Raw genomic sequence first — 54824 nt, forward strand, 5'->3', positions numbered from 1 at the left:
GCCGAGGTAACCTCGGCGGTAACTTCGCCACGATGGCGAGCAAGGATCTCGCGGTAGGCGCGGATCATGCCCGGCAGCGCGAACAGGCGGCGATTGCCGGCAACAACCTTGAGGAAATTTGCGACGATGCCCTTGATGCCGGCCTTGTCGGCGAGAGCCGAAACCGCGCGCGACTGCTCGTCTGCCGAAAACACCGGGCTCGCGATCAGTCGCTTCAGGTCGTCGCTTTCATCGATCATGACCTGGAAGCCATCAAGATCGGCGCGCACCTGATCAAGGACATTCGCTTCGAGCGCCAGCTCAAAAAGCGAGAGAGCATAACGTTCCGCTACGCCGGATGTCTGCTGGGATGTGTCTGCCACGGGCACAATTTCCCTGATTTTCACCCAAGCCGCCGACCAACTCCCCCGAGTAAGCCAAAGACTTGAATCTGCTTCTATTTCTCAATTCGGGGAGAGGCAGGCCTCAACCTGTTTCCGAAATTCGCGGTTCGTCTAGCATAGGACGTAGGGACTCGCAACACGCGTAACCCCTGAAAGAGCCTTAACTGCAAAGGCTTTAAACGATTTTGTGTCATTCCTTGGACGAATCCCGTCCGCACCGGCCAAGCCGCGCTCGGGACCATTCAAAAGTAGCCGAGCACGTAACCGAGCGGCAGAGCGGCAATTGCAACCTGGAGCAGCAGCAATCCGAAATTTCGGGCTGTCGCGCCACGATCGGCCAGAACGGCAATCAGCCGGCCAAGTGCTGCAAGCCCCATGGCAGCGCCCACCGCCAGATACAGCCAGTCCTGCGCCAGAAGCAGCGCCGACAGGCCGAGGCCGAGATAGATGCCGCCGGTGGAGCGAACGCTGGCATAGCCATCGGCCGTCACATCCCCGACGCTGAAGCCGCCGAGCTTCAGCGCCTGTGCCGGTAGGAGGAACAGCAGAAGCCCGATCAGCGCGGTGGCGCCGGCGCCGTGGAAGGCAAGCTGTTCGGGAAATTCGGTGGGGAAATACAGATCCATGCCCGATCCTTTGTCAGAGATTGGCGTTTCGCCCGCCTTAGCAGCCGCACGGTGATTCTTAAAGGAAGCTTTGCGGATCGACATCCAGCTGCACATGCACGGTGCCGCGCACCTTCGGGCCGCTGTCCAGCATGCTGCGCAGATAGGCCTGCATGTCGCTGTTGCGGCGCCCGTGCACGAGAAGGCGGAAGCGATGCCGACCGCGCACCAGCGCCAGCGGCGCTTCCGCCGGGCCGAGAACGGAAATGCCGCTGACCTTGGGTGCTGCAGCACGCAGGCCGCGGGCATGGGTTTCAGCATCCACACGGGTATCGGCCGAGACGATGATCGAGGCGAGACGTCCGAACGGCGGCAGAAGCGCCTTTTCCCGCTCGCCGATTTCCCGCTCGTAGAAGGCGGAGGCATCGCCGGAGACGATCGCCTGCATCACCGGATGCTGCGGCTGGTAAGTCTGCAGGAGGCCGTGGCTCTTGAGCCCGGTTCGCCCGGCGCGGCCCGTTACCTGGCTCAGGAGCTGGAAGGTGCGCTCCGCCGCGCGCGGATCGCCGTTCGCCAGCCCGAGATCCGCATCGACGATGCCGACCAGCGTCATCAGCGGGAAGTTATGCCCTTTGGCGACGAGCTGCGTGCCGATGACGATATCCGCCTCGCCCTTGGCGATCGCCTCCAGTTCCAGCCGCAGGCGTTTCACCCCGCCGAGCAGATCCGACGACATAACGATGGTGCGCGCTTCGGGGAAATGTTTCTCGACTTCCTCGGCGATCCGCTCCACGCCCGGCCCGCAGGCGACGAGATGATCGAACGTGCCGCATTCCGGGCAGGCTTCCGGCGTCTTTTCCGCATATCCGCACTGGTGGCACTGAATCTGGTCCTTGAACCGGTGCTCGACCAGCCAGCTGGAGCATTGCGGACACTGGAACCGGTGGCCGCAGACACGGCAGAGAGTCAACGGCGCATAACCGCGACGATTGAGGAAGAGCAGCGCCTGCTCCCCCTTTTCGATGGTCTTCTTGACCGCCCGCAACATGACCGGCGACAGGAAGCCGCCGCGTTCCGGCGCATGCCGACGCATATCGACGAGATGCAGATCGGGCATCGCCGCCTCGCCGAATCGCGTCGGAAGGTGGACCAGATGATACCGCCCGCTCTGGCCGTTGACCTGGCTTTCCACCGAGGGCGTGGCCGAGACGAGAACGATGGGGAAGGAGCCGATCCGGGCCCTGACCACCGCCATGTCGCGGGCATTGTAGAAGACGCGATCTTCCTGCTTGTAGGCCGGATCATGCTCTTCATCGACGACGATGAGGCCGAGTTCCTCGAAGGGCAAAAACAGCGCGGAGCGGGCACCGGCCACGACACGGACCTCGCCGGTGACGACGCCGCGCCACACCTTTTCGCGCATGCGGGGGGCAAGATCGGAGTGCCATTCGGCGGGTTTGGCACCGAATCGATCCTGGAATCGTTCGAGAAAACTCGCCGTCAGCGCGATCTCCGGCAAGAGGATCAGCACCTGCTTGCCAGCTCTCAGCGCTTCGGCAATCGCCTCGAAATAGACCTCCGTCTTGCCCGATCCCGTGACGCCATCGATCAGCGAGGCGGAAAAACCGCCGGCCTGCATCGCCTCGATGATTTCGGACGCCGCCTGCTTCTGCGGCCCCTCGATGCGCGGCGCGACATAATCCGGATCGGGAGGCGCCACCACCGGCGGCGGCGGCAGGAAGACCGGTTCGAACAGGCCCTGTTTCACCAGCCCGTCGATGACGCTGAGCGACACGCCGGCGGCATGCGACAACCCGCTGCGGGTGAACGGGATTTCGTCGCGCACCAGATCGAGCACCCGGGCGCGCGCCGGGGTGATGCGATCCGGCTCACCGCCGCGATAGCGCAGCGCCTCCACCATCGGCTCCGGCTCCAGCGCCGCCGGTGCCCGCACCGCCATGCGCGCCACGAGACCGGGGGGCGAGAGCGTATAGGAGGCAACCCAATCGACGAACTGGCGCATCTCGCGCGTCAAGGGCGGGCAATCGAAGACCTGGGTGATCGGCCGCAGCTTCTTGGGGTCGATCCGGGGATCATCCGCGCCATCCCAGACGACACCGATCACCTGCCGGGGGCCGAGCGGCACCTGCACGACGGAGCCCGGCTCCACCGCCACCCCTTCCGGCACGGCATAGCTATAGGCCTCCGGCACCGGCAGCGGCACCAGAACCGGCACGACGCGGTTCGTCGCAGGCGGATCGAACAGGGCGCCAAACAGATCGGACGAATCTTTTCCCATGGAGCGGGACCATGCCCCGAGGCGGACCGAAAGAAAACCGGAATCAGGCCGCCGTCTGCAGGTTATCCGTGAACCGGAACCGCGCATCCGGGTTTTCGGCCAGCTCGAACACCGTGTGGCGCTCAAGCGCCTTGGTCACAAGCAGCGGATCTCCGTCCAGCTCCTCCGGCGCAATCATCTGGCCGATGGAGAAATCGAACAGGTCACCCTTCTTGTTCAGAAGTTCATAGAAGACGGTCATATCGCGCAGTTCGGTGGACCATTTGGCGAACCAGTAAAACAGGCCGGAATTGCGGGCCGTCATGTGCATCGGCAGGATCGGCAGATTGTACTTGCGCGCCAGGCTGACGGCGGACGTCTTCCACGGGCGCTCGTTGAGGCAGCCATTCTCCCAGTAGGCGATGCGGCCGGAGGGAAAGAGAACCGTCACCTTGCCGGTCTCGACCGCATGATTGGTCAGCCGAAGCGTTTCACGCGCCTTCAGCTTCGACTTGTGCTCCTCGCGCCATTCGACCGGAATGATCATTTCGGAAAAACGCGGATTGACCCGCACCGCATCCCGGTTGGCAAAGAACATCATGTCGGGCCTGCGATCCTTGAGAAGGTCGAAGACGGCGACGCCATCGGCAATGCCGGTCGGGTGGTTGCTGACGAGGATGAAACCGCCCGTTTGCGGGATGCGCTCGCCATTGCGCACCCGGATCTGAAGTTTCAGCAGATCGCTCAGATAGGCAAAGGAATCGAAACCCGACAGGCCTTCGATCCGATCGACAAACCGGATCGCGCTGCTGTAGCGCAACAACGAATGGAGAAAGGGACGCATCAGGGGCCACAGCGGATGGTGGACGATGCGTGTGCCGCGTTCGGCAATCAGGGTATCAACGATATGCCCCGGATTGCCGTGGGAAATAAGTGCTATGGACTGAGCCAAATGTCCGATCGGAGACATCGATTCACGGCGTTGCATGGAAACTCCCGCCTGCAGATTCCGCCGTTGTCGCAGCCGTCTGTGATCGAACTATGACAATCGATCTACCAACGACGAGCCGCGTTGTCGTGATGCGCACGGGGGTATCTTAGCGAATTGGTAAGGCACGCATCCGAATGTGGATCAGAGACAGGCAAAATCAACGGGCACAGCGTGAACGACATCCTCATCCCCGGCTCTCCCGACCTGATGGACAAGCGCCGCGAATGGCTGGAAAGCCTGGCCAACGAGCGGCGTCTGGCCGACAATACGCTGGAAGCCTATGAGCGGGACACCCGGCAGTTCCTGCTGTTTCTCACGGCGCATCTCGGCGCGCCGGCCAAAATTTCCGACATCCACACCCTGCGCACCGCCGATCTTCGCGCCTTCCTGGCGCAAAGACGCAGAGACGGTGCCGGTGCGCGCTCGCTCGGCCGGCATCTGGCGGGCCTGCGCTCCTTCCTGCGTTATCTGGAGCGCAAGGGCCTGATCAATGCGGCCGCCGCCGGCGCGATCCGTGCGCCAAAGCAGCCGAAATCGCTGCCGAAGCCGTTGAGCGACATTCAGGCGCTGGACGTGGTGAGCATGGAGGCGCAGCTTCATGAGGAACCGTGGATCGCGGCGCGCGATGCGGCGGTGCTGACACTTCTTTATGGCTGCGGCCTTCGCATTTCCGAAGCGCTGGACCTGACACCCGCCGATCTTTCGCCAACCGCCACGTCGCTGCGCGTCACCGGCAAAGGCGGCAAGACGCGGCTCGTGCCGCTGCTGTCCGTCGTGCCGAAAGCGGTGGAGCATTACAAGGCGCTCTGCCCCTATCATCTGCCCCCCGACGAGCCGCTGTTTCGCGGTGCTCGCGGCGGCAAGCTGAACCCCTCGATCATCCAGCGGGAAATGCAGAAACTGCGCGGCGCGCTTGGCCTGCCCGACAGCGCGACCCCGCATGCGCTGCGCCATTCCTTTGCCACGCATCTTCTGGCGGGCGGCGGCGACCTGCGCACCATCCAGGAACTGCTCGGCCATGCCAGCCTCTCCACCACGCAGGTCTATACCGGCGTGGATCAGGCCCGGCTTCTCGACGTCTATGACCGGGCCCATCCGCGCGCCTGAGATTGGCACAGAGGCAATCGATGCCCCCACAGATTAACCATGTTTGTTAAGCAATCGTGGACGCCCGCCCGGTAGAAACGACACCATGATCACACGCGCTTTCTCCCGTTCCGCCTCGCTCTTGCGCCGTCCCGGCGATCTTGCCCTGTGGGCTCTGGCGAGTTTGCATCTTCTGTTGCTCCTGTCCTTCCTGCTGGTCCTCGGCGGTCTTCAGCCGGCCCGCGCGGCGGACGAAGCCTGCCATGGGAAAAACCTGCTGACGGAGATGCGGGCGAAGGACCCGGCAGCCTATGCGGCGCTTGAGGCCGAGGCCGAGACGATCGACAACGGCCGGAGCATCTTCTGGAAGATCGAAAAGCCGGGTGTCGAAACCTCCTACCTGCTCGGCACCATGCATGTGACCGATCCGCGCGTGCTCGCCATGCCGAAGGGTGCGGCAGAAGCCAAGGCGGGTTCGAAGGTCGTGGTCGTCGAATCGGACGAGATCCTGGATGAGAAGCAGGCCATGGGCCGGCTGCTCGCCAAGCCCGAGCTCACCATGATGACCAACGGCAAGTCGATCACCGATTATCTTTCGCCCGAGGATCAGAAGACGCTGGAGGCCGGGCTGAAGACGCGCGGCATTCCGCTGTCCGCCGTCTCGCGCATGCAGCCGTGGATGCTGTCGAGCTTCATTGCGCTTCCCGCCTGCGAGCTGGCCCGCAAGGCCGGCGGCGCCGACTTCCTCGACAAGAAGCTGGCGGAAGACACGGTCAGCGAGGGCAAGCCCGTCAAGGGTCTCGAGACCATGCAGGAACAGTTGGGCGCGATCGCCTCCATTCCCATCGATTTCCATATCAAGTCACTCATCGAAATGGTGCGGCTGGGCGACCGGATGGATGATGTGACGACCACCATGACCGAGCTTTATCTGAAGGGCGAGATCGGCATGATGATGCCGATGCTGAAACGCGTCGCCCCCGACAGTGCCGAGGGCGAAGGCTATGCCGAATTCGAGGAGCGTGTCGTGACCGACCGCAATCAGCGGATGGCCGAGCGTTCGCTGCCGATCCTTGCGGAGGGTGGCGCCTTCATCGCGGTCGGTGCCCTGCATCTCGTGGGTGAAGAGGGCCTGGTCACCCTCTTCCGCAAGGCGGGCTATACGGTCACGCCCGTTTCCTGACCCCGTGCGTCATGCGGGCCAGCACATCCGTCTTCCAGTAGAACTGGTGGACGAGTGCGCCAGCGATATGCAGCGCCAGCAGCAGCCACAGCACGACCTTCAGAACATCGGCGTGAATATCGCCCGCCGTGCCGTTTCCAAAATAATAGGCGCCGATACCGGTGAGCGGCATCAGGATCAGCAGCAGATAGAGCAATCCGTGCGTCAGCTTGGCAATCATTGACAGGATCGCCGGCTCTTCCGCCGGTGCCTGCGGCACGCCCTGTACAAACCGAAGAGCCAGGCGCACGACAGCAAGTGCCAGAATGGCGATGCCGACATAGGCGTGGATATTGGCGGATGCGACATCATCCGGCGTGATGGTTTCGCCGCGTCTGACAAGACGATGCCAATGTTCAATGCCATCCGAAAAAATGAGATTGAAGAATATTAGAAGCGCCATGCCCCAATGCAGGATGCGCTGCGGGACAGAGTAGGAAAGAGGAGCCATTTCGTCACCTTATCAACAGGTTAGACACTGGCCCACACAATAGAAGTCCCGCCTGGCGACGCCAAGCGGGACCTCGAAATGTGTCGAAGATTTAATCTGCGACTTGATAGATCACATATGGATCGGCTTGAAGAAGGTGGCGAGTGCAGCTTCCTTCACGGCTTCCGACATGGTCGGGTGCGCGTGGCAGGTGCGGCCGAGGTCTTCCGAAGAGCCGCCGAATTCCATCAGCACGGCCGCTTCGTGGATCATTTCGCCGGCGCCGAAGCCGATGATGTGAACGCCGAGCACGCGGTCGGTGTCCTTGTCGGCCAGAACCTTGACGAAACCATCGGTCGCCTGCATGGCGCGAGCGCGGCCATTGGCGGTGAAGGGGAACTTGCCGGCCTTGTAGGCAACGCCCGCGGCCTTCAGCTCTTCCTCGGTCTTGCCGACGGAGGCGACTTCCGGCTGGGTGTAGACGACGCCCGGAATGACATCATAGTTCACATGACCGTGCTGGCCGGCGAGGATTTCGGCGAGCGCGACACCTTCGTCTTCCGCCTTGTGGGCGAGCATCGGGCCCTTCACCACATCGCCGATGGCATAGATGCCGGGCACGTTGGTGGCATAATGACCGTCAATTTCCACCCGACCGCGATTGTCTAGCACGACGCCCGCCTCTTCCAGGCCGAGACCGGCGGTGAAGGGCTTGCGGCCGGTGGCAACCAGCACGACATCGGCATCGATCGTCTGCGCTTCACCACCCTTGACCGGTTCGAAAGTGACCTTGGCGCCTGTTTCCGACTTCTCGACGCCGGTAACCTTGGCGCCGAGGTTGAAGACCATGCCCTGCTTGCCGAGGATGCGCTGGAACTGCTTGGAGACTTCGCCGTCCATGCCGCCGAGGATCGTGTCGAGATATTCGACGACGGTGACCTTGGCGCCGAGACGCATCCAGACCGAACCGAGTTCGAGGCCGATCACGCCGCCGCCGACGACGACCATGTGGCCCGGAACCTTGTCGAGCGCGATGCCGCCGGTGGAGGAGACGATGACCTTTTCATCGATCTCGACCGGAACACCCGGAATGCCGGCGACGTCAGAACCCGTGGCGATCACGATGTTCTTCGTTTCGATCTCCTGCACGCCGCCGTCTTCCGCGGTGACGGAGACCTTGCCGGCGGCAACGATCTTGCCGGTGCCGATGAAGCTGTCGATCTTGTTCTTCTTGAAGAGGAAGGCCACACCATCGACGTTGGCCTTCACCGTCGCATCCTTGTGGCCCATCATCTTGTCGAGGTTGAGCGTGGTGCCGGCGACTTCGACGCCGAGCTCTTCCATGCCATGCTTGGCATGGGCGAAGACTTCCGAGGCGTGCAGCAGGGCCTTGGAGGGAATGCAGCCGACGTTCAGGCAGGTGCCGCCGAAGGTGGCGCGCTTTTCGACCACGGCCACCTTCATGCCGAGCTGTGCCGCCTTGATGGCGCAGACATAGCCGCCGGGGCCGGTACCGATTACAACAAGATCATAAGCCATGGATGAAGTCCTTCGTTGTCGGCGTTATCTGCCGCCGCTCACATTCAAGATGGCACCGGTCACGTAGGACGCCTGCGGCGACAGGAGGTAAAGCACCGCCTCCGCCACTTCATCCGCCGAGCCGGCGCGTTGCATGGGCACCGAGGGTGCCAGATCCTTTGCGCGATCCGGCAGACCGCCGGAGGCATGGATATCCGTCGCGATGATGCCGGGCCGGATCGCATTGACGCGAATGCCTTCCGCCGCCACTTCGCGCGCGAGCCCGATGGTAAACGTATCGACCGCGCCCTTGGCAGCCGCGTAATCCACATACTGCCCACCGCTGCCGAGAACGGCGGCCATGGACGAGATGTTGACGATCACGCCGCCCTTTCCGCCATGGCGGGTGGACATGCGCTTGACCGCCTCGGAGGCGGCGCGGATCTTGCCGATCACGTTGATCGCAAACATCCGCTCCAGCCGCTCGCGCGACATCTCATCGACCCGCGCCGTCTGATCGACCACGCCGGCATTGTTGACGAGACCATCGAGACGGCCGAACTCACGATCGACGGCTGCGAAGATGGCGGCAATGCCCTCCTCCGTGCCGGTGTCGCCTTGGACGATACACGCCGTGCCGCCTTTGGCCGCGATGGCATCAGCGACCGAACGGGCAGCCGCTTCGTTCTGCGCGTAGTTGATAATCACGGACCAGCCTTGGTCGGCCGCCTTCAAGGCAACGGCTGCACCAATGCCGCGGCTTGCGCCGGTGACGAGAAGAACGGGCTGTTGATCCAACGGCATGGCTGTTCCCTCACGAGGCCTTCTGGACGGCAAGTTTCAGGCCGAGCGCGATGAACACCAGGCCGCTCGCCCGATCGATCCACTGGCTGGCACGCGAAAAGGCAGCGCGCATGCGCGGCGTCGTCATGAAGATGCTGACGGCGACGAACCAGGCAATCAGGCAGCTCGCCATGACCAGACCGTAGCCGAATTTCACCAGCATTGGCGTGTGGGCGCTGACGGCGGTGGAGAAGATCGACAGGAAAAAGAATACCGGCTTCGGATTCAGCGCATTGGCGGCAAAACCGAGACCGAAGGCCCGCAGGCCGGACTGGCGGGGCTCGTTCGAGGCGGTGTCGGCGACATTCACCGAGAGATCGGCCTTGCCAGCCCGAAGCGCCTTGACCCCGATATAAAGGAGATAGGCAACACCGCACCATTTGAGGATATTGAAGAGGGTGATCGACTGGGAAATGATCAGTCCGAGGCCGAGAATGGTGTAGGTGACATGAAACATCAGCGCCGTGCCGATGCCGAAGCTGGTGATGATGGCCGGTTTGCGTCCGTGCACGATCGACTGGCGCATGACCATGGCCAGATCCGCACCCGGCGAGACAATCGCGAATGCAAAGATCGCCATCAGAGATGCAAGCTCAACCACGTACTGATGCATCATACGAACAATCCGATGATCATGAGACCGATGCCGCCGAGGGACCCGAGCCAGACCAGCGAGCGGATATAGGGGATACCGGCGAGGTAAAGGGGAATATAGGCGATCCGGCAGAGGAACCAGATCCAGCCGCCGACCAGACCCCAGCCGCCCGCATCGCCGTAGAAGGCGAGCGCAAGGATCAGACCGACGAAGGCGGGATAGGTTTCGCGGAAATTCGAAGAGGCGCGCTCGGCGCGACCCGCAAGCGCGGATTTAGGCTTCAGCCCCTCATCGCGCGGACCGGCATTCCATTGGGAGCCGAGTTCACGTGTGGCGAGGAACCCCTGCAGCATGACATGGAGGACGAGAAGCACCACCGAGAGAACCAGCAACGCGATATAGGGCGTGGCAAGTGCTGCTACCTGGTCCATCTCGTCCTCCTTTGTTGGTGATTAGAGATCGAGAACCAGACGTTCCGGATCTTCCAGGCTTTCCTTGACGCGCACCAGGAAGGTGACGGCTTCCTTGCCATCGACGATGCGGTGATCGTAGGAGAGCGCGAGATACATCATCGGGCGGATGACGATCTGGCCGCCGACGACGACCGGGCGCTCCTGGATCTTGTGCATGCCGAGGATGCCCGACTGCGGCGCATTCAGGATCGGCGAGGACATCAGCGAACCGTAGACACCGCCATTGGTGATGGTGAAGGTGCCGCCCTGCATGTCGGCCATGCCGAGCGAGCCGTCACGGGCTGCCTTGGCAAGACGGCCGAGTTCCTTCTCGACGCCGGCAATCGACAGCTGGTCGGCATCGCGGATGACCGGAACGACGAGCCCCTTGTCGGTGCCGACGGCCATACCGACGTGGCAGTAGTTCTTGTAGATGATGTCGGTGCCGTCGATTTCGGCGTTGACCGCCGGCAGTTCCCTCAGCGCATGCGTGACGGCCTTGGTGAAGAAGCCCATGAAGCCCAGCTTCACGCCGTGCTTCTTCTCGAACACGTCCTTGTAACGGTTGCGCAGGTCCATGACCGCCTTCATGTCCACCTCGTTGTAGGTGGTCAACATGGCAGCCGTGTTCTGGGCGTCCTTGAGGCGCTTGGCGATCGTCTGGCGCAGGCGCGTCATCTTCACGCGCTCTTCGCGGGCGGCATCTTCGGTCGTGGACGGTGCACGCGGGGCTGCCGGAGCGGCAGGGGCTGCAGCAGGAGCAGCCGGACCCTTGGCGATGGCGGCGAGAACGTCACCCTTCAGAACCTGGCCACGCTTGCCGGAGCCATCGACGTCCGAGGTCGAGATGTTGTTGTCGGCAGCGAGCTTGGCGGCGGCGGGAGCGGCCGGCATGGCCGAGCCTGCGGCCGGAGCCGGCGCGGCGGTGGGTGCCGGTGCGGCAGGAGCGGCAGCGGGGGCCGGCGCTGCAGCCGGAGCGGATGCGCCGGCGGAGCCTGCAGCGCCTTCGGCGATCTGGCCGAGCAGTGCGCCGAGACCAACGGTTTCGCCGGCCTGGGCAACGATTTCCGTCAGGACGCCGGACGCCGGTGCCGGCACTTCGACCGTCACCTTGTCGGTTTCCAGCTCAACGATCGGCTCGTCGGCATTCACCGTGTCGCCGACCTTCTTGAACCAGGTGCCGACAGTTGCCTCGCTGACGGATTCGCCGAGAGTAGGGACGCGAATTTCGGTTGCCATGTTGTTCTTCCGTGTTTGATCCGATGTCGTGTTTCGCAAGTGAAAACGCTAGCGGCTGAAATCAGCCGCCGAGCGCGTCTTCGAGGAAGGCTTCGAGCTGTGCCAGATGCTTCGACATCAGGCCGGTTGCAGGCGAAGCGGCAGCCGGGCGGCCCGTGTAACGGACGCGCTGATACTTCGCATCGATATGAGCCAGCACCCATTCCAGGTACGGGTCGATGAAGGCCCAGGCGCCCATGTTCTTCGGCTCTTCCTGGCACCAGACCATTTCCGCATGGCGGAAGCGGGACAGCTCGTTGATGAGTGCCTTGGCCGGGAACGGGTAGAGCTGTTCGATGCGCAGCAGGTAGATGTCGTCGATGCCGCGCTTTTCGCGCTCTTCCAGCAGGTCGTAATAGACCTTGCCGGTGCACATGACGACGCGACGGATCTTGGCGTCCTTCTGCAGCTTGATCGGGCCGTCCTTGATGACTTCCGCATCATCCCACAGCAGGCGGTGGAACGAGCTCTCGCCCGCCATTTCCGCCAGCGTCGAGGTGGCGCGCTTGTGACGCAGCAGCGACTTCGGCGTCATCAGGATCAGCGGCTTGCGGAAATCGCGCTTCATCTGGCGACGCAGGATGTGGAAGTAGTTGGCCGGCGTCGTGCAGTTGGCGACCTGCATATTGTCTTCGGCGCACATCTGCAGCCAGCGCTCCAGACGAGCCGAGGAGTGTTCCGGACCCTGGCCTTCATAGCCATGCGGCAGAAGGCAGACGAGACCGGACATGCGCAGCCACTTGCGTTCGCCAGACGAGATGAACTGGTCGAAGACGACCTGTGCACCGTTGGCGAAGTCACCGAACTGGGCTTCCCACAAGGTCAGCGCGTTCGGGCGGGCGAGCGAGTAGCCGTATTCGAAACCGAGAACCGCTTCTTCCGAGAGCATCGAGTTGATGACTTCGTAGCGGGCCTGGTTCGGCGCCAGGTTGGCCAGCGGAATATAGCGATCTTCGCTGTCCTGATCGTACAGAACCGTATGACGCTGGCTGAAGGTGCCGCGTTCGCAATCCTGACCGGAGAGACGGACCTTGTGGCCTTCCGTCACCAGCGAACCAAAGGCAAGCGCCTCGGCCATGGCCCAGTCGATGCCCTCGCCGGTTTCGACCATCTGCGCCCGGTTTTCCATGAAGCGCTTGATCGTGCGGTGCGCGTTGAAGCCCTCCGGAACCGTCGCGAGCTTGCGACCGATGTCCTTCAGCGACTTCATCGGCACGGCGGTCTTGCCGCGGCGCTGCTCATCCGCATTGTCGGCGGAGCGCAGGCCCGACCACTGGCCGTCCAGCCAGTCGGCCTTGTTCGGCTTGTAGCTCTGGCCGGCTTCGAATTCCTGCTCCAGATGGGCGCGCCAATCGGCCTTCATCTTCTGGAACTCGCCGTCGGAGATCAGGCCTTCGGCGATCAGGCGCGCGGCATAGATCTCGGTGACCGTCTGGTGGGCACGGATGACCTTATACATCTTCGGCTGCGTGAACGCGGGCTCATCGCCTTCGTTATGGCCGAAGCGGCGGTAGCAGAACATATCCACGACCACCGGCTTGTGGAACTTCATGCGGTATTCGGTGGCGATCTTCGCGGCATAGGTGACCGCTTCCGGATCGTCGCCGTTCACGTGGAAGATCGGCGCCTCGATCATCTTTGCAACGTCGGACGGATAGGGCGACGAGCGCGAGAAGGCCGGGTTCGTGGTGAAACCGATCTGGTTGTTGATGATGAAGTGCATGGTGCCGGCGACGCGGTGGCCGCGCAGACCCGACAGGCCGAGGATTTCGGCAACCACGCCCTGGCCGGCAAAGGCCGCATCGCCGTGCAGCAGCAGCGGCAGAACCTTGGCGCGTTCCTTCAAGGGAACGATGTCGCCTTCCCAGCTCTTCGTCAGCATGTCCTGCTTGGCGCGGGCCTTGCCCATGACGACGGGGTTGACGATTTCGAGGTGCGACGGGTTCGCCGTCAGCGACAGGTGGACCTTGTTGCCGTCGAACTCGCGGTCGGACGAAGCACCGAGGTGGTACTTCACGTCACCGGACCCTTCGACTTCGTCGGGCTTGAAGGAACCGCCCTTGAACTCGTGGAAGATGGCGCGGTGCGGCTTGCCCATCACCTGGGACAGAACGTTCAGGCGGCCGCGATGGGCCATGCCGAGAACGATCTCTTCCATGCCTTCCTGTCCGCCGCGCTTGATGATCTGCTCGAGCGCCGGGATCAGCGATTCGCCGCCATCAAGGCCAAAACGCTTGGTGCCCTTGTACTTGACGTCGATGAACTGCTCGAAGCCTTCGGCCTCGACCAGCTTCTGCAGGATCGCCTTCTTGCCGTTCGGCGTGAATTCGACGCCCTTGCCGGGGCCTTCGATGCGCTCCTGGATCCAGGCCTTTTCTTCCGGATTGGAGATGTGCATGAACTCGACGCCGAGCGTCGAGCAGTAGGTGCGCTGCAGGATGTCGAGCATCTCGCGGATCGTCGCGTATTCGAGACCCAGCACGTTGTCGATGAAGATCTTGCGGTCGTAGTCGGCTTCGGTGAAGCCGTAGGCCGTCGGCGACAGTTCGTTGTAGTCGTCCACCGGTGCGGCAAGACCGAGCGGATCGAGCTTGGCATGCAGGTGGCCGCGCATGCGGTAGGCGCGGATCATCATGATGGCGCGCACGCTGTCGCGGGTGGCCTGCAGGACAGCGGCCGGATCGACGGCCTTGCCCGATGCGGAGGCGGTCGCCTCTGCCTTGGCCTGAACCTTCTTTTCGATCGCCTTTTCAACGACCGGCCAGTTGCCGTCGAGCGCCGAGACCAGCTCGCCATTGGCCGGGATCGGCCAGTTCTTGCGCTGCCAGGAGGCACCGCTTGCGGCCTTCTTCACATCGTCCGGATTGTCGCCCAGCGCCTTGAAGAAGGACTGCCATTCGGGACCGACGGACGTCGGATCTTCCTCGTAGCGCGCATAAAGCTGCTCGATATAGGCGGCATTCGCGCCGTCGAGGAAGGAGGTGATGAGGAACTGCTCGTTGGCTTCTTGCCGTGCCATGGTGCTTACGCGGACGTGGCGCCCGCCTCCTGACGTAATTTTTTAGGGCCGGATCTTGGAAAGCGCCGACCATCGCTTGTCATGCTTCAACCACGGCCAGAAGGATGTGCGTGTCTGGTTGCGGTCAAGGCAGGCGAACCATCAGCTGATTCGCCTGCCAAAAGTTTAATTAGCGCTTCGCAATGTGCGCCTCTTATGTGGCGTCAGCCCTTCAGGACTTCAACCAGCGTCTTGCCGAGACGGGCCGGAGACGGCGAAACCTTGATGCCGGCCGCTTCCATGGCCGCGATCTTCGACTCCGCGTCACCCTTGCCGCCCGAGACGACAGCGCCGGCGTGACCCATGGTGCGGCCCTTCGGTGCGGTACGGCCCGCGATGAAGCCGGCCATCGGCTTCTTGCGGCCCTTTTTGGCTTCGTCGATGAGGAACTGCGCCGCATCTTCTTCCGCCGAACCGCCGATTTCGCCGATCATGATGATCGAGGTCGTGGCTTCGTCGGCCAGGAACATTTCCAAAACGTCGATGAACTCGGTGCCCTTCACCGGATCGCCGCCGATACCGACAGCCGTCGTCTGGCCAAGACCTTCGTTCGAGGTCTGGAACACGGCTTCATAGGTCAGGGTTCCCGAGCGGGACACGATACCGACCGAACCCTTGCGGAAGATCGAACCAGGCATGATGCCGATCTTGCACTCTTCCGGCGTGAGAATGCCCGGGCAGTTGGGGCCGAGCAGGCGCGACTTCGACTTGTCGAGCTTTGCCTTCACGCGCACCATGTCCATGACCGGGATGCCCTCGGTGATGCAGGTGATAAACGGGATCTCGGCGTCGATCGCCTCGATGATCGCATCCGCAGCACCCGCCGGCGGAACGTAGATCACGGATGCATCCGCACCGGTCTTTTCCTTGGCTTCGGCAACGGTTGCGAAGATCGGCAGGGTTTCACCCTTCGAGCCGGTCCAGCTTTCGCCGCCCTTCTTCGGGTGGATACCGCCGACCATCTGAGTGCCGTAATAGGCCAGCGCCTGTTCGGTGTGGAAGGTGCCGGTCTTGCCGGTCAGGCCCTGCACGAGGACCTTGGTATTCTTGTTTACGAGAATGGACATTGTCGTTCCGGTCCTTCCGATTAGCCGTTGATCGCCGCGACGATCTTCTTGGCCGCATCGTCCAAGTCGTCAGCTGCCGTGATAGCGAGGCCCGATTCGTTCAGGATCTTCTTGCCGAGTTCCACATTCGTGCCTTCGAGGCGCACGACGAGCGGAACCTTGAGGCCGACTTCCTTCACGGCGGCGATCACGCCTTCCGCGATGACGTCGCACTTCATGATGCCGCCGAAGATGTTGACGAGGATGCCCTCGACCTTCGGGTCAGCCGTGATGATCTTGAAGGCAGCCGCGACCTTCTCCTTGCCGGCGCCACCGCCGACGTCGCAGAAGTTTGCCGGCTCCTTGCCGTACAGCTTGATGATGTCCATGGTTGCCATGGCAAGGCCGGCGCCGTTGACCATGCAGCCGATATTGCCGTCGAGCGCCACGTAAGCGAGGTCCCACTTGGAGGCTTCGATTTCCTTGGCGTCTTCTTCGGTCTCGTCGCGCAGCGCCTTGACGTCGTCGTGACGGAACAGGGCGTTGCCGTCGAAGGACATCTTGGCGTCGAGAACGCGCAGGTGGCCGTTGGTCATGACGATCAGCGGATTGACTTCCAGAAGCGCCATATCCTTCTCGTTGAAGGCCTTGTAGAGCGCCGGGAACAGCGCCTTGGCGTCTTCGGCGGCAGCGCCGTCGAGAGCAAGTGCGGCCGAAATCTTCGCCACATCATCCGCCGTGACGCCGACTTCCGGGTCGATCGCGATGGTGTGGATCTTTTCCGGCGTGTCGTGGGCAACGGCTTCGATGTCCATGCCGCCTTCCGTCGAGACGACGAAGGCAACCTGACCGACCGAACGATCGACCAGCAGCGAGCAGTAGAGTTCGCGGGCAATGTCGGCGCCGTCTTCGATGTAGAGGCGGTTGACCTGCTTGCCGGCTTCGCCGGTCTGCGCCGTCACCAGCGTGTTGCCCAGCATGTCCTTGGCGTGCGCGACGACTTCGTCGATCGACTTCGCCAGACGAACGCCGCCCTTAGCATCGGGGCCGAGTTCCTTGAACTTGCCCTTGCCGCGACCGCCGGCATGGATCTGGCTTTTGACCACGTAGAGCGGGCCCGGCAGCTGCTTTGCGGCAGCGGCGGCCTCGTCGGCGGAATGGATCGCCACACCTGCGGCGACCGGTGCGCCATAGCCCTTCAGGAGAGCCTTGGCCTGGTATTCGTGAATGTTCATCGTCTGATCCTTGGATCGTTGGCCTTGGAGGCGATTACTTCAGGGACGGTGCGATGGTGGCGCAGGCGTCGCACAGGCCGGCAACGGAGGCGACCGACTTCTCGAAGCCTTCCTTCTCGTCCTTGTTGAGGTCGATTTCGATGATGCGCTCGACACCGCCGGCGCCGATGACCGTCGGAACGCCGACATACATGTCCTTGACGCCGTACTGGCCGGAGAGGTGGGCGGCGCAAGGCAGAACGCGCTTCTTGTCCTTCAGGAAGGATTCAGCCATCTCGATGGCGGACGCGGCCGGTGCGTAATAGGCCGAACCGGTCTTCAGCAGACCAACGATTTCCGCGCCACCGTCACGGGTGCGCTGGATGATCTGCTCGAGACGCTCCTGCGTGCACCAGCCCATCTTGACGAGATCCGTCAGCGGAATCCCGGCAACCGTGGAGTAACGGGCGAGCGGCACCATGGTATCGCCGTGGCCGCCGAGAACGAAGGCGGTGACGTCTTCAACGGAGACGTTGAATTCTTCGGCAAGGAAGAGGCGGAAACGGCTGGAGTCGAGAACGCCGGCCATGCCGACGACCATGTTCTTCGGCAGGCCGGAGAACTTCTGCAGCGCCCAGACCATGGCATCGAGCGGGTTGGTGATGCAGATCACGAAGGCGTTCGGGGCATACTTCTTGATGCCGGCGCCGACCTGTTCCATGACCTTCAGGTTGATGCCGAGGAGATCATCGCGGCTCATGCCCGGCTTGCGCGGCACGCCGGCGGTGACGATGCAGACGTCCGCGCCTTCGATGGCAGCATAGTCGCTGGCGCCGGACAGTTTGGCGTTGAAGCCTTCAACCGGGCCGGACTGGGCGATGTCGAGAGCCTTGCCCTGCGGGATGCCGTCGGCGATGTCGAACAGAACGATATCGCCCAGTTCCTTGAGGCTGGCCAGGTGAGCCAGCGTGCCGCCGATCATGCCGGAACCAATAAGTGCAATCTTCTTGCGAGCCATCGAAATGCTTCCTCTCCATTGGAATGCACGGCCGGCACGGGACCTGTCGACCGATGTGGCACTTCGCTTAGCTTTATTGCCCGAAAAAGGCAATCGATTATTTCGGAGGCAGTAATTTCAAACGGTTAGATCATAAAATTCTTACGTAAACGTAAGACTTTGTGTCGGAAAAATGTTAATTTCCGCTGCGTTTTTCATGGTGCAGTGCCAGATAATCCGGGCTGCGCATCTCAAAGAGGCGGGACACGGTCCGGTCAAATTCGAAACCCTCGGTACCACGTCTTTCTGTCAGCAGTGCGTCAGGCGTCGTGACCGCGGAGACAAAAAGCCGGACCGTCTTGTCGTACAGTGCATCGACAAGGTTGATGAAGCGTTTCGTCTGGTTTCTCTTATCTGGCCCCAGCTGCGGCACGCCTTCGATGAAGATCACATCGAAGCGAGCGGCGATTTCCAGATAATCGGAGGCGCCAAGCGGATTTTCGCAGAGATCGGCAAAACTGAAACGGGCCGCGCGCCCTGCCGCACAGGGCACCTTGATCACCCTGCCCTTGCGCGGAATTTCGGTCGGAGCCGCTTTTGCGCCCCCGGTTACCTGATGCCAGGCATTTTCCATGGCAATCTCGGTCTGACCGCCGAGCGGCGTGACGTAAACCGGCAGGCTCGCGGTTTTCTCCATCCGGTAGTCGGTGGGTGAATCGAGCGAGGTAACATCGACATACTGCTTGAGAAGCTCGATGAACGGCAGGAAGAGCCCGCGGTTCAGCCCGTCGCGGTAAAGATCGTTCGGCGCGACATTGGAGGTGGTGACGAGCACGCAGCCGAGGGAGAACAGTTCGGTGAATAACCGTCCAAGGATCATCGCATCGGCGATATCGGTGACGGAGAACTCATCGAAGCAGAGCAGCTCCGCCTCGGCAAAGAGATCGGCCGCCACAGGCGGAACCGGGTCCGCCTGCTTGGTTTCGCCGGCCTTCAGCTTCTGGCGATGTGCGTGGATGCGGGCGTGCACATCCGCCATAAACTCGTGAAAATGGCAGCGGCGCTTTTTCGCGACACTCGCCTTGGCGAAGAACATGTCCATCAGCATGGTCTTGCCGCGTCCGACCGAGCCGTAGACATAGAGCCCGCGGATGGTTTCAGACGAACGTTTGCTGTTCTTCGCAAACAACCAGCCGAGCGCACTGGTCTTCTTCGCCGGACCGCGGCTGCGCAACTGCGCCAGAATGTGATCGAGCTTGGCGGCCACCGCCATCTGCGCCTGATCGAGCTGCAGCGTGCCGGCAGCCGTCAGCGACGTCAACTCGTCGCTGACACTGTTGTTGTAGTCGGGAAGTTTCGCCATGGGGCGGAAGTCCTATGCGCTGGACGCGGAAAGAGGCGCCCTTAGCGTGACAGGCTGATCGGCTGGCCGGAATTGGTGGTGCCGTCGAAGCGGGTATCGGCGCTCTTGTAGACGCGGCCGATTATGTCGCCATTGCGGTTCTTGAAGAGAACGGTCTTGCCGTTGACTTCCCAGGAGCCCATGGCCGTCAGGTCGCCGGCGCAGCCACGCGTTCCGCCGCGCGAGCCGCTGCCGAGATTGGTCAGCGTCAGGAACATATCGCAGGTGGCGCCACCATTCGAGACGCGCCAGTTGCCGACCATGGATTCCTTGGTCACATCGAGCGCGGTCGGCGGAGCATCGGTCGAGCCTGGCGGCAGCGAGGCGACGGCGGTGTTACCGGTCGTCGGCGCGGCAGGGAACTGCGACGGATCGGCGGCCCCCGGAGGCGGAAGCTGGCCGGACTGGACGCTTGGCACCGGCTGGGCCTGCAGCGGCGCAGGCGACGGCAGATCGGAATAGGGATTGTATGAGGTACGCTGGCAACCGGCCAAGGAAATCGCGACCAATACGCCGGTCACCACATATCTGAACTGCATCACCAAGCTCCCACTATCCGCTCTGCCCGCACGACGCTGACGTGTGTTAGAGGATTACCGTCAAAGGACGTGTCAAATCAAGCCACTGAAACGGAACCTGTTCCAAATCAAGGCCTCACCCACGCAGATGGAACACATCTGCGCGAGGTCAAGGCCGTTTCGGGACATGCGTCATACGCGACGCTCGACCATCATCTTCTTGATTTCGGCGATCGCCTTGGCCGGATTGAGGCCCTTCGGACAGGTCTGGGCGCAGTTCATGATCGTGTGGCAGCGATAGAGACGGAAGGGATCTTCCAGATTGTCCAGACGCTCGCCCTTGGCCTCGTCACGGCTGTCGATCAGCCAGCGATAGGCCTGCAGCAGAACGGCTGGGCCGAGATAACGGTCGCCGTTCCACCAGTAGCTCGGACAGGAGGTCGAGCAGCAGGCGCACAGGATGCACTCGTAGAGACCGTCGAGCTTCTGGCGGTCGTCATGGCTCTGCTTCCATTCCTTGGCCGGCGTCGGCGACACCGTCTTCAGCCAGGGCTCGATGGAGCGGTGCTGGGCGTAGAAGTTGGTCAGATCCGGCACGAGATCCTTGACGACCGGCATATGCGGCAGCGGGTAGATCTTCACCGTGCCCTTCACGTCGTCCATGCCCTTGGTGCAGGCGAGCGTGTTGGCGCCGTCGATGTTCATCGCGCAGGAGCCGCAGATGCCCTCGCGGCACGAGCGGCGCAGCGTCAGCGTCGGATCGATGTTGTTCTTGATGTAGAGCAGACCGTCCAGCACCATCGGCCCGCAATCGTCGATATCGATGTAATAGGTATCGATGCGCGGGTTCTGGCCGTCATCCGGATTCCAGCGATAGATGCGGAATTCACGAAGGTTCTTCGCCCCGGCCGGCTTCGGCCAGGTCTTGCCTTCGGTCATCTGGGAATTTTTCGGGAGAGCAAGTTCAACCATTGCTGGACCTTTGATCCTCGGCGGTCACCGCCGTTCTGTTTCCTAGGTTATAATCATCCGGCACCCACGGCGCCATGGTTGTGTTCAACAGTCTGTGAGGTCGGCCGTCACAGGCAGACCAGAGAAGCGCCAGGCGCTCGACACCGCGACGAATGGCCGTCGAAAGCCCTCGAAGCAGCGGCTTGCGGGCCGCCTGTTTGGCCGAACGGTTGGTCGCGATCACGCTGACCGCACCCGACTGCATCACCACGAAGGGCGCGACATCCGCAACCTTCAGGCCGTGCCAGGACGGTGCCCAGAGGAAATCATCCGCCGGGATGAGCACAGTTCCGATCCGCTCCAGCAGACGTGTCGCCGCAGGCCGCGTGATCAGATAGGCCGCGGCGCCCGAGACCGGACGCAGAGACCGAACCAACTTCCGGTCGCCAACAGCCCCGAGCGGAATGCTTTTGCGGCCGCCCGGCCGGTAGATGCCTTCCAGCTTGACGACATCCGCATCGAAGCCCGAGGCCAGAAGCCCGGCAATCACCGTCTCGAAACCAGCCAGCGGCACGGCGTCATCTTCGAGAATGATCGCATGCTCGAAATCCGATGCCAGGAACTGCCGCCAGGCCATCACGTGACCGGCAAGGCAGGCCTCCTCCGTCAGCATGAACAGCCGGTTGCGGTGTGCGTTCCAGCCGAGGGCCTGCGGCGGCTTTTGAAGCGCCGTGCCGCGAACGGCCAGCACTTCCTCCACACCCTTGCGGGCATCCACCGCCTTCACACGGCTGACCGGCCAGGGCAGGCCACCGAAACCACGCTCGATCTCGGCCCACCGGTCCGGCGAACGGTCAAGATTGATAGCAAACAGGCCAAGCGGCCTCCCCCCGGGAGCGATCGTCTTCGCATCGATATGGGAGGCCACCATGTTCATCGTCAGTACACGCGTGCCTTCGGTTCGATCTTCACCGGATCGATGCCATCGGCGATCAGATCGGTGTGGACCGGGCGGTAGTCGAGTTTCACGTCGCCGTTCTCGCCGACCCAGGCGAGCGTATGCTTGCGCCAGTTTTCGTCGTCGCGGCCGCCCATGGCACCATCCTTGTAGTCCTCACGGGCATGCGCACCACGGCTCTCCTTGCGGGCTTCGGCGCTGTAGACGGTGGTGATGGCGTTGGCCATCAGGTTCTGCAGCTCGAGCGTCTCGACGAGGTCGGAGTTCCAGATCATCGACCGGTCGGTGACCTTGATGTCCTTCATCTCGCTCCAGATCGACGACAGGCGCTGGCAACCGCTTTCGAGCGATTCCTGCGTGCGGAACACGGCCGCGTCTTCCTGCATGGCGCGCTGCATCTTATCGCGCAGCACGGCCGTCGGGGTGCCGCCGGAAGCGTGACGCAAGCCGTCGAAGCGGTCCATGATCTTGTCGCAGGCAGCGGTGTTGAGCGCCGGCACCGGCGAGACACGATCGATGACCTGACCGGCGCGAATGGCCGCGGCACGGCCGAAGACGACGAGGTCGATCAGCGAGTTGGAGCCGAGACGGTTCGCGCCGTGCACCGAGGCACAGCCCGCTTCACCCACAGCCATCAGGCCCGGCAGCAGCCGTTCCGGATTGGAACTGTCGGCATTCAGCACTTCGCCCCAGTAGTTGGTCGGAATGCCGCCCATGTTGTAGTGTACGGTCGGCAGGACCGGGATCGGTTCGCGCGTCACATCGACACCGGCGAAGATCTTCGCGCTTTCCGAGATACCCGGCAGGCGCTCGTGCAGAACAGCCGGATCCAGGTGGTCGAGATGCAGGAAGATGTGGTCCTTGTTCTTGCCGACGCCACGGCCCTCGCGGATTTCCATGGTCATGCAGCGCGAGACGACGTCACGCGAGGCAAGGTCCTTTGCCGACGGCGCATAGCGCTCCATGAAGCGCTCGCCTTCGGAGTTGACGAGATAACCGCCTTCGCCGCGTGCGCCTTCCGTGATGAGGCAGCCCGAACCGTAGATGCCGGTCGGGTGGAACTGGACGAATTCCATGTCCTGCAGCGGAAGGCCGGCGCGCGCCACCATGCCGCCACCGTCGCCGGTGCAGGTATGGGCAGACGTTGCCGAGAAATAGGCACGACCGTAACCGCCGGTCGCCAGCACCACCATCTTCGCCGCAAAGCGGTGGATGGTGCCGTCGTCGAGGTTCCAGGCCACGACGCCGGTGCAGCGACCGTCATCCGACATGATGAGGTCGATGGCGAAGTATTCGATGAAGAATTCGGCGTTGTTCTTCAGCGACTGGCCGTAGAGCGTGTGCAGGATGGCGTGACCGGTACGGTCGGCTGCCGCGCAGGTGCGCTGCACCGGCGGGCCGGCGCCAAAGTTCTGCATGTGGCCGCCGAACGGGCGCTGGTAGATCTTGCCCTCTTCGTTACGGGAGAAGGGCACGCCGTAATGTTCCAGCTCATAGACCGCCTTCGGCGCTTCCATGACCATGTACTGCATAGCGTCCACGTCGCCCAGCCAGTCGGAGCCCTTCACGGTATCATAAAGGTGCCACTGCCAGCTGTCCGGTGTCATGTTCTGCAGCGAGGCCGCGATGCCACCCTGGGCCGCGACCGTGTGGGAACGGGTGGGGAAGACCTTGGTGATGCAGGCCGTCTTGAAGCCCTGCTCGGCCATGCCGAGGGTCGCGCGAAGACCGGCGCCGCCGGCGCCTACGACGATGACGTCATAGGAGTGGTCGACATAGGTATAGGCCTTGCCGGTCTGCGCAATGGGGGTGATCGATGCCATGGAGCGTTATCCTGCGAATGCGATCTTCAGGGCGGCGAAGAGACAGAGCCCGCCGACCAGAAGCGAAAAGAAGGAATTGAGCATGAGAAGCGTCAGCTTCATCACTTCGGAATGGATGTAATCCTGGATGATCTCTTCCATGCCGAGCTTCATGTGCACGATGCTGGCGATGATCGTCAGCGCGTTGATGGTCGCGACGAACGGATTGGAGAGTGCCGAGATCACGTCGGCAAAAGGCTTTCCGGCATACATGACCAGGAAGACCACATAGAACAGAAGAAGAGGCACCAGGGCGATCGAGGTCGTCCGGACCTTCCAGAAATGCTCGGTCCCGCTCTTGGCCGAACCAAGACCACGAACCTTGCCGAGGGGTGTGCGCATATCCATCGCTTAACTCTCCTTACCGAACGATCAGCACCACCGCCCACACAAGGACGGTGAGCGCGATGGAAGCCACCAGATTGGCCTTGGCAAGCAGCGTCGAGAATTCCTTCTCGAACCCGTAGCCGAGATCCCACATGATGTGCCTCAGGCCACCCAGCAGGTGGTGCAGCAGCGCCCAGGTGTAACCGAACAGGATGATCTGTCCTACGATGGAACCAAAGAACCAGTTCACCGTGTTGAAGGCTTCCTCACCGGAGGCTGCGGCGATCAGCCAGGCAGCAACGAGCACGGTGCCGAAATACAAAGCACCGCCGGTAATGCGGTGGACAATCGACATGGCCATGGTGGGGACGAAACGATAAATTTGAAGGTGCGGCGACAGAGGCCGATTTTTTGTCATATTCGCCATCATATCCTCGCGGCGTTCGGTGCGCATTCACGCGGGAGCGCGTCCGGCAATGCACGATGCCGTCAAGATGTGCATTGCATCATCGGGTGATTTACCCATCGGATTGGCAGATCACAAGCCGATTTCAGAAGGATTTTAAATTTAATCGATTGTGGTCTGGTCTGCCCGATCGACCGGACACCTACCACGCGCCGTCTTAACCATCTTCCGATAAAATCTATCAGTTTTTCACCAGTTTAGGAGCAAACCGGGAGATTGTGTGTTAACGCATCGTTAACCACCCGCAAACCCGGAGGCCCGCCATGATGGCGAACGCTTTGAAATCCGGCATGTTAGCCGCCCTCCTTCTTGCATTGACCGCGGATATCGCTGCGGCAGGTGACCGCTCCGTCTTCTCCGGACGCGATGGCCGCGACAGCGGATGGCATGGACGCTCGCATGACGGACGCAGCCGCGACCTTCACGGGCGGGGGTACACCCGCGACCAATTCGCGCAAGACCGCCACCGCAGGCCGGATCGCGGCTCCGGCAGGGGACAGCAGGTCATCGGAACCGACGGCCTGCCCTCCGTCATTCCGGGTGTCGGCACCTTCGTTGGCGGCATTTCCGCCGTGCGGATCCGGGGCAACGGCATCTTCTTTGCCGGCGAACGGGGACTTCTCAGCGTGCCGGATGTCGACCGCCTGAACCCGAGCGCCAAGATCATCTCGATCGACGAGGACGTGGCCAGCAACGCCTTCCTGCCGCGCGAGGCCTGCGAATACGAGGCCGGTGTCTGCGTGATCCGCGGCAGCCGATGACGCTTCGTCAGGTGAAACGCCAGACGGTCGTCTTTTTCACTTCGCTGTCTTCCAGCGCGCGCGTGACCGGCACCTGATAGGTGGCGAGCGCCTCGAGCCGCTCTTTGGGAAGATAGGCGCGGCCCGGATCGCCGACGATCACCGTCCTGCCCTCCCCGGCAAGGCGGGTGAACCAGGGCAGAAGCGCCTCGGCAAAAGCCTTGTCGTAGAAGACATCCCCGGCCAGGATGACCTCTGCCTCGACCGGCTGCCCGACGAGATTTTCTGCGCAGAAGGCAAGCGTCACGCCGTTTTCCGAAGCGTTGAGCGTGACTGCGCTCTCGGTCCAGGGGTCGATGTCGGCCGCCGTGACCGTGGCGGCACCCGCCATGGCGGCGGCAATGGCGACGAGGCCGGAACCCGAGGCGAAATCCAGGACAGCCCGACCACGCACCACCTCCGGATGATCCAGCACAAACCGCGCCAGCCCCTGCCCGCCCGCCCAGGCAAAGGCCCAGAAGGGTGGCGGCAGGCCGATCGCCTCCAGATCCTCTTCCGTCTTCAGCCAGAGGTCATGCGCTTCGTCCGCCAGATGCAGCCGGATTTCCGGCACATGCGGCGGCGCCATCACGCTGGTATTGGCAAGGATGAAGGCCCGCGGCTCCGTTTTCAGAGGTGCCCCCTTAGTCCGGAGACCGCGGCGGGTTGTCGAGCCCGCCCATGCGGCAGACCTCGGCATATTCCTCTTCCGTCACCGGCTGCACGGAGAGCCGCATCGAGGTGACGAGCGACATCTTTTCGAGCTTCGGGTTCGCCTTGACGTCCTTCAGCGAGACCGGTTTCGGCATGTCGCAGACGGCGCGGATATCGACGCAATCCCAGCGCTGGTCGCCTTCCGCCGTCGAATCCGGATGCGAGAGCGCGCAGACCTCGACGATGCCGACGATCTCTAGACCCTCGTTCGAATGGTAGAAGAAGCCCTTGTCGCCGATCTTCATGGCCCGCATGTTGTTGCGCGCCAGGTAGTTGCGCACGCCGGTCCATTCCTCGCCCGCCTCGCCCTTGGCCTTCTGCATCTCCCAGGACCACTTGAAGGGTTCCGACTTGTAGAGCCAGTAGGATGCCATGGTCGCCTCACGCGTCCGGCTTATTGAAGACCCAGTTGAAGGGTTTGACCTCGACGGAGGCAAACAGGCCGGCCTTGGTGTAGGGATCGGCATCGGCAATCGCCTGTGCGGCTTCGATGGTTTCAGCTTCAACGACGACGAGGCTGCCGTTTGGCTTGCCGTCACCATCGAGGAACGGGCCGGCCATCTTGAGGATGCCCTTTTCGTTCAACGCGTTCAGGTGATCCACATGCGCCGGGCGCGTGTCCATGCGGACATTCAAGTGGCCGGGCTTGTCGGCGCAGACGAAAGCAAAAAGTGCCATGGTCGGGTCTCTCCTGTTTTATTCCGTGGTGATGGGGCGGGTCATCAGCTGCTCCATCGCGGTGGCAACGGCAAGCTGTCCTTCGATGATCGCGGCGACGGCCTCCGTCACCGGCAGTTCCACCTGGTGACGCTCCGAAAGGCTGGCGGCGATTGAGGCGGTAAACGCGCCTTCGATCAACTCACCGCCGGACAGTGTTGCAGTCTCGCCCTGGCCAAGCCCGATGCCGAAGCGCAGATTGCGCGACTGATGGCTGGTGGCGGTCAAAACGAGGTCGCCGAGGCCGGAAAGCCCGCGCACCGTATCGGCCCGTCCGCCCATGGCGGCCACGAGCCGAGACATTTCAGCGAGCCCCCGCGAGATCAGCGCGGCGCGGGCGGAATCGCCAAGCCCTGCGCCTTCGACGATGCCGCAGGCAATCGCCAGCACGTTTTTGAGCGCCCCGCCCAGCTGAACGCCGGTCCGGTCGGTCGAGGGATAAAGCCGGAAGGTACGGCCGGAGACGGCATGCGCCAGACGCTCCGCCACAAGCGGATCGGCGGCGGCGATCACCATCGCCGTCGGCAGACCGCGGGCAATATCGGCGGCAAAACCAGGCCCGGAGAGCACGGCGACCGGATGGTGCGGCAGTTCCTGTTCCAGCACATCCGTGAGCAGCCGCCCCGAGGACCGTTCAATGCCCTTGGCGCAGCTGACGACAATCGCCTCTGCGTTGAGGTAGGGTCCGTAATGGCGGGCGGCATCGGCATGCGCCTGCGAGGGCATGGCAAACAGCACGATGCTGGCGTCTTCCAGCGCGTCCGGCTCGGTCGAAAAATCGAGCGCGTCCGGCAGAGGAACGCCGGGCAGCGCCGCATCATGCATGCGGTCATTGCGCAGATCCGCCATCAGCGAGGGATCCCGCCCAAGAAGCGTCACATCCGCCTTGCCTTCCAGCGCAATCACGGTGGCGAGCGCCGTGCCGAAGGCGCCGGCACCGATGACGACGATCTTTTCCCGCTCGCTCATAGGAATTGCCTCATGCCTTGGCTCCGCGTTTGCCCGATCCGATCAGGGCGGCTGCCGCCGCATCGAGCGGCCAGCGCGACCGGGGTGCCACCGAAATCGGATCATCGGCAAGGCCCGCCGCCATCCGCTCCAGGCCGGCCCAGGCAATCATCGCCGCATTATCGGTGCAAAGGCTGATGGGCGGCGCGATGAAGCGAAAACCGTGCTGCTGGCAGAGCGCCTGCAGCGTCTCCCGGATCACCTGGTTGGCCGCCACGCCGCCGGCAACGACCAGCGCCGGTTCTTGTTCGTTCAGATAGCGTTCGCGGAACCGGGCGAGCCCCCGGCCGATGCGGTCCTTCAGCGTGCGCGAAATGGCGCGCTGGAAGGAGGCGCAGATATCGGCGATATCCTGTTGCGTCAGCGGCTGGATGGCGGTTGCCGCCTGGCGCACCGCTGTCTTGAGGCCGGAGAAGGAAAAATCGAGCCGCGCTTCGCCGACGAGCGGCCGCGGCAGGTCGAAACGCTCAGGGTTGCCGGTGAGCGCCGCCTTTTCGACGGCAGGACCGCCGGGATAGGGCAGACCAAGCAGCTTTGCCGTCTTGTCGAAAGCCTCGCCCAGCGCGTCGTCGATCGTCGTGCCCCAGCGTTCGTAATCGCCGACGCCCTTCACGAGCACCAGCTGCGTATGGCCGCCGGAGACGAGCAGCATCAGATAGGGAAAGGAAAGCCCGTCCGTCAGCCGCGCCGTCAGCGCATGGCCTTCCAGATGGTTGATCGCATAGAGCGGCTTTTTCGCCGCCATGGCGATTGCCTTGCCTGTCATCAGCCCGACGAGCAGGCCGCCGATCAGGCCGGGACCGGCGGTGGCCGCCACTGCATCGATGTCATCCAAGGTGACGCCGGCGCGTGCCAGCGCCTCCTCGACAAGTCCATCCAGCGCATCGACATGGGCGCGCGCGGCAATTTCCGGCACCACGCCGCCGAAGGCGCTGTGTTCGTCAAGCTGCGACAAAACGACGTCGGAGACGATCTCGCCGCGCCCGTCCGGATGGCGAACGACAATTGCCGCAGCGGTTTCGTCGCAGCTGGTTTCGATGCCGAGGATGCGTGAGAGAGAGGTCATGAAGCGTTCGGGTGAATTGCGGTGTCCGCCAAAGCCGGTTACGAAGCAGACGCGTAACAATGGATGACGGCAGATGCAAACAAAACCTTTCCGGATCGGCACGCGCGGCAGCCCGCTGGCTTTGGCGCAGGCCTCTGAAACCCGCGCCCGGCTGATGGCAGCGCACGGCCTTCCGGAAGAGATGTTCGAGATCGTCGTGCTCTCCACCAAGGGCGATCGCATTACCGATCGCCCGCTGGCGGAGGTGGGCGGCAAGGGCCTGTTCACGCAGGAGCTGGAGGACCAGCTCTTGTCCGGCGAGCTGGATTTTGCCGTGCATTCCTCCAAGGACATGCCGACGCTTCTGCCGGAGGGGCTGGAACTTTCCGCCTTCCTGCCGCGCGAAGACTGCCGCGATGCCTTTATCGGCCGCACGGCGCCGACGCTGGCCGCCCTGCCGGATGGCGCGACGATCGGCTCGTCGTCGCTGCGCCGCCAGGCACTGATCCGCCGCCGCCGGCCCGATATTTCCGTCATCACCTTCCGCGGCCTGGTGGAAACCCGCCTGCGCAAGCTGGAGGAAGGCCAGGTGGATGCCACGCTTCTGGCGCTCGCCGGGCTCAACCGGCTGGCGATGAGCGATGTGGTGACTGAGGTCATGGACCCCGCCGATTTTCCGCCAGCGCCGGCGCAAGGGGCGATCTGCATCGAAAGCCGGATCGGCGACCGCCGCGTGCTCGACCTGCTGGAGGCGATCAACGACCACCCCACCTGGGATGCGGTCAGTTGCGAACGCGCTTTTCTTGCCGCCCTCGACGGGTCCTGCCGCACGCCGATTGCGGGTTACGCCCGTTGCGAGGGCGATCACCTGCATTTTACCGGCCTGATCCTGACGCCGGACGGCCAGCAGGAACATGCGGTGGAGGTGCAAGGGCTTCGCCGCGATGCCTTAGACCTCGGCCGAAAGGCCGGCGAGACCGTGCGCGCGGCCGCCGGCCCGGACTTCTTCGCCGACTGGACGTGAGCGGTGATGCGGGGGCCGGCATGCGGATAATCGTCACACGGCCTCCGGACAGTGCCGCCCGCACCGCAGAAAAGCTCGTTCGCCTTGGCCATGAGCCGGTTCTCCTGCCGGTCAGCGCCCCAGTTCACGACCCCCAGGCGGCGGCCGATGCTCTCTCGCTTCCGCATGCAGCGCTCGCCATCACGAGCGCAGAAGCGGTCCGTGCGCTGACGCAGATCGATCTTTCGGTGCATCGCGAGACACCGGTCTACACTGTCGGTGAAACGACGGCGGAAGCGGCGCGACAGGCGGGTTTCAGGGCGGTCGAGGCGGGTCCCGGCGATGGCGAACAGCTGGCGCGCCTTCTCGCAGAGCGGGGCATCCAGGATATTCTCTACCTGGCCGGCTCCCCCCGCGCACCACGCTTCGAGGAAGGTCTTCGCGCGGCTGGCCTGCGCTTTCGCACCTCGGAGACCTACAGGATGCGCGAGATCGACTGGACGGACAAACAAAAGGCGAGCCTTCATCTGTTTCCGGATGCCGTTCTTCTCTATTCCGGAGAAACCGCACGTCGCTTTTTCCGGCGGACGATGGGCTTGCTGCCGGATGCCCCGAACCGCCGTTTTCATGTCCTGTGCCTTGGCGCGCAGATCGCGATCCATGTTCCGCAAAAAGACACGATCGCTGTTCATGTCGCCGAACATCCGACGGAGAACGATCTTCTCCTTCTTCTTTCGTCGTGCGCGGGAACCAAAATCGGCTGAGGCTCTTTCCATCTGTTCCCCGGCTGACTAGGTTCCAGATCAGACAGTCCAGAATGAGGTTGCCATGGTTTCCGACAAGCCGCCCCGCCGTTCCCGCTCGGGAAAGACACCGGTCACGATCGATCTGGAAGCCGAGGCTGTCCGGAAGGACGAGGCGAGCCCAGTGGCCGAGCCCGTGCGCAGCAACGACACCGACGCGCCAAATCCCGCCGTAACGCCGGAAGAGACCCCGGTGTCAGCGGCACCGGAGACGGCGGACGGCACGACCACGCCTTCCCCGGCATCCGCGGCGGAGGCGCAGACCGAGACGCCGGATTTTGCCGCACAGACGGCTGTGGAGCAGGCCTCCGGTGAGCCGCCACCGGCGGAAAAAGCCGCCGAGGCGCAGGTGGACGCGCCGACCGACGCGCAGAAGACTGACACGCTAAAGAGTGAGGACGTCGCACCGGTCACCTCCACCGCAACGGCACCGGAGAGACCTCAGCCGGAGAGACCTCAGGACGAGACCGAGGCAACTGCGAGACCTGCAGCCGAGGCTCCCGCCGCCCGCCCGCCTGCGGCAGATACTGTCAAGGGTACGCGCACATCCGCGATGGTCGCATCGGGCATTCTCGGTGGTCTCGTCGCGCTGCTGCTGGCCGGCAGCATGCAATATGCGGGCTACCTGCCGGGCCTCAGCCAGCAGCCGTCTGCGGCCACCCGGACCGAACTGGACGAGATTCGCCAGCAGATGGATGCCCTGCGGGTCAGCTCTGGCACGGCGCCCGCCGGTGGTGAGGATCTTGAGCAGCGCCTCCAGGCGCTGGAAAGTGCCATCGGTCACGCGGGCCAGAATGGCCAAAGCGAATTGGAACAGCGGCTTGCTACCCTCCAGGCGGATCTCGATGCGCTGAAAACCGCAGGCCAGGCCGAAGCAGAGAGTGCCAGCCAGCTGGGCGAACGCTTGAACACGCTGGAAAGCCGTGTGAACCAGCCGGGCCGCGAACAGGCGGTGGCCCGCGCGCTCGCCGCTGCGGCGCTGAAGGCGGCGACCGAACGCGGTGGCTCGTTTGCCGCCGAACTGCAGACCTATGGGCAGGTGGCAAAGGATGATCCGGCCGTCGCCGAACTGCAGGCCTATGCGGAGAAGGGCGTGCCGACCCGCGCGGAGCTGACGCGCCGTCTGCAGCCGGCTGCAAATGCGATCCTCGAAGCGGTCCATCAGCCGACCGCAGGCGAAAGCATCACCGACCGCCTGCTCTCCAGCGCCATGCGCGTGGTCAAAGTCCGCCCCGTCGGCGAGGTGGAGGGCGAGACCCCCGAAGCGATCCTTGCCCGCATGGAAGAGCGTGTGAAGAACGGCGACCTGAAAGCAGCGGTTTCCGAATGGAACACGCTGCCGGATGCCGCCAAGCAGGCCTCATCCGACTTCAAGGCCGCACTCGACGCCCGCATCGCCGTGGAAGACCTGATGAACGCGACGCTGACCCGCGCCATGGCCAGTGCCGGCACCAACGGTTGAGGAGACCTGACAGATGATCCGCCTATTCCTCTTCGCCGTTGCAACGCTGGCCCTGGGTTGGGGTTTCTCCTGGCTCGCCGACCGGCCGGGCCTGATTACCGTCACCTGGCAGAACATGGAGATCGAGACGAGCCTCATGGTGGCGGCGACCGCAATCGTCGCCCTTGTTTTTGCCGTGATGTTCGTCTGGTGGCTGATCCAGACGATCTGGACCTCGCCGCATTCCGTGCGCCGCTTCTTCCGCGCCCGCAAGCGGGATCGCGGCTATCAGGCGCTCTCGACCGGCCTGATTGCCGCCGGCGCCGGAAACGCGCTTCTCGCCCGCAAGATGAGCGCACGGGCCCGCGGCCTGCTGCGCGCTGATCAGGAACCGCTGATCAAGCTTCTGGAAGCCCAGACGGCAATGATCGAAGGCCGCAACGACGAGGCCCGCGAGCTATTCGAGAAGATGGCCGAGGACCCGGAAACCCGCGAACTCGGCCTGCGCGGCCTCTACATGGAGGCCCGGCGTCTCGGTGCGAACGAGGCGGCGCGCCAGTATGCCGAGACCGCCGTGGAAAATGCGCCCTACCTGCCCTGGGCCGCGGAAGCGACACTGGAATATCGCTCTCAGGCCGGCCGCTGGGAGGATGCCGTCCGGCTGCTCGACCAGCAGAAGATCGCCAATGTCATCGAGCGCAAGCAGGCGGACCGCTGGAAGGCCGTACTTTTGACCGCACGCGCCACCGAACGGCTGGAATCCGATCCCAAGGGCGCGCGCGACGACGCCAAGGCCGCCCTGAAGCTTGCCAAGGATCTCGTACCTGCCGGCATCATCGCGGCAAAGGCCTATCTGCGGGAAGACAATCTGCGCAAGGCCGCTTCCGTGCTCGAAAGCCTTTGGAAAATCGAACCGCATCCGCACTTGGCCGAGACCTACGTGCGGGCGAGAAGCGGCGACAGCGCCGCCGACCGCCTGAAGCGCGCCGAAAAGCTGGAAGCGCTGAAGCCCAACAATCCGGAATCGCTGCTGGCGGTGGCCCAGGCCGCCCTCGACACGCAGGACTTCACCCGCGCCCGCACCAAGGCGGAGGCAGCGCTGCGCATGGACCCGCGCGAAAGCACCTATCTGCTGCTCGCCGACATCGAGGAACGCGAAACGGGCGACCAGGGCCGCATCCGCCACTGGCTGAACCAGGCGCTGCGCGCACCGCGTGATCCGGCCTGGGTGGCAGACGGTTACGTTTCGGAACGCTGGCTGCCACTCTCGCCGGTCACTGGCCGGCTGGACGCGTTTGAATGGAAGCGTCCCTTTGGCCAGCTGGAAGGACCGGTCGAGGAAGGCTCGCTCTCTGCCGAAAGCGCGATTGCCAACCTGCCGCCGCTGCCTGAGCCGCAGCCGGTCGAACCTCCTTCGGAACCGCGCCTGGAGCCGGTGCACCAACCGGCAAAAGTGGTGGACATCGAGCAGCCGAAAGCGCCATCGCTCAGCATCGTCCGCGACAAGGAGACCTCACCCGTCGAACCGGTTGGGAAGCCAAAACCGGAGGTGGCTGCGGTGTCCGCCGAGAAGCCGAAGGAACCGGCTGCCGATCCGTTCAACGGGCGTCCTCCGGATGATCCGGGCGTGAAGGATCACGAGGCCGCAACGGCACCCACCACGCGACTCAAACTGTTCTAGGTGCCCATGTTCGATCGAATCCTCGAGGTCTTCCACCAACTGACCGGCGACCGTCCGTCCGGCGATTTCGCACCGGATGATCCCCGCGTCGCCTTCGTTGCCCTCTGTTTCCAGGTGATGGAAGCCGACGGAAGCGTCTCGAAGGACGAGCAGAACCGTTTGCAGGAGTTGCTGCGCGAACGCTACGAGCTCGACAAGGCGCATCTGGCGTCTTTGATGGAAACGGGCCGCGAGATGGGCTCGGAAGCGGTTGACTACTACCGTTTTACCTCCGATCTTAAACGTCATCTTGGTCCGGACGAATGCGTCGAGCTGGTGGGAGCCCTCTGGGATCTCGTTTATGCCGATGGCGAACGCAGCGAGATGGAAGATCACGTGATCTGGAGGATAGCGGATCTTCTGGGCGTTTCTGCCAGGGACCGGGTGCTGGAACGACAGAAGATTGCCGCACGAACCGCGGGAGGAGATACGGGAGGAGAGTGAGGACGACGCAATGCTGATGACACCTCTCCGCCCGCCCGCAAAGGCGCCCATCCTGGTCGTGCTTCACCAGGAGCGCTCCTCTCCCGGACGCGTCGGCCAGATGCTGGTCGAAAAGGGCTTTCCCCTCGATATCCGCCGCCCGGCGCTGGGCGATCCCCTGCCCGACACGCTGGCCGCCCATTCCGGCGCCGTCATCTTCGGCGGGCCGATGAGCGCCAATGATCCAGACCCCTTCGTCAAGACGGAGATCGACTGGGTCTCCGTGCCGCTGAAGGAAAACAAACCCTATCTCGGCATCTGTCTCGGTGCGCAGATGATGGTGAAGAATCTCGGTGGCAAGGTCGGTCCGGACCGGCACGGCCTTACCGAGATCGGCTGGTATCCGCTGCGCGCCACCGAACACGGCCGCCGCCTGATGCACTGGCCGCGCATGGTCTATCACTTCCACCGCGAAGGTTTTGACGTGCCGCGCGGCGTGCAGCTCTTGGCGGAAGGGGATGCCTATCCGCACCAGGCGATCCGCTACGGCGACAATGCCTGGGGCGTGCAGTTCCATGCCGAACTGACGCGGGCGATGATGCACAGCTGGGTGGTGCGCGGCGCCTCGCGCTTTGTTCTGCCCAACGCCCAGCAGGGCCGCGAACATCTTGAAGGCCGCATGATCTTCGACCAGCCGCTGAAAGCCTGGCTGTGGTCCTTCCTCGACATGGTGTTCGACCGGAAGGCACTGGCCGACCAGCCGGCGCTGCCGAAACTGGAGAAGACGCCGGCCTGACAGGGCGGCCTCCCGGCCCGGAGGCTTTACCGGTTGGAAGGCGCGTCGAGGCTGTCGATCTGCCGCAGCTTCGGAAAACCCATCGCCCAGACAACCGCCACCGCCAGCGTGCCGAAGCCGCCGATGACGACGGCTGGCACCGCACCGATGAGATGCGCCATGGTGCCCGCACGGAATTCCCCGAGCTCGTTCGAGGCACCGACGAAGACCATGTTGACGGCGTTGACCCGTCCGCGCACCTCGTCCGGCGTCCAGAGCATGATCAGGCTTTCGCGCACATAGACCGAGATCATGTCGGAGGCGCCCATCAGCATCAGCGCGCCGATCGACAGCCAGACCGTCTGCGACAGGCCGAAGACGACCGTTCCAACGCCGAACAGAGCAACGCCGACGAACATGAAGATGCCGGCGCGATGCTTGATGGGATAGGCCGCGAGCAGGACGGCAACGACGATGGCACCGATGCCGGGGGCTGACCGCAAAAGGCCAAGCCCCCAGGGGCCGAGCTCCAGGATATCCCGGGCAAAGACCGGCATCAGCGCGACGGCACCGCCGAGCAGGACGGCGAAGAGATCAAGCGAGATCGCCCCCAGCACCACCTTCTCGCCCCAGATGAAGCGGAAGCCGGCGAGGATGGTGGAGAGATTGACGGCCTTCGAGACGCTGCGCTGCTGGTTCGGCTTCGGGATGCTGATGATCAGCACCGCCGCTGCGGCCATGAAGGCGAGTGCGACGGAATAGGCAGCCGTGGCGCTGGCGCCGTAGAGCAGGCCGCCCGCGACCGGCCCGAGGATGGAGGCGGTCTGCCAGGAGGAGGAATTCCAGGCCACCGCATTCGGCAGCGCGTGTTCCGGCACGAGGTTCGGCGCCAGCGACTGGACGGCGGGCCCCATGAAGGCGCGCTCGATGCCGAAGACGATGAGGATCGCAAACACCGGCCAGGGCGAAAAACTGCCGGAGACCGTCAGGACGAACAATGCCGCGGTGCAGAGGCAGCCGATCATCAGGCAGATAGCCACGATGACCCTGCGGTTATAGCGGTCGGCAACGGTGCCGGTCACCAGGATCAAAAGCAGCGACGGCAGGAACTGGAAGAGCCCGATCAGGCCGAGATAGAGCGCATTGCCGGTGACATCGTACATCTGCCAGCCAACCGAGACGCTGACGATCTGGATGGCGAAGGCGCCGAGGAAGCGGCAGAAGAAGAAGCGCGTATAGGAACTATGCCGAAAGGCGGCAAAACGGTCATCGGATGCAAGAACGGACATGAAAAACGCTTTCCACCGGACGCTGCCGGAACGGGACGTCCGTTAAACATGATGAGCCAGACAAGTGCCTCGGCTCTTGCCGCCTAAGTCGCCAATGTCTACATGTCTGTCAACTCAGAAATGGAGACTTGGATGCTCGCGCTGTTTCAGACCATCGATCTGGCTTTGAACCTGTACACATGGGTGCTCATCATCAGCGCCATCTTCTCCTGGCTTTACGCCTTCAACGTCATCAATTCGAGCAACCAGTTCGTCAATTCGATCGGCACGATGCTCTACAACCTGACCGAGCCGGCGCTGCGCCCGATCCGCCGGGTGATGCCCAATCTCGGCGGCATCGACATCTCGCCGGTGATCCTGCTCTTGATCATCTTCTTCATCCGCTCGCTGATGTGGACGACGATCGTTCCGGCCCTGGTGTGATCGAGCGTGTGACCGAAGCGATCTCTGCCTTTGCCGATCACCTGCGCGTCAGCATCCGGCTGACGCCGAACGGGTCGCGCGATCAGATCGACGGCCTGGAGCAGTCGGATGATGGCGGATGCCATGTGAAGGCGAAGGTGACGGCCGTGCCGGAGGATGGCAAGGCCAACAAGGCGCTGGTGCAGTTGCTGGCCAAGCAGCTGCGCGTGCCGAAATCCTCGATCTCGGTCATTGCCGGCGAAACAACGCGCAAAAAAATCCTCCGGATCGAAGGCGAGCCGGAGGATCTGATGAAGAGGTTCAATGCGCTTCTGGCGCGCTGATCACTTCTGGGCGTTGTAGCGTTCGATGGCTTCGACGATCAGCTTCTTGGCCACCGTCACATCCTGCCAGCCGCCGATCTTCACCCACTTGCCGGGCTCCAGATCCTTGTAGTGCTCGAAGAAGTGCTCGATCTGCTTCAGAGTGATTTCCGGCAGATCCGTGTAGTTGTGGATCTTGTCGTAACGCTGGGTCAGCTTCGGCACCGGCACAGCGAGGATCTTTTCGTCCTTGCCGCCATCGTCTTCCATGATCATCACGCCGATCGGGCGAACAGCGATGACGCAACCCGGAACGAGCGGACGGGTGTTGCAGATCAGAACGTCCACCGGGTCGCCGTCTTCCGACAGCGTATGCGGCACGAAGCCGTAATTGCCCGGATAGGTCATCGGCGTGTAGAGGAAACGGTCGACGATCAGGGCGCCGGCTTCCTTGTCCATTTCGTACTTGATCGGGTGGCCGCCAACCGGCACTTCCACGATGACGTTGACATCGTCCGGCGGGTTCTTGCCGATCTTGATTGCATCAATACGCATGTTTCTCCCCGAGTGCTATGTATGAGAGCGTTGAAATGGGTGACGCCTCGATACTCAGAAAACCGGTGCAATGCAACACGGCCTTTCGGTGGAGAGAAAGGTGACGCTCAGGGCCAGACGAACCCGATCTTGCGAAGCCGCACGTCGGCAAAGTCTTCCATGCCTTCGGCCACATCCATGCCGCCATGCCGGCGAAAGAAACGGATTGCGTGTTCGCTGTCTTCCAGACACCAGACCACGAGACCGTTGCAGCCGAGCGATTTCAACAGCCGGCGGGCTTCGCCGAACAGTTTGCGGCCAAGGCCGATGCCCTGGAATTCCGGGCGCAGATAGATTTCGTAGATCTCGCCGTCCTGCGGCAGGGCACGGGCGCGGTTGAGCCCGATCGTGGCGTAACCGGCAATCGTGCCCTCGACATCGAGAACCAGAAGCGTTGCCGGGCCGCGGGTCGCCCGCCGCCACCAGGCTTCGCCACGCCGCTCGAGCATTTCCGTCAGCGGCCGGTGCGGAATGAGCCCGGCATAGGCCTGCGACCACGCCACCCGGTGAACCTCGGACACGGCCGTCGCATCGGCGGTTCCCGCCTGTCGAACATCAATGGAGAGTGTCTTCATGACAGTGCTTCTCACCTCGCCGCCGCAGATTCGCCTCCCGCGAGAACGGGCTGGCGAGACGTTGCCGCCCAATGCATCTTGGGGGCCGACGAAGAGAAGTTAACGCTTTTTTAACCGATGGAACAAGTGTCGGAAGCAAAGCGTCCATAAAAAAGCCCCGGATTTCGCCGGGGCTTTTTTTAAGGATCGATCGGTCGGATCAGGCGACGCGCGACTTTTCGAAGCGCTTGCGGTCGTTCGGGTCGAGATACATCTTGCGCAGACGGATCGACTTCGGCGTGACTTCCATCAGCTCGTCGTCCTGAATCCAGGAAAGCGCGCGGTCGAGCGTCATGCGGATCGGCGGGGTCAGCTTCACGGCTTCATCCTTGCCGGCGGCGCGGATGTTGGTGAGCTGCTTGCCCTTCAGCACGTTGACCTCGAGATCGTTATCGCGGCTGTGGATGCCGATGATCATGCCCTGATAGACCTTTTCGCCCGGCTCGATGATCATCGGACCACGGTCTTCGAGGTTGAACATGGCATAGGCGACAGCTTCGCCCGAACCGTTCGACAACAAAACACCGTTGTTGCGGCCGGCAATCGCGCCCTTGAACGGCTGGTAGCTATGGAACAGGCGGTTCATGATCGCGGTGCCGCGGGTATCGGTCAGCAGTTCCGACTGATAGCCGATGAGGCCGCGGGTCGGAGCCAGGAACTTCAGGCGAACGCGGTTGCCGCCGGAGGGGCGCAGTTCCGTCATTTCGGCCTTGCGCTCGGACATCTTCTGCACGACGACGCCGGAATGCTCCTCATCGACGTCGATGACGACTTCCTCGATCGGCTCCATGGTCTCGCCGGTCGCCTCGTCCTTGTGCATGACGACGCGCGGACGCGACACGGCAAGCTCGAAGCCTTCGCGGCGCATGGTTTCGATCAGAACGGCGAGCTGAAGTTCGCCGCGGCCGGAGACGAAGAACGAATCCTTGCCTTCGGCTTCTTCGATCTTGAGAGCGACGTTGCCTTCGGCTTCCTTGAACAGGCGGTCGCGGATGACGCGGCTCGTGACCTTGTCGCCTTCGGTGCCGGCGAGCGGGCTGTCGTTGACGATGAAGGACATGGTGACTGTCGGCGGATCGATCGGCTGCGCGGTCATCGCTTCGGTGACGGAGGGGTCACAGAAGGTATCGGCAACGGTGCCCTTGGAGAGACCGGCGATCGCGACGATATCGCCTGCATGGGCTTCTTCGATCGCGGTGCGCTCGATGCCGCGGAAGGCGAGAATCTTCGAAATACGACCGGATTCGATCGTCTTGCCGTCCTGGCCCAGAACCTTGACGGCCTGGTTCGGCTTGATCGAACCGGAGGCAATGCGACCGGTGATGATGCGGCCGAGGAAGTTGTTGGCTTCCAGGATCGTGCCGATCATGCGGAACGGGCCTTCTTCGACCGTGGGCTCCGGCACGTGCTTCAGAACGAGATCGAGAAGCGGGGCGAGACCCTCGTCCTTCGGACCTTCCGGATTGACGTTCATCCAGCCATCGCGACCCGAACCGTAGAGGATCGGGAAATCGAGCTGCTCGTCGGTGGCGTCGAGGTTGGCGAAGAGGTCGAACACCTCGTTGATGACTTCCTCGTGGCGGCCGTCCGGACGGTCGATCTTGTTGATCGCGACGATCGGGCGAAGACCGACCTTGAGGGCCTTCGAGACGACGAACTTCGTCTGCGGCATCGGGCCTTCGGAAGAATCGACGAGAACGATCGCGCCGTCCACCATCGACAGGATACGCTCGACTTCGCCGCCGAAATCGGCGTGGCCGGGGGTGTCGACGATGTTGATGCGCACACCCTTCCACTCGACCGAGGTGGCCTTGGCGAGAATGGTGATGCCGCGTTCCTTTTCGAGATCGTTCGAATCCATGACGCGTTCTGCAACACGCTGGTTTTCGCGGAACGAGCCGGACTGCTTCAGAAGTTCGTCGACAAGGGTCGTTTTCCCATGGTCAACGTGCGCGATGATCGCGATGTTGCGAAGTGCCATATTGGTTTCTCTGGGGCTGTGGCGCACGCCGGAAGCTCTACGCGCCAATTTTCATTTGGCGCGCTCATAGCCTGTTTTTCGCATTTGCGAAAGGGGGAGGCTGAACGCACGGTTAAAGCGGGGCAGATTCGAGCTCTCATCCGCCGCCGCCCTGGTAGCGCCGGAGGCAAGAACGCCAGAAGAAGAAGGCCGCCACGACCGAAAGAGGACCGGCCGCGAGACCGACCAGACCGGCAGCCTGGCCGAGATAGGGCACGGGCCGGCCGAGCAGCACCGACACCGGCACATAGGCCATGTAGCCGAGCGGAATGACCGACAGCAATGCGATCTGGAAGGGGCCGGCGAAGATGCTGGCCGGATAGCGCGACAGCTCCCAGAAGTCGAAATAGATGCCGAAGAGATAGCGTGCGCGGCCCAGTACCATGGCGCAGGCGCTGATGATGGTAATCATCGAGGCGGTGATCAGCGCCGCGCTGATGAGGCTGCCGGCCATCAGCAAGGATGTGGCGACCGTCCAGTCGATGGCAAGCTGCGGCAGGGCCCAGAGGATCAACCCGGCGCCGAGCAGGATATGCCCGCCATATTCGATGTTGAAGCCGGAAAAGACGAGATAGGCCCAGGGGTTCAGCGGCCGCACGAGCAACGTGTCGAACTCGCCGCCGAGCACGATCTCCTCCATGCGCCTCAGCTGCACGAGCGTGAAGCAGGCGCCGAGCGCATAACCCAGCGTGTGGAAGCCCAGAAGCAGCGCCATCTGCGGCCAGGACCAGCCACCGATGTTTTCGAAGCGGGTCAGGATCAGCCAGATCGACGTAAAGACGCCCGCATAGCCGAAAGCCTGGGCTGCCCAGGCAATCACCAGGCTGGCGCGGAACTCAAGCCGGGTCCTGACCCGAAGGCGCATGAGATAGAAGAGCAGGGAGAGCGTTTCGCGCATCCTCAGCCTCCCTGCACCACGACCTGGCCGCAGGCGCGCGACCAGACGAAGGAGACGGCCAGCGTGAGGACAGCGACCCAGGCACCACCAGCCAGCAGGTAGAAGAGCGACGTCATCAGATCTCGCTCGCCGAGATAGACGGCCATGGGATGATAGGTGATCCAGGAGAAGGGCAGCACATGCGCCACCTCCGCCAGTCCCTTCGGAAAGAACCAGATCGGCACCAGCCCGCCGGACAAGACGGCGAGGATGCCGCGCATGAACCATTCGAGCGAATGGGCATCGAACACCCAAAAGGAAAACAGGCCGACGAGGATGGCGGACAGCATCAGGATGCCGAGCGAGACCGCGAGAAATCCGAGGAAGAGCAGACCATGGCCAAGACTCGCCGGCGGCTGCACACCATAGATGAGGCCCATGATGACGATGACCGGCAGCGAGGTCATCAGCCAGTCGAAGAAGCGTGAGCCCAGTTGTTCGGCAAGCAGCATCACCGGATAGGCCACCGGACGCAGCAGGGTGGCGCCGATCGCGCCGGTGCGGATCGTTCCGCCGACCTCCCGGACGATCATCGTCGCATCCCAGCTGGAGAGAATGGTGCCGCCGATCAGCGCATAGGTGATCATCTGCGGCAGCGTGATGCCGTTCATGCTGCCATGGCCGGCAAACACCGCCTGCCAGATGGAGATGCGGGCGAGGATATCGACGAGCGTGCCGAAGATGCGGACAATCGTGCGGGAACGGTGTTCCAGCTCCCGCTGGAAGGCGGCACGGATGAGGGCGAGAAAGGCGCTCATGCGGCAGCCTTCGCCTGGTAATGCGTGCGGATGATCTCTTCGATGCCGGGTTCGTGCAGGCGGACGTCGCGCAGGTCCGTCTCCGTCTGGAGGGCTGCCAGCAGCTGGACGAGCGAGCGGCCGTCATCGGCAAGCAGGAATTCGCGGACATGCCCCTCCCCGCCGGCAGGTTCGGCATCCGGCAGGTGCACGACACCCGGTTCACCGGCAAACTCCAGCACCAGCCTGCGGCGCGCACCGAACCGGGTTCGAAGCGCATCGACAGCACCGTCGAACAGAAGCCGGCCTTCATCCACCATGATCAGGCGCGGGCAGATCTCCTCGATGTCCTGCAGGTCATGGGTGGTCAAGATAATCGTGGTGCCGCGCTCGCGGTTCATGCGCGACAGGAACTTGCGCACCACGTCCTTCGCCACCACGTCGAGGCCGATAGTCGGCTCGTCGAGAAAGAGGATTTTCGGATCATGCATCAGCGCCATGGCGATTTCGGCGCGCATGCGCTGGCCAAGGCTCAAGTGCCGCACGGGACGCTGCAGAAAGGAGGCGAGCCCCATCAGCGCGGTGAGATCGGCACGATTGCGCTCGAAGACCGGCTCCGGCACGCGGTACATGCGCCGGTGCAGTTCGAAGCTTTCGAAGAGCGGCAGTTCCCACCAGAGCTGCGTGCGCTGGCCGAAGACGACGCCGATATCGCGGGCATTGGCCACCCGCTCCGCCTGCGGATGGCGCCCGAGCACCGTCACCGTTCCGGAAGTAGGTGCGAGGATGCCGGTCAGCATCTTGATCATCGTCGATTTGCCGGCACCGTTCGGGCCGAGATAACCGACCGCCTCGCCGGCGGAGATCTCGAACGAGATGTCCTCGACCGCCCGGACAGGCTTCGTCACGGGCGCGATGAAGCTCTTCACCGCACCGGCAAAGCCCGGCTGCGGCACACGTTGCCGGAACGTCTTCGAAACGGAAGTTGCGGATATGATGGAAGTCATGGCGGGAAATCCTGACGCGTCCACCGCTTAAAGCGGGTCAGCATGAAGCTTATGCGACAGTCTTGCGATTCGCCCGCGACTTCTTGTGATGAATGGCATCGACGGGGCGAATGACCACCCCGTCGGTTCTTGTGAACCCCGGTTTACGCGTCGCTGCCGGAAAGCTCGCCCACCATGGCAAGCCCCTTCTTCTTTAGCATCGCATCCGGATCCGGCAGTTTGCCGCGGAAGGCCTTGTAGGTTTCCTCCGGATCGATCGAGCCGCCGACGGAATAGATGTTGTTCTTCAGCTTGCGCGCCATCACCGGATCAAAGGCATTGCCCGTCTCCTCGAAGGCGGAAAAGGCATCCGCATCCAGCACTTCCGACCACATGTAGGAATAGTAGCCCGCCGAATAACCGTCGCCGGAGAAGACATGCTGGAAGTGCGGGGTCGCGTGGCGCATGACGATGGAAGACGGCATGCCGATGCCGGACAGCACCTCGGCCTGCAACGCCATCGGATCCTCCACCGCGCCGTCGCACGTATGGAAGGCCATATCGACCAAAGCCGAGGAGGTATATTCCACCGTGTTGAAGCCGGCATTGAAGGTGCGGGCCGCCAGCACCTTGTCGAGCAGCGCCTTCGGCATCGGCGCGCCGGTTTCGTAATGCACGGCATAGCGGGTGAGGATGTCGGGCACCGTCAGCCAGTGTTCGTAAAGCTGCGAGGGCAGTTCGACGAAATCGCGCGAGACGCCGGTGCCCGAGACGGACGGATAGTTCACATCCGAGAGGATGCCGTGCAGGCCGTGGCCGAATTCGTGGAACAGCGTGCGGGCATCATCGAGCGACAGAAGCGCCGGCTTGCCTTCCGCGGGCTTTGCGAAGTTGCAGACATTGTAGATGATCGGCAGCTCGCCCTTGGTCCCGTTCTTCAAGGTAAGCTTGTGCTGGCTCTGGAAGGCACTCATCCAGGCCCCGGAGCGCTTGGAGGGCCGGGCGAAATAATCGCCGAGGAACATCGCCTTCAGCGTGCCGTCGCTCTCGCGCACCTCAAAGACGCGGACATCCGGGTGATAGGCTTCCACACCCTTCACTTCGGTGATGGTGATGCCGAACAGGCGATGGGCGACGTCAAAGCAGGCGTCGATGATCTTCTCGAGCTGCAGATAGGGTTTCAGTTCGGATTCGGAGAAATCGAACATCCGTTCGCGCAGCTTTTCCGCATAATAGCGCCAGTCATGCGGCTGAACCGGACCATTGATCCCGTCCTCGGCCATCAGGCCGGCGAGCGAGGATTCCTCGTCCAGCGCCTTGGAGCGTGCCTTCGCCCAGACCTTCATCAGGAGATCATTCACGTTGGCCGGGGTCTTCGCCATGGTTTCGTCGAGCTTGTAGGCAGCGAAGTTGGGATAGCCCAGCAGCTTGGCTTTCTCCGATCGCAAAGCCAGAACCTCCCGCACGATGGCGATATTGTCGCGCTCACCGCCATTTTCGCCGCGCTTCACCCAGGCGGCGAAGGCCTTTTCGCGCAGGTCCCGGCGACTGGAGAAGGTGAGGAAGGGCTCGATGATCGAGCGCGACAGCGTGACGGCGAAGCTGCCATCTGGCGCCCCACGTTCGCAGGCAGCACCGGTCATCGCATCGCGCAGGAAATCCGGCAGGCCGGCCAGATCCTCCTCGGCGGTCAAGATCATCGACCAGGCCTTTTCGTCGCCCAGCACGTTCTGGCCGAACTGCGCGCCAAGACCCGCCAGCCGTTCATTGATCGCCGCCAGCCGCTCCTGCTCGCCCTTGGAGAGTTTCGCACCGGCGCGCACAAAACCCTTCCAGTGCCGTTCCAGCACCCGGGTTTCCTCCAGCGTCAGGCCGAGGTTCTCGCGCGTCTCCCACAAGCGATCGACCCGCTGGAAGAGCGCATCGTTCATGGCAATCTTCGAATAATGGCGCGACATTTTGGGCGCGATCTCGCGCTCCAGCGACTGGATCTGCTCGTTGGTGTGGGCACCCGCCTTGTTCCAGAACAGCGCCGACACGCGGGACAGATCATCACCGGCAATTTCCAGCGCCGTGATGGTATTGCCAAAGCTTGGGCTTTCGGGGTTGTTGGCAATCGCATCGATCTCGGCATTGTGCAGTTCAAGTGCTGCATCGAAGGCAGAGGCAAAATCCTCGTCCTTGACCTGACTGAAATGCGGAAGGCCGTTCAGACCTTTCCACTCGACGAGCGCCGGATTGATCTTCGCGTGCATGGTCATCTGATAATCCCCTGAGGATGATGCTGAACTGTTCTTCTGCAACTGAAAAACGGCAAGTGTTGGAAGGCAACGGGCATGTCATACAAGAAGTGTTAACTGATTATTGACGATTGACGATTTCAAGCCCAGCTAATATATCCGGGACGATATCCGATGATCAGGATATGGCACCATGGAAATCACTTCCCTCAGCTGGTCCGGCAGCCTCCTGCACCAGGAAAAAGCCCGCGACACCCGAATGGAACGCCCCCAGTTCACCGTTCGTGCAGACGCACGCCCTGTGTTCGAGGTTCCGGACGTGGCGGCTTCGGACGTCGATTTCTCCGCGATGTCGCCACGGCTGCTGCGCGAGATCGCCCTGCAGAAATATGTCGCCGGCGACATTCAGCAAGATATCTACATTGCGCTGGCCCAGGAATTGCCGATGGAGGCCGCCGATTCGGCGGGCAATATCATCGACCTGTCCATGGTCACGGACGATACCGCCTTCGATTTCCAGTCCTACTTCCGCGAGCAGCGGGATCTCGCCGCCGCTCTCGGCGATGACGACCGGGCGTCGACCCTGAGCGCGGCACTGGAATTCGTAAAGGGCTGACCCTGCCCGCTTTCATGCCGGGAGATGACGTGATTTTCGGTTGCTTGCGCCGCCAAAGATAGTAAGCGTGCCTTAGCAACCGGCTGGACCTCATGGCAACGCGATACGAACTTCACGATCTGGGCTTTCTGCTCACCGACAGTGCACGGCTTCTGCGCACCGCCTTCGAGCGGCGCATTGGCGAGGCGGGACTGGGCGTCACCCCCGGCGAGGCCCGCACGCTCTTGAACATCCATGCGCTGAAGGGTGCCCGGCAGCTCGACATCGCCGCCCGGATGGGCGTCGAACCGATGACCGTCTGCTCTTTTCTCGACCGACTGCAGACCCAGGGCCTGATCGAGCGTCATCCGGATCCGGCGGACCGGCGCGCCAAACGCGTGACGCTGACGGAAGCCTCCGAACCGCTGATTGCCAAGCTGAAGCTGGAGATTGCCGACGTGCTGACCGATGCCTGCACGGGTCTGGGCGAAGAGGATGTCGACCGGCTGCGCCATGTGCTGACCACGCTCTCGATCAACCTTCAGGCCGCCGCCGCCCCGGACCAGGCGGACCTCTCTTGACCGCGGCCGAGATGAAACCGAAGCCGCTGATGAGCGAGGCAAGGACGACCTTTCTCGGCGCCCTTCTGACGACGCTCGGCCCCATTTCGATGGCGATCTACACACCGGCCATGCCGGAACTCGTGCGCGCCTTCGGCACGACGGAAGCCGCTATCAAGCTCAGCCTGTCGCTGTTCTTCGGCGGCTTTGCGCTGGCCCAGCTCGTGGCCGGTCCGCTCTCGGATGCGCTCGGCCGCAAGGCCGCGACGCTGATCTTCCTTGCCATCTATCTGGCCGGCTCATTGCTTGCAGCGGTTGCTCCCTCGGTGGAATTCATCCTGGCGGCGCGCCTCATCCAGGGTATCGGCGCCTCCGTCGGCGTCGTCGTCGGTCGCGCGATCGTGCGCGACCTCTATGTCGGCACCGACGCCGCGCGCATCCTCAACACGATCGGTATCTTTCTGGCGATCGGCCCGGCCATGGGCCCGACACTGGGCGGCCTGACGCTCGCCACCTTCAGCTGGCACGCGGTGTTCGTGCTGATGATTGCCTTCGGCATCGCCGCGGGTCTCTGCACGGTCTTCCTGCTGCGCGAAACCGTGACCCCGGACCTTGCCCGCCTGCAGCCGGCCCGGCTGGTGCAGAACTATCTCCACGTCGCGCGCAACCGGCAATTCCTGGCGGCGGCGGTGATCCTCAGCGGCACGATCGGCGCGCTCTATACGCAGGCCACCATGCTCTCCTTCGTGCTGATCAACCGGGTGGGGCTGACGCCCACGCAGTTCGGCATCGGCATGCTGATGCAATCCGGCTTCTACCTGCTGGGCTCAATTACCCTGAAACTTGTCGTCCAGCGGCTGGGTGGGGCGCGCTGTGCGTTGATCGGCATCACGCTCTGCGGCATCGGCGGCACGCTGATGGCGCTGTCGGTGGCACTGGTGCCGCCCTTCTTCCTGTCCATCATGGGGCCGGTGGCGATCTGCACCTTCGGCCTTGCCCTTTTGACCCCCTATATCGTGACGCTGAGCCTTGCGCCCTTTGCGCATGTCGCGGGCTCCGCTTCGGCCCTCAGCGGCTTTCTGCAGATGGGCTCGGGTTTTGTCGGCGGTATTGCCGCCGCATTGATCGGTGATCCGCTCACCGCCTTCGGCATCATCATCCCGACCATGGAACTTTGCGCGGTGGCGGGTTTTCTCTGGCTGCGCCACCTCACCCGCCACGCATGAAAAACCCGCCCTCCGGTGTGGAGAGCGGGTCAGATCGTTGAGCCTCGTCAGGAAGATTACTTGCCGAGATTGCGCTTCGCGAGCGTGCGCAGGCGAAGGGCGTTCAGCTTGATGAAACCGGCGGCATCCTTCTGGTCATAGGCGCCCTGGTCGTCTTCGAAAGTCACCAGCTTGTCGGAATAGAGCGACTTCGCCGACTCACGGCCGGTGACCATGACATTGCCCTTGTAGAGCTTCAGCGTCACTTCGCCTTCCACATGCTCCTGGCTCTTGTCGATGAGAGCCTGCAGCATTTCGCGCTCCGGCGAGAACCAGAAGCCGTAATAGATGAGCTCCGCATAACGCGGCATCAGCTCATCCTTGAGATGGGCGGCGCCACGGTCGAGCGTGATCGACTCGATCGCGCGGTGGGCGGCGAGCAGGATGGTGCCGCCGGGGGTCTCGTACACGCCGCGGCTCTTCATGCCGACGAAGCGGTTTTCGACGAGATCGAGACGACCGATGCCATTGTCGCGGCCGTAATTGTTGAGTTCGGCGAGCAGCGTCGCCGGGCTCATCTCGACGCCGTTGATCGAGCAGGCGTCACCCTTGCGGAAGCCGACCTTGATGACGGTCGCCTTGTCCGGTGCGGCTTCCGGCGAAATCGTGCGCATGTGCACGTATTCCGGCGCTTCCTGCGCCGGATCTTCCAGCACCTTGCCTTCGGAGGAGGAGTGCAGAAGGTTGGCATCGACGGAGAACGGCGCCTCGCCCTTCTTGTCCTTCGCCACCGGGATCTGGTGCTGTTCGGCGAAGTTCAAAAGATCGGTACGGCTCTTGAACGACCAGTCGCGCCAGGGGGCGATGATCTTGATGTCCGGGTTCAGCGCATAGGCCGACAGCTCGAAGCGGACCTGGTCATTGCCCTTGCCGGTGGCGCCATGGGCAATCGCATCGGCGCCGGTCTTCTTGGCAATCTCGATCAGGTGCTTGGAGATCAGCGGACGGGCAATCGACGTGCCGAGCAGGTAGACACCTTCATAGACGGCATTGGCGCGGAACATCGGGAAGACGAAATCGCGCACGAATTCCTCGCGCACGTCCTCGATGAAGATCTCCTTGATGCCAAGCATCTCGGCCTTCTTGCGGGCCGGCTCGAGCTCTTCGCCCTGGCCGAGATCGGCGGTGAAGGTGACGACTTCAGCGCCAAGTTCGGTCTGGAGCCATTTCAGGATGATCGAGGTGTCGAGACCGCCGGAATAGGCGAGGACGACTTTCTTCACGTCTTTGGGGAGTGCCATATCGATTGCGTTCCGTCTGGAGGGCAGGCCGTTCAAAGCCTGCCGCTTGAAGTCTGGGATCGCGGCACTTTTAGCAAGTTTGCGGCAGCGTGCAAGGGCAAGCGCGGGCCCAAAGCGTCACAGATGTCGGCCAATGTTCATGCGTTGGTGAAGGATGCGGATGAGAATGATCGATGCTGCCTTTTCTTGGTAAATCAGGTAATGGGAGCGAAAGGACAGCGACATGGCACCCTTGCGGATGTGATTGATGGACTTTCCGTTTCTCGTCCCTCGGCAAACCTCCTGCAATGCCTGTCGAATACCGAAGGTATAATCTTCCGCCTGATCCTGTCCCCAACGCGCCTCGGTGTAGTCGTAGATTTCATCTATATCGTCGCCAGCGCGCGGCGAAATGATGAGGTTCTTCATCGCGATGCATTTCGTGCACGCTTCCGCTCAATGAAGGCATCGAAATCAAACGGCTGCGGCTCGCCCGACGCCTCGCCCTCCTCGATGGCCGCGCGGATGGCCAGCAATCCATCTTGGTCGCGCAGCAGTTCGAGGGCTGCCTCGACAACCTCGGCTTCCGATGCGTAGTCCCCGACGCTCACCTTGTGCTCCATGAACTCGGCCAGCTCGCCCTCAACGGTGATTGTTGCAATCTTGCCCATGCCTCATCCTCCGGCCAAAGCCCGTCCTGTTGACGATGTGCCGGCAGGATACCATATCCGCGGCGAGCTTAAACACCGAAACAACCTGCGGAGCTTTGCCCATGATCCATCAGCATCCCGCCCTGCAACAGGGTCACGTGGCCGTCGTCACCGGCGCCGCCTCCGGCATCGGCCTTGCCGCCGCCAAGGCCTTTGCCAGGCTCGGCCTCTGTGTCGTGCTCGTTGATCTGGAGGGTGACAAACTGGCAGAGGCCTGCCGCGAGGTTGCAGCCCTGTCTGCCGGCGGCGAGGCGGATGTGGTGGCGATCGGTACCGATGTCGCAAAGCTGGACGAGGTGGAGGCCCTGGAACGTGCGGTGATCCAGCGTTTCGGGCGGGTGCATGTGCTGATGAACAATGCCGGCATCCAGCCCGGCAGTTCGCTGTTCGGCCCGCAGGCCAACTGGGACAACGTGCTGGCCGTCAACCTGATGGGCGTGATCCACGGCACGCGCGCTTTCGGTCCCGGCATGATCGCCCACAACGATCCTGCACTGATCATCAATACCGGCTCCAAGCAGGGCATCACCACGCCCCCCGGCGATCCGGCCTACAACGTCGCCAAGGCGGGCGTGAAAGCCTTTACGGAGGCGCTGGAGCACGAGTTGCGCAACATCGAGGGCGGCCATATCTCGGCGCATCTGCTGATTCCGGGCTTCGTCTATACCGGGCTCACCGCCAACGGCCGCACCGAAAAGCCGGCAGGCGCCTGGACGCCGGAACAGACGGTGGACTTCATGCTGGACAGCCTGACGCGCGGCGATTTCTACATCCTCTGCCCGGACAATGACGTGGACCGCAAGACGGACGAGCGCCGCATGGCCTGGGCGATCGGCGACATCATCGAAAACCGCCCGCCGCTGTCACGCTGGCACAAGGATCATGCCGAGGCGGCCAAGACTTTCATCAGCCAAAGAGACTGATTGGCAATCGCCTGCGCAGCTTGTAAGTCTCGGTGAACATCCGTTTGCCGAGACCACTTCCATGGATTTTCTGCCGAACCTGCCGACCCTCGTCACTTTCACGGGCATGTGCCTGCTTCTGGCGATTACGCCGGGGCCGGATATGACCCTGTCGATCAGCCGCGCGCTGTCGCAGGGGAGCAAGCGGGCGCTTTACGTCGTGCTCGGCACGACGATCGGCATCATGATCCATACGCTTCTGGTGGCGTTCGGCGTCTCGGCCCTGATCACCGCCTCGCCGACCGCTTTCTTCCTGCTGAAGACCGGTGGCGCCGCCTATCTGCTGTGGCTTGCCATCCAGGCGGTGCGCTACGGCTCGAACCTCAAGGTGGAAGCCGTCGAGGGACCGAAGTCCTCCGCCTGGAGCAACATTTCCACCGGTCTCTGGGTCAACCTGCTGAACCCCAAGGTGATCATCTTCTTCATGACCTTCCTGCCGCAGTTCGTCACGGCGGGCGATCCGGCGGTGACCCAGAAGCTGATCTTCCTCGGCTTCTTCTTCATCTTCGTCGGCAGCCCGGTCAATGTGGTGGTCATCCTCGCGGCAGACAAACTGGCCAAATGGCTGCAGGCCAACCCGAAAATCCTACGCGGCATCGATTACACCTTTGCCGGCGTCTTTTCCGTCTTTGCCGTGAAGATCTTCATGACCCAGGCGCGCTGAGCCATCGGGCTCAGCTGAGGTCGAGGCCCATCTGCCAGAAGTCGGCCTCAAGCCGCGTGGCATCACGAAACACCACGGACAACTGCTTGAGCCGCCCGTCATCGACCTTTGCCAGCCTGTCGTTCAGCCAGCGCAGTTCGGCAGACACCAGTTCCTGATACTCCTCGCCGGCATACATTGCGATCCAGTCGGCATAGGGATTGTCCTCGCGCAGCGTAAACGGCTGCTGCCGGATCCAGGTCGCGATCTCGCCATAACCGATGATGCAGGGCGCAAGTGCCACATGCAGGTCGAGGAGATCGCCGCTCATACCGGCATCGAGCACATAGCGGGTATAGGCAAGCGTCGCCTTGGATTCGGCAAGCTCGGCCAGATCCATCTCGGAAATCCCCCACTCAGCGCAGTAGCCGATATGCAGGCCAAGTTCGATATCGACGATGGCCTTCAGGCTGTCGAGGCTTTGACGGAGGTCCGCAAGGTTGCGGCTCTTGTAGACCGCGAGCCCCCAGGCGCGGGCGAACTGGATCAGGAACAGGTAATCCTGCTTCAGGTAATGCTGAAACGCCTCTTGCGGCAGAGACCCCATCGCAAGCTCCCGCACGTAGCGATGCTCGACATAGGCTTGCCAGTCCGCCGCATGCGCCTGCTTCAGCGTCTCGAAGGGCGTCGGCATGGCGCTCAATCGTCCTCGCCGTGGCCGGCGATCATCATCGCTTCGAAGGCGAGCCGCTCGGTCTTGCGCATGCGTTCCGATTCCGACTTCAGCTGGCCGCAGGCGGCGAGAATGTCGCGACCGCGCGGCGTGCGGATCGGCGAGGCATAACCAGCCTGGTTGATGAAATCGGCGAACTTCTCGATCGTCGCCCAGTCCGAACACTGGTAATTGGTGCCCGGCCAGGGGTTGAACGGAATGAGGTTGATCTTGGCGGGAACACCCTTCAGAAGCTTCACCAGTTCCTTGGCATCCTCCAGGCTGTCGTTAACATCCTTCAGCATCACATATTCGAAGGTGATACGACGGGCATTCGAGAGGCCCGGATAATTCCGGCAGGCGTCGATCAGCTCCTTCAGCGGATATTTCTTGTTGATCGGCACCAGCATGTCGCGCAGCTCATCGCGTACAGCATGCAGCGAAATCGCCAGCATGACGCCGATCTCGTCACCGGTTCGGAAGATTTCCGGCACCACGCCGGAGGTAGAGAGCGTCACGCGTCGCTTCGACAGCGACAGGCCATCGCCGTCGGTCGCGATCAGCAGCGCATCCTTCACATTGTCAAAATTGTAGAGCGGCTCACCCATGCCCATCATGACGATGTTCGTGACCTTGCGCTCACCGGTCGGCACGAAGGCACCGGGCGGCGTATCCGTGCCCGGGAAATCACCCAGACGATCGCGCGCCAGAAGCAGCTGGCTGAGGATTTCCTCCGCCGTCAGGTTGCGCACCAGGCGCTGCGTGCCCGTGTGGCAGAAGGAGCAGGTGAGCGAACAGCCGACCTGGCTCGAAATGCACAGCGTGCCACGGCCTTCTTCGGGAATGTAGACGGTTTCCACCTCGACCGGGCGGCCGGCGCCGCGCGGCGGAAAGCGCAGCAGCCATTTTCGGGTGCCGTCGTTGGACACCTGTTCCTCGACGATTTCCGGACGCGCGATGGTGAAATGCTGCTTCAGCATCTCGCGCATGTCCTTCGCCACATTGGTCATGGCATCGAAATCGGACACGCCGCGAATATAAAGCCAGTGCCAGAGCTGGCTGACGCGCATGCGCACCTGCTTTTCCGGCACGCCCTTCTCGATCAGCGCCTTGCCCATCTGTTCGCGGGTCAGGCCGATCAGCGAGGGCTTGCCGGACATGAGATCCGGCTGCGGCACGAGCGGCGGCTTGACGGTGGGGGCCGGTGCGGCAACTTGCGATACGGACATGGTTCAGGTTCTTCCACTCAACGGATGCGCATCACGGCGCGCCTGCGCCGGGACAGTCCGGACAATCGGGTGTGAAATGCGTCGGGCGGTCTGTCGCGCATGAGGATCTCGAAGAGGGATCTCCATGTCAGGCTTCGACCACGGTTGCCGCGCCCTTTACCACCAAATGACGCCCGCGTCACCACCCAACGGAAAAAGGCCGGTCGCAGGGACCAGCCTTCCTGTCGTCATGGCAAACACTGCTTACTTGCAGGTTTCGATCTGCTTCAGCGCTGCGGCAATGCCGGAGAGCGAATAGGTGTAGCTGGTGTTGGTGCCACGCACCGAAACGGCCTTGACGGTCATCGACTTGCCGCCCTTCATCGCGGCAACCAGAGCAGGCTCTTCGGCCGCATTTTCCACCCAGGCCGCCTTGTCCTTGACGAACATGACGAAGTTCTTCTTGTCGATGGTGACGTTCACCTTCGAATCCGGCTTCAGCGGATATCCCACCATCACCTGCGGCTCATAGGAAATGTTCTGGCCGGGGCGCTGGGAAACCATGAAGAAGATGTCCCCGTGATCGACACTCGCCGGCTCCTTGGCCGTCGGGATCGAAAGGACGTAGCATACCGTACTGTTGCCGGACTTGTAGGAATAGGCGCCCCAGTTCTGGAAGGTCCCAATTCTGTTCGGCGCCTGAGCCGAAGCCACTGCAACGGATGCGAGCAGAAGGGTCGACGCGATGGCGATCTGTCTTACAAACATTGTGTCCTGCCAATTTATGTTCAACGGCCGACCTTGCACCAGGCCGGGCGTGGTCGCGATCCGTTAGACTTTGACTTAATTTCGGTTACCAAACCGTCAACGCCCAGCATCGACAGTGAAGCCAAGGGATCGGTTCGCCATCGAACAGTGTCCGCCCTCCCCGCGTCCCTTCACCCACGAATGAGACGAGGAATTCGGCAAGATTGGGGCCGAAGGTCTGTGGTCGGAATTTCGGCCGGCTCTCTTTGGATGAGCGCAGACCTTTTTAAGCGCGGTTTTCGCCGATCCTGGCCGGCCGGCCCCTGTCACCGCCCGGCGGGAGCCGCGGCTGGATCGGGCTTGCTGTCCGTTACGCCTTCATTCGAAAGCGCCTCGTCGGCGGACTGGTAGTGGCTGTCCTTGATATGCGACTGGATCATGCGGAAGGCGGCCATCAGCACGGCAATGTCATCGGTAAACCCGACGACGGCAAAGATGTCCGGCAGGAAATCCAACGGCAGGACGAAATAGCCGAGCGCCGCAAAAAGCACGCCACGAACCCGGGTCGGGGTCTGAGGGTCCATCGCGCAGAAATAAGCCGCCGCAAGGTCGCGGCTAAAGGGGATGTAGCGGACCGCGCGCTTCATCGTCGGCCAGAATTTCGACCGAACCTGGCGTTCCTGCCGCTCCTGGGTCTCTTCGTCCCCGGGCAAAAGGATCTCACCGATCTTGACGTCGTCCATCGAGCGCTCCCTGCAGTTCGAAACATCGCAGAACCATATGGTCCCGCAACCCGAGAACTTCAATCCACGCGCACGGCCGCCTTGTCCATGGCCGCCGCCAGCGTGAAATCGCGATCCGTCAGGCCGCCGCTGTCATGGGTGGTCAACCGCACCTCCACCCTGGAATAGACATTCCGCCATTCCGGATGATGATCGAGTTTTTCGGCGACCAGCGCACAGCGGGTCATGAAACCGAAGGCTTCGACAAAATCAGCAAACCGGAACGTCCGGCTGATGGAAATCCCGTCATCGCCCAGAGCCCAGCCATCGAGCCCCGAGAGCTTTGCCGAAATCGCGCCGGAGTCCAGTCGTGCGTCGCGCATGCCATCCACCTCAATAGAGGGATTTTTCCACAACGGTATCGCTGGCG

The 54824-nt window shown here is 62.7% G+C and carries 59 protein-coding genes (2 of these 59 only partly in view); 16 read left to right on the forward strand and 43 right to left on the reverse strand.

The genetic code is table 11. The annotated features are described in order from the left end of the window. From G6N78_RS06130 to G6N78_RS06145, 4 genes are all read right to left on the reverse strand, one after another. Positions 1 to 368, reverse strand: the 5' portion of a protein-coding gene (locus G6N78_RS06130) for a F0F1 ATP synthase subunit delta (protein ID WP_165221346.1). It extends 199 nt beyond the left edge of the window; 368 of the gene's 567 nt are visible here — the first part of the coding sequence; its start codon is at positions 366 to 368; its stop codon lies beyond the left edge, outside the window. A 257-nt stretch (positions 369 to 625) separates the two neighbouring features. Then, positions 626 to 1009 carry an AGROH133_08824 family phage infection protein gene (locus G6N78_RS06135; RefSeq protein WP_165216589.1) on the reverse strand — a complete coding sequence of 128 codons (384 nt, stop codon included), beginning with the start codon at positions 1007 to 1009 and terminating at the stop codon, positions 626 to 628. A 58-nt stretch (positions 1010 to 1067) separates the two neighbouring features. Next, a complete protein-coding gene (locus G6N78_RS06140; protein WP_165216590.1) occupies positions 1068 to 3287 on the reverse strand; it encodes a primosomal protein N' in 2220 nt (739 codons plus the stop codon). Between the two features lie 43 nt (positions 3288 to 3330). Beyond that, positions 3331 to 4254, reverse strand: a complete 924-nt coding sequence (locus tag G6N78_RS06145; protein WP_165216592.1) for a GNAT family N-acetyltransferase — start codon at positions 4252 to 4254, stop codon at positions 3331 to 3333. Between the two features lie 210 nt (positions 4255 to 4464). On the opposite strand from G6N78_RS06145, the gene G6N78_RS06150 reads away from it, so the two are divergent. Further along, positions 4465 to 5364: a tyrosine recombinase XerC gene (locus tag G6N78_RS06150; RefSeq protein ID WP_370691512.1), complete on the forward strand. Its 900-nt coding sequence runs from the start codon at positions 4465 to 4467 to the stop codon at positions 5362 to 5364. A gap of 88 nt (positions 5365 to 5452) precedes the next feature. Further along, on the forward strand, positions 5453 to 6526 hold the full coding sequence (locus G6N78_RS06155; protein ID WP_370691513.1) for a TraB/GumN family protein: 1074 nt from the start codon (positions 5453 to 5455) through the stop codon (positions 6524 to 6526). Here G6N78_RS06155 and G6N78_RS06160 read toward each other — a convergent pair. From G6N78_RS06160 to sdhC, 17 genes are all read right to left on the reverse strand, one after another. After that, positions 6510 to 7016 carry a cytochrome b gene (locus tag G6N78_RS06160; RefSeq protein ID WP_165216598.1) on the reverse strand — a complete coding sequence of 169 codons (507 nt, stop codon included), beginning with the start codon at positions 7014 to 7016 and terminating at the stop codon, positions 6510 to 6512. The two genes, G6N78_RS06155 and G6N78_RS06160, sit on opposite strands and share 17 nt — an antisense overlap. Before the next feature lie 111 nt (positions 7017 to 7127). Further along, positions 7128 to 8534 carry a dihydrolipoyl dehydrogenase gene (gene lpdA, locus G6N78_RS06165; protein WP_165216600.1) on the reverse strand — a complete coding sequence of 469 codons (1407 nt, stop codon included), beginning with the start codon at positions 8532 to 8534 and terminating at the stop codon, positions 7128 to 7130. Positions 8535 to 8558: 24 nt separating this feature from the next. Further along, positions 8559 to 9317 (reverse strand): SDR family oxidoreductase, encoded by a 759-nt coding sequence (locus tag G6N78_RS06170; RefSeq protein ID WP_206531613.1) that lies wholly within the window; start codon positions 9315 to 9317, stop codon positions 8559 to 8561. Positions 9318 to 9327: 10 nt separating this feature from the next. Continuing rightward, a complete protein-coding gene (locus G6N78_RS06175) occupies positions 9328 to 9969 on the reverse strand; it encodes a LysE family translocator (protein WP_165221352.1) in 642 nt (213 codons plus the stop codon). Beyond that, positions 9969 to 10382 carry an MAPEG family protein gene (locus tag G6N78_RS06180; RefSeq protein WP_165216602.1) on the reverse strand — a complete coding sequence of 138 codons (414 nt, stop codon included), beginning with the start codon at positions 10380 to 10382 and terminating at the stop codon, positions 9969 to 9971. Before G6N78_RS06180 ends, G6N78_RS06175 begins: the two co-directional genes overlap by 1 nt. Before the next feature lie 21 nt (positions 10383 to 10403). Further along, positions 10404 to 11642 carry a 2-oxoglutarate dehydrogenase complex dihydrolipoyllysine-residue succinyltransferase gene (gene odhB / locus G6N78_RS06185; protein ID WP_165216604.1) on the reverse strand — a complete coding sequence of 413 codons (1239 nt, stop codon included), beginning with the start codon at positions 11640 to 11642 and terminating at the stop codon, positions 10404 to 10406. A 61-nt stretch (positions 11643 to 11703) separates the two neighbouring features. Continuing rightward, on the reverse strand, positions 11704 to 14700 hold the full coding sequence (locus G6N78_RS06190) for a 2-oxoglutarate dehydrogenase E1 component (protein WP_165216606.1): 2997 nt from the start codon (positions 14698 to 14700) through the stop codon (positions 11704 to 11706). A gap of 203 nt (positions 14701 to 14903) precedes the next feature. Further along, positions 14904 to 15806 carry a succinate--CoA ligase subunit alpha gene (gene sucD / locus G6N78_RS06195; protein WP_165216608.1) on the reverse strand — a complete coding sequence of 301 codons (903 nt, stop codon included), beginning with the start codon at positions 15804 to 15806 and terminating at the stop codon, positions 14904 to 14906. A 20-nt stretch (positions 15807 to 15826) separates the two neighbouring features. Then, a complete protein-coding gene (sucC, locus tag G6N78_RS06200; RefSeq protein WP_165216610.1) occupies positions 15827 to 17020 on the reverse strand; it encodes an ADP-forming succinate--CoA ligase subunit beta in 1194 nt (397 codons plus the stop codon). 34 nt (positions 17021 to 17054) lie between these two features. Further along, the gene (mdh, locus tag G6N78_RS06205; protein ID WP_165216612.1) at positions 17055 to 18017 is read right to left on the reverse strand and encodes a malate dehydrogenase; all 963 of its coding nucleotides are present in this window, start codon (positions 18015 to 18017) and stop codon (positions 17055 to 17057) included. A gap of 175 nt (positions 18018 to 18192) precedes the next feature. After that, positions 18193 to 19359, reverse strand: coding sequence for a cell division protein ZapE (zapE, locus tag G6N78_RS06210; RefSeq protein WP_165216615.1), 1167 nt, complete (start codon positions 19357 to 19359; stop codon positions 18193 to 18195). 41 nt (positions 19360 to 19400) lie between these two features. Further along, entirely contained in the window at positions 19401 to 19937 is a 537-nt protein-coding gene (locus G6N78_RS06215; RefSeq protein ID WP_165216617.1) for a protease inhibitor Inh/omp19 family protein, read from the reverse strand. Between the two features lie 171 nt (positions 19938 to 20108). Further along, positions 20109 to 20888 (reverse strand): succinate dehydrogenase iron-sulfur subunit, encoded by a 780-nt coding sequence (locus tag G6N78_RS06220; protein WP_165216620.1) that lies wholly within the window; start codon positions 20886 to 20888, stop codon positions 20109 to 20111. Then, a complete protein-coding gene (locus G6N78_RS06225; protein ID WP_165216622.1) occupies positions 20881 to 21798 on the reverse strand; it encodes a glycosyltransferase family 25 protein in 918 nt (305 codons plus the stop codon). Before G6N78_RS06225 ends, G6N78_RS06220 begins: the two co-directional genes overlap by 8 nt. A gap of 8 nt (positions 21799 to 21806) precedes the next feature. Next, positions 21807 to 23648, reverse strand: a complete 1842-nt coding sequence (sdhA, locus tag G6N78_RS06230) for a succinate dehydrogenase flavoprotein subunit (RefSeq protein ID WP_165216625.1) — start codon at positions 23646 to 23648, stop codon at positions 21807 to 21809. A gap of 6 nt (positions 23649 to 23654) precedes the next feature. Continuing rightward, entirely contained in the window at positions 23655 to 24035 is a 381-nt protein-coding gene (sdhD, locus tag G6N78_RS06235; protein WP_165216627.1) for a succinate dehydrogenase, hydrophobic membrane anchor protein, read from the reverse strand. Positions 24036 to 24048: 13 nt separating this feature from the next. Beyond that, the gene (sdhC, locus tag G6N78_RS06240; RefSeq protein WP_165216630.1) at positions 24049 to 24441 is read right to left on the reverse strand and encodes a succinate dehydrogenase, cytochrome b556 subunit; all 393 of its coding nucleotides are present in this window, start codon (positions 24439 to 24441) and stop codon (positions 24049 to 24051) included. A 302-nt stretch (positions 24442 to 24743) separates the two neighbouring features. Here sdhC and G6N78_RS06245 point away from each other — a divergent pair, with 302 nt between their 5' ends. Further along, complete coding sequence (locus G6N78_RS06245; RefSeq protein WP_165214235.1) at positions 24744 to 25241, forward strand: hypothetical protein; 498 nt, start codon at positions 24744 to 24746, stop codon at positions 25239 to 25241. Between the two features lie 7 nt (positions 25242 to 25248). On the opposite strand, the gene G6N78_RS06250 is transcribed toward G6N78_RS06245, so the two are convergent. The 5 genes from G6N78_RS06250 to tsaD are packed head-to-tail and all read right to left on the reverse strand — an operon-like array spanning position 25249 to position 28764. Further along, positions 25249 to 25848: a class I SAM-dependent methyltransferase gene (locus G6N78_RS06250; RefSeq protein WP_370691514.1), complete on the reverse strand. Its 600-nt coding sequence runs from the start codon at positions 25846 to 25848 to the stop codon at positions 25249 to 25251. Positions 25849 to 25903: 55 nt separating this feature from the next. After that, on the reverse strand, positions 25904 to 26347 hold the full coding sequence (locus G6N78_RS06255) for an EVE domain-containing protein (RefSeq protein ID WP_165216640.1): 444 nt from the start codon (positions 26345 to 26347) through the stop codon (positions 25904 to 25906). Positions 26348 to 26354: 7 nt separating this feature from the next. Next, positions 26355 to 26651, reverse strand: coding sequence for a YciI-like protein (locus G6N78_RS06260; RefSeq protein WP_165216642.1), 297 nt, complete (start codon positions 26649 to 26651; stop codon positions 26355 to 26357). An 18-nt stretch (positions 26652 to 26669) separates the two neighbouring features. Then, on the reverse strand, positions 26670 to 27659 hold the full coding sequence (locus tag G6N78_RS06265; RefSeq protein ID WP_165216644.1) for an NAD(P)H-dependent glycerol-3-phosphate dehydrogenase: 990 nt from the start codon (positions 27657 to 27659) through the stop codon (positions 26670 to 26672). Positions 27660 to 27669: 10 nt separating this feature from the next. After that, a complete protein-coding gene (gene tsaD, locus G6N78_RS06270; protein ID WP_165216646.1) occupies positions 27670 to 28764 on the reverse strand; it encodes a tRNA (adenosine(37)-N6)-threonylcarbamoyltransferase complex transferase subunit TsaD in 1095 nt (364 codons plus the stop codon). A gap of 73 nt (positions 28765 to 28837) precedes the next feature. Here tsaD and hemC point away from each other — a divergent pair, with 73 nt between their 5' ends. The 6 genes from hemC (at position 28838) to G6N78_RS06300 (ending at position 34929) form a co-directional block, all read left to right on the forward strand. Further along, entirely contained in the window at positions 28838 to 29767 is a 930-nt protein-coding gene (hemC, locus tag G6N78_RS06275; protein WP_165216648.1) for a hydroxymethylbilane synthase, read from the forward strand. A 20-nt stretch (positions 29768 to 29787) separates the two neighbouring features. Then, a complete protein-coding gene (locus G6N78_RS06280) occupies positions 29788 to 30510 on the forward strand; it encodes a uroporphyrinogen-III synthase (protein WP_165216650.1) in 723 nt (240 codons plus the stop codon). A 64-nt stretch (positions 30511 to 30574) separates the two neighbouring features. Continuing rightward, positions 30575 to 32011: a hypothetical protein gene (locus G6N78_RS06285; protein WP_165216652.1), complete on the forward strand. Its 1437-nt coding sequence runs from the start codon at positions 30575 to 30577 to the stop codon at positions 32009 to 32011. 13 nt (positions 32012 to 32024) lie between these two features. After that, positions 32025 to 33671 (forward strand): heme biosynthesis protein HemY, encoded by a 1647-nt coding sequence (locus G6N78_RS06290; protein ID WP_165216654.1) that lies wholly within the window; start codon positions 32025 to 32027, stop codon positions 33669 to 33671. Between the two features lie 6 nt (positions 33672 to 33677). Further along, positions 33678 to 34154 carry a tellurite resistance TerB family protein gene (locus G6N78_RS06295; protein WP_165216656.1) on the forward strand — a complete coding sequence of 159 codons (477 nt, stop codon included), beginning with the start codon at positions 33678 to 33680 and terminating at the stop codon, positions 34152 to 34154. A 10-nt stretch (positions 34155 to 34164) separates the two neighbouring features. Then, entirely contained in the window at positions 34165 to 34929 is a 765-nt protein-coding gene (locus tag G6N78_RS06300; RefSeq protein WP_165216657.1) for a glutamine amidotransferase, read from the forward strand. A gap of 26 nt (positions 34930 to 34955) precedes the next feature. On the opposite strand, the gene G6N78_RS06305 is transcribed toward G6N78_RS06300, so the two are convergent. Continuing rightward, the gene (locus G6N78_RS06305) at positions 34956 to 36197 is read right to left on the reverse strand and encodes an MFS transporter (RefSeq protein ID WP_165216659.1); all 1242 of its coding nucleotides are present in this window, start codon (positions 36195 to 36197) and stop codon (positions 34956 to 34958) included. A gap of 132 nt (positions 36198 to 36329) precedes the next feature. Between G6N78_RS06305 and G6N78_RS06310 the strand changes: the two genes are divergently transcribed. Further along, positions 36330 to 36620 (forward strand): YggT family protein, encoded by a 291-nt coding sequence (locus G6N78_RS06310; protein ID WP_234905891.1) that lies wholly within the window; start codon positions 36330 to 36332, stop codon positions 36618 to 36620. Between the two features lie 8 nt (positions 36621 to 36628). Next, on the forward strand, positions 36629 to 36943 hold the full coding sequence (locus G6N78_RS06315) for a DUF167 domain-containing protein (RefSeq protein WP_165221358.1): 315 nt from the start codon (positions 36629 to 36631) through the stop codon (positions 36941 to 36943). On the opposite strand, the gene ppa is transcribed toward G6N78_RS06315, so the two are convergent. From ppa to G6N78_RS06350, 7 genes are all read right to left on the reverse strand, one after another. After that, complete coding sequence (gene ppa / locus G6N78_RS06320; protein ID WP_165216663.1) at positions 36944 to 37477, reverse strand: inorganic diphosphatase; 534 nt, start codon at positions 37475 to 37477, stop codon at positions 36944 to 36946. Between the two features lie 107 nt (positions 37478 to 37584). Then, the gene (locus G6N78_RS06325; RefSeq protein WP_165216665.1) at positions 37585 to 38091 is read right to left on the reverse strand and encodes a GNAT family N-acetyltransferase; all 507 of its coding nucleotides are present in this window, start codon (positions 38089 to 38091) and stop codon (positions 37585 to 37587) included. A gap of 199 nt (positions 38092 to 38290) precedes the next feature. After that, positions 38291 to 40111, reverse strand: a complete 1821-nt coding sequence (gene typA, locus G6N78_RS06330) for a translational GTPase TypA (RefSeq protein WP_165216667.1) — start codon at positions 40109 to 40111, stop codon at positions 38291 to 38293. A gap of 136 nt (positions 40112 to 40247) precedes the next feature. Continuing rightward, a complete protein-coding gene (locus G6N78_RS06335; RefSeq protein ID WP_165216669.1) occupies positions 40248 to 41048 on the reverse strand; it encodes an ABC transporter permease in 801 nt (266 codons plus the stop codon). 2 nt (positions 41049 to 41050) lie between these two features. Next, entirely contained in the window at positions 41051 to 41845 is a 795-nt protein-coding gene (locus G6N78_RS06340; RefSeq protein WP_165216671.1) for an ABC transporter permease, read from the reverse strand. After that, entirely contained in the window at positions 41842 to 42831 is a 990-nt protein-coding gene (locus G6N78_RS06345) for an ABC transporter ATP-binding protein (protein ID WP_165216673.1), read from the reverse strand. The genes G6N78_RS06340 and G6N78_RS06345 overlap by 4 nt, the downstream gene beginning before the upstream one ends. A gap of 143 nt (positions 42832 to 42974) precedes the next feature. Next, a complete protein-coding gene (locus G6N78_RS06350; protein ID WP_165216675.1) occupies positions 42975 to 45071 on the reverse strand; it encodes a M3 family metallopeptidase in 2097 nt (698 codons plus the stop codon). Between the two features lie 172 nt (positions 45072 to 45243). Here G6N78_RS06350 and G6N78_RS06355 point away from each other — a divergent pair, with 172 nt between their 5' ends. From G6N78_RS06355 to G6N78_RS06365, 3 genes are all read left to right on the forward strand, one after another. Continuing rightward, entirely contained in the window at positions 45244 to 45666 is a 423-nt protein-coding gene (locus G6N78_RS06355) for a hypothetical protein (RefSeq protein WP_165216677.1), read from the forward strand. A gap of 92 nt (positions 45667 to 45758) precedes the next feature. Then, entirely contained in the window at positions 45759 to 46226 is a 468-nt protein-coding gene (locus G6N78_RS06360; protein ID WP_165216679.1) for a MarR family winged helix-turn-helix transcriptional regulator, read from the forward strand. 29 nt (positions 46227 to 46255) lie between these two features. Beyond that, the gene (locus G6N78_RS06365; RefSeq protein WP_165216680.1) at positions 46256 to 47431 is read left to right on the forward strand and encodes a multidrug effflux MFS transporter; all 1176 of its coding nucleotides are present in this window, start codon (positions 46256 to 46258) and stop codon (positions 47429 to 47431) included. 56 nt (positions 47432 to 47487) lie between these two features. Here G6N78_RS06365 and G6N78_RS06370 read toward each other — a convergent pair whose 3' ends face one another. The 3 genes from G6N78_RS06370 to G6N78_RS06380 form a co-directional block, all read right to left on the reverse strand. Beyond that, positions 47488 to 48711 (reverse strand): argininosuccinate synthase, encoded by a 1224-nt coding sequence (locus tag G6N78_RS06370; RefSeq protein WP_165216682.1) that lies wholly within the window; start codon positions 48709 to 48711, stop codon positions 47488 to 47490. A 117-nt stretch (positions 48712 to 48828) separates the two neighbouring features. After that, positions 48829 to 49119 (reverse strand): type II toxin-antitoxin system RelE/ParE family toxin, encoded by a 291-nt coding sequence (locus tag G6N78_RS06375; RefSeq protein WP_165216684.1) that lies wholly within the window; start codon positions 49117 to 49119, stop codon positions 48829 to 48831. Next, a complete protein-coding gene (locus tag G6N78_RS06380; RefSeq protein WP_165216686.1) occupies positions 49116 to 49361 on the reverse strand; it encodes a type II toxin-antitoxin system ParD family antitoxin in 246 nt (81 codons plus the stop codon). The genes G6N78_RS06375 and G6N78_RS06380 overlap by 4 nt, the downstream gene beginning before the upstream one ends. A gap of 101 nt (positions 49362 to 49462) precedes the next feature. On the opposite strand from G6N78_RS06380, the gene G6N78_RS06385 reads away from it, so the two are divergent. Both G6N78_RS06385 and G6N78_RS06390 read left to right on the forward strand, forming a co-directional pair. Next, entirely contained in the window at positions 49463 to 50323 is an 861-nt protein-coding gene (locus G6N78_RS06385; protein ID WP_165216688.1) for an SDR family NAD(P)-dependent oxidoreductase, read from the forward strand. 61 nt (positions 50324 to 50384) lie between these two features. After that, the gene (locus G6N78_RS06390) at positions 50385 to 51026 is read left to right on the forward strand and encodes a LysE family translocator (protein ID WP_165216689.1); all 642 of its coding nucleotides are present in this window, start codon (positions 50385 to 50387) and stop codon (positions 51024 to 51026) included. Between the two features lie 10 nt (positions 51027 to 51036). Here G6N78_RS06390 and tenA read toward each other — a convergent pair whose 3' ends face one another. From tenA to thpR, 6 genes are all read right to left on the reverse strand, one after another. Further along, on the reverse strand, positions 51037 to 51699 hold the full coding sequence (gene tenA, locus G6N78_RS06395) for a thiaminase II (RefSeq protein WP_165216699.1): 663 nt from the start codon (positions 51697 to 51699) through the stop codon (positions 51037 to 51039). Between the two features lie 5 nt (positions 51700 to 51704). Beyond that, positions 51705 to 52946, reverse strand: coding sequence for a dual-specificity RNA methyltransferase RlmN (gene rlmN / locus G6N78_RS06400; RefSeq protein WP_165216708.1), 1242 nt, complete (start codon positions 52944 to 52946; stop codon positions 51705 to 51707). A 243-nt stretch (positions 52947 to 53189) separates the two neighbouring features. Beyond that, the gene (locus tag G6N78_RS06405; RefSeq protein ID WP_165216710.1) at positions 53190 to 53693 is read right to left on the reverse strand and encodes an invasion associated locus B family protein; all 504 of its coding nucleotides are present in this window, start codon (positions 53691 to 53693) and stop codon (positions 53190 to 53192) included. A 305-nt stretch (positions 53694 to 53998) separates the two neighbouring features. After that, positions 53999 to 54415, reverse strand: coding sequence for a YkvA family protein (locus G6N78_RS06410; protein ID WP_165216712.1), 417 nt, complete (start codon positions 54413 to 54415; stop codon positions 53999 to 54001). Between the two features lie 59 nt (positions 54416 to 54474). Then, on the reverse strand, positions 54475 to 54777 hold the full coding sequence (locus tag G6N78_RS06415; RefSeq protein WP_165216714.1) for a 4a-hydroxytetrahydrobiopterin dehydratase: 303 nt from the start codon (positions 54775 to 54777) through the stop codon (positions 54475 to 54477). A gap of 10 nt (positions 54778 to 54787) precedes the next feature. Further along, positions 54788 to 54824, reverse strand: the 3' portion of a protein-coding gene (gene thpR / locus G6N78_RS06420; protein WP_165216715.1) for an RNA 2',3'-cyclic phosphodiesterase. The gene runs 551 nt beyond the window's last position; the window shows 37 of its 588 coding nt (coding positions 552-588); its start codon lies off the right edge, out of view — the gene reads right to left on this strand; it ends in the stop codon at positions 54788 to 54790.

Source organism: Allorhizobium pseudoryzae (assembly GCF_011046245.1).
In the GTDB taxonomy this organism is placed as follows: Bacteria; Pseudomonadota; Alphaproteobacteria; order Rhizobiales; family Rhizobiaceae; genus Neorhizobium; species Neorhizobium pseudoryzae.

What these genes read in the sequence shown, in the direction of transcription:
- mdh (WP_165216612.1), bottom strand. Translation starts at nt 18,017, where the DNA reads ATGGCTCGCAAGAAGATTGCACTTATTGGTTCCGGCATGATCGGCGGC.
- G6N78_RS06245 (WP_165214235.1), top strand. Translation starts at nt 24,744, where the DNA reads ATGATGGCGAACGCTTTGAAATCCGGCATGTTAGCCGCCCTCCTTCTT.
- G6N78_RS06250 (WP_370691514.1), bottom strand. Translation starts at nt 25,848, where the DNA reads ATGGCGCCGCCGCATGTGCCGGAAATCCGGCTGCATCTGGCGGACGAA.
- ppa (WP_165216663.1), bottom strand. Translation starts at nt 37,477, where the DNA reads ATGCGTATTGATGCAATCAAGATCGGCAAGAACCCGCCGGACGATGTC.
- G6N78_RS06340 (WP_165216671.1), bottom strand. Translation starts at nt 41,845, where the DNA reads ATGAGCGCCTTTCTCGCCCTCATCCGTGCCGCCTTCCAGCGGGAGCTG.
- G6N78_RS06300 (WP_165216657.1), top strand. Translation starts at nt 34,165, where the DNA reads ATGCTGATGACACCTCTCCGCCCGCCCGCAAAGGCGCCCATCCTGGTC.
- odhB (WP_165216604.1), bottom strand. Translation starts at nt 11,642, where the DNA reads ATGGCAACCGAAATTCGCGTCCCTACTCTCGGCGAATCCGTCAGCGAG.
- tenA (WP_165216699.1), bottom strand. Translation starts at nt 51,699, where the DNA reads ATGCCGACGCCCTTCGAGACGCTGAAGCAGGCGCATGCGGCGGACTGG.
- G6N78_RS06255 (WP_165216640.1), bottom strand. Translation starts at nt 26,347, where the DNA reads ATGGCATCCTACTGGCTCTACAAGTCGGAACCCTTCAAGTGGTCCTGG.
- G6N78_RS06325 (WP_165216665.1), bottom strand. Translation starts at nt 38,091, where the DNA reads ATGAAGACACTCTCCATTGATGTTCGACAGGCGGGAACCGCCGATGCG.
- G6N78_RS06190 (WP_165216606.1), bottom strand. Translation starts at nt 14,700, where the DNA reads ATGGCACGGCAAGAAGCCAACGAGCAGTTCCTCATCACCTCCTTCCTC.
- hemC (WP_165216648.1), top strand. Translation starts at nt 28,838, where the DNA reads ATGCAAACAAAACCTTTCCGGATCGGCACGCGCGGCAGCCCGCTGGCT.
- G6N78_RS06385 (WP_165216688.1), top strand. Translation starts at nt 49,463, where the DNA reads ATGATCCATCAGCATCCCGCCCTGCAACAGGGTCACGTGGCCGTCGTC.
- G6N78_RS06160 (WP_165216598.1), bottom strand. Translation starts at nt 7,016, where the DNA reads ATGGCTCCTCTTTCCTACTCTGTCCCGCAGCGCATCCTGCATTGGGGC.
- typA (WP_165216667.1), bottom strand. Translation starts at nt 40,111, where the DNA reads ATGGCACTTCGCAACATCGCGATCATCGCGCACGTTGACCATGGGAAA.
- G6N78_RS06295 (WP_165216656.1), top strand. Translation starts at nt 33,678, where the DNA reads ATGTTCGATCGAATCCTCGAGGTCTTCCACCAACTGACCGGCGACCGT.
- G6N78_RS06290 (WP_165216654.1), top strand. Translation starts at nt 32,025, where the DNA reads ATGATCCGCCTATTCCTCTTCGCCGTTGCAACGCTGGCCCTGGGTTGG.
- sucC (WP_165216610.1), bottom strand. Translation starts at nt 17,020, where the DNA reads ATGAACATTCACGAATACCAGGCCAAGGCTCTCCTGAAGGGCTATGGC.
- G6N78_RS06135 (WP_165216589.1), bottom strand. Translation starts at nt 1,009, where the DNA reads ATGGATCTGTATTTCCCCACCGAATTTCCCGAACAGCTTGCCTTCCAC.
- G6N78_RS06175 (WP_165221352.1), bottom strand. Translation starts at nt 9,969, where the DNA reads ATGCATCAGTACGTGGTTGAGCTTGCATCTCTGATGGCGATCTTTGCA.
- sucD (WP_165216608.1), bottom strand. Translation starts at nt 15,806, where the DNA reads ATGTCCATTCTCGTAAACAAGAATACCAAGGTCCTCGTGCAGGGCCTG.
- tsaD (WP_165216646.1), bottom strand. Translation starts at nt 28,764, where the DNA reads ATGACCTCTCTCTCACGCATCCTCGGCATCGAAACCAGCTGCGACGAA.
- G6N78_RS06370 (WP_165216682.1), bottom strand. Translation starts at nt 48,711, where the DNA reads ATGGCACTCCCCAAAGACGTGAAGAAAGTCGTCCTCGCCTATTCCGGC.
- G6N78_RS06360 (WP_165216679.1), top strand. Translation starts at nt 45,759, where the DNA reads ATGGCAACGCGATACGAACTTCACGATCTGGGCTTTCTGCTCACCGAC.
- lpdA (WP_165216600.1), bottom strand. Translation starts at nt 8,534, where the DNA reads ATGGCTTATGATCTTGTTGTAATCGGTACCGGCCCCGGCGGCTATGTC.
- G6N78_RS06405 (WP_165216710.1), bottom strand. Translation starts at nt 53,693, where the DNA reads ATGTTTGTAAGACAGATCGCCATCGCGTCGACCCTTCTGCTCGCATCC.
- G6N78_RS06145 (WP_165216592.1), bottom strand. Translation starts at nt 4,254, where the DNA reads ATGCAACGCCGTGAATCGATGTCTCCGATCGGACATTTGGCTCAGTCC.
- sdhD (WP_165216627.1), bottom strand. Translation starts at nt 24,035, where the DNA reads ATGGATATGCGCACACCCCTCGGCAAGGTTCGTGGTCTTGGTTCGGCC.
- G6N78_RS06390 (WP_165216689.1), top strand. Translation starts at nt 50,385, where the DNA reads ATGGATTTTCTGCCGAACCTGCCGACCCTCGTCACTTTCACGGGCATG.
- G6N78_RS06170 (WP_206531613.1), bottom strand. Translation starts at nt 9,317, where the DNA reads ATGCCGTTGGATCAACAGCCCGTTCTTCTCGTCACCGGCGCAAGCCGC.
- G6N78_RS06335 (WP_165216669.1), bottom strand. Translation starts at nt 41,048, where the DNA reads ATGCGCGAAACGCTCTCCCTGCTCTTCTATCTCATGCGCCTTCGGGTC.
- rlmN (WP_165216708.1), bottom strand. Translation starts at nt 52,946, where the DNA reads ATGTCCGTATCGCAAGTTGCCGCACCGGCCCCCACCGTCAAGCCGCCG.
- G6N78_RS06265 (WP_165216644.1), bottom strand. Translation starts at nt 27,659, where the DNA reads ATGAGCGAGCGGGAAAAGATCGTCGTCATCGGTGCCGGCGCCTTCGGC.
- G6N78_RS06305 (WP_165216659.1), bottom strand. Translation starts at nt 36,197, where the DNA reads ATGTCCGTTCTTGCATCCGATGACCGTTTTGCCGCCTTTCGGCATAGT.
- G6N78_RS06310 (WP_234905891.1), top strand. Translation starts at nt 36,330, where the DNA reads ATGCTCGCGCTGTTTCAGACCATCGATCTGGCTTTGAACCTGTACACA.
- G6N78_RS06220 (WP_165216620.1), bottom strand. Translation starts at nt 20,888, where the DNA reads ATGGTTGAACTTGCTCTCCCGAAAAATTCCCAGATGACCGAAGGCAAG.
- G6N78_RS06380 (WP_165216686.1), bottom strand. Translation starts at nt 49,361, where the DNA reads ATGGGCAAGATTGCAACAATCACCGTTGAGGGCGAGCTGGCCGAGTTC.
- G6N78_RS06285 (WP_165216652.1), top strand. Translation starts at nt 30,575, where the DNA reads ATGGTTTCCGACAAGCCGCCCCGCCGTTCCCGCTCGGGAAAGACACCG.
- G6N78_RS06260 (WP_165216642.1), bottom strand. Translation starts at nt 26,651, where the DNA reads ATGGCACTTTTTGCTTTCGTCTGCGCCGACAAGCCCGGCCACTTGAAT.
- G6N78_RS06410 (WP_165216712.1), bottom strand. Translation starts at nt 54,415, where the DNA reads ATGGACGACGTCAAGATCGGTGAGATCCTTTTGCCCGGGGACGAAGAG.
- G6N78_RS06180 (WP_165216602.1), bottom strand. Translation starts at nt 10,382, where the DNA reads ATGGACCAGGTAGCAGCACTTGCCACGCCCTATATCGCGTTGCTGGTT.
- sdhA (WP_165216625.1), bottom strand. Translation starts at nt 23,648, where the DNA reads ATGGCATCGATCACCCCCATTGCGCAGACCGGCAAGGCCTATACCTAT.
- G6N78_RS06225 (WP_165216622.1), bottom strand. Translation starts at nt 21,798, where the DNA reads ATGGTGGCCTCCCATATCGATGCGAAGACGATCGCTCCCGGGGGGAGG.
- G6N78_RS06375 (WP_165216684.1), bottom strand. Translation starts at nt 49,119, where the DNA reads ATGAAGAACCTCATCATTTCGCCGCGCGCTGGCGACGATATAGATGAA.
- G6N78_RS06215 (WP_165216617.1), bottom strand. Translation starts at nt 19,937, where the DNA reads ATGCAGTTCAGATATGTGGTGACCGGCGTATTGGTCGCGATTTCCTTG.
- zapE (WP_165216615.1), bottom strand. Translation starts at nt 19,359, where the DNA reads ATGGCGAAACTTCCCGACTACAACAACAGTGTCAGCGACGAGTTGACG.
- G6N78_RS06280 (WP_165216650.1), top strand. Translation starts at nt 29,788, where the DNA reads ATGCGGATAATCGTCACACGGCCTCCGGACAGTGCCGCCCGCACCGCA.
- G6N78_RS06140 (WP_165216590.1), bottom strand. Translation starts at nt 3,287, where the DNA reads ATGGGAAAAGATTCGTCCGATCTGTTTGGCGCCCTGTTCGATCCGCCT.
- G6N78_RS06365 (WP_165216680.1), top strand. Translation starts at nt 46,256, where the DNA reads ATGAGCGAGGCAAGGACGACCTTTCTCGGCGCCCTTCTGACGACGCTC.
- G6N78_RS06150 (WP_370691512.1), top strand. Translation starts at nt 4,465, where the DNA reads ATGGACAAGCGCCGCGAATGGCTGGAAAGCCTGGCCAACGAGCGGCGT.
- sdhC (WP_165216630.1), bottom strand. Translation starts at nt 24,441, where the DNA reads ATGGCGAATATGACAAAAAATCGGCCTCTGTCGCCGCACCTTCAAATT.
- G6N78_RS06350 (WP_165216675.1), bottom strand. Translation starts at nt 45,071, where the DNA reads ATGACCATGCACGCGAAGATCAATCCGGCGCTCGTCGAGTGGAAAGGT.
- G6N78_RS06415 (WP_165216714.1), bottom strand. Translation starts at nt 54,777, where the DNA reads ATGCGCGACGCACGACTGGACTCCGGCGCGATTTCGGCAAAGCTCTCG.
- G6N78_RS06345 (WP_165216673.1), bottom strand. Translation starts at nt 42,831, where the DNA reads ATGACTTCCATCATATCCGCAACTTCCGTTTCGAAGACGTTCCGGCAA.
- G6N78_RS06355 (WP_165216677.1), top strand. Translation starts at nt 45,244, where the DNA reads ATGGAAATCACTTCCCTCAGCTGGTCCGGCAGCCTCCTGCACCAGGAA.